Raw genomic sequence first — 56,057 nt, forward strand, 5'->3', positions numbered from 1 at the left:
GCCCGGGGAAAAGTGTGGAGAGCAGCCCGAAGTTCTCGCTCATTTTCAGTGCGCTGTGGTTGGGGAGCATTATGCCGCCGGATCCCACACGGATACGTTCGGACCTTGATGCGAGGTAGGGGATGAGTACCTCCGGTGCAGTGCCCGCGACCAGCTTAAAGTTGTGGTGCTCGCTTACCCAATAGCGCTCAAAGCCCAGTTTATCGGCCAGTTGCACTAATTTTCCCGAATCCTGTAATGCCTGAGCGGGAGTACTGTTGCGGCTTACCTGTGACTGGTCGAGCACGCTTATTTTTATATTTTTCATGTTGGATGCAAAACTGTATTTTACAAAGTTACAGATATGTTTTCGATTTTACCGCTATACTTTTGGTAACCGGAAGGACTTCAATATTATTTTAAAACAGGAATATAAAATTAAACGTACGCGTGAGTGATGGAAGCGGCATCCCCGTAGCCTGCGGAGGGATATAGCGCACAGCACGACGTCGTAGGACCGGAGCCGGCACGCCCAAACAAAATAATTACAGTTTGATGTAATTTCATACATTTGGGTATGAGAATATTTATTGTACTATTTGCATTCCTGCTGCTTTCCTGCAGCGAAAAGCCTATAGCCAAAAAAACGGTGGTGGGCATTATTCCCTACAAAGGGATCAGCAGTGAGAAAGTGGCCATGCTGCGAAACTCAATACAGGAATATTATGGCATAAGTACAAAGCTGCTCCCTGAAATGGCTTTGCCAAGGCAGGCCTTCATTAATATCAAATCGCCGCGCTACCGTGCCGACAGCCTTATCGCCATACAGCAAAGCAATATGCCTGAAGGTGTGGACTATATTTTGGGGCTGACAGAAATTGATATTTCGGTAACTAAAAAGGATGACGATGGCAAGGTTAAAGAACCGGAGTGGAAGTATAATGACTTCGGTATCATGGGGCTGGCTTACTGTCCGGGGAAAAGCTGTGTCGTATCAGGCTTTCGCCTCAAGCATAAAGATAAGGAAGTGCATTTCGGTCGTTTCAAAAAAGTGGTGATCCATGAGCTGGGGCATAACTTTGGGCTACCGCACTGCCCAGATAAGAAATGCGTGATGACAGATGCGGTTGAAAAGATAAAAACGATTGACGATGCGCGTCCTGAACTTTGCAATAAATGTAAAAGCAAAATAGGTATAGTTTTGGGAATAAATGTCACAATTGCAGATACTGAAAAATCAAATAAAAAAAATGCCCCCGCGATCGCAGGGGCATCCAATCAACAAAACCAATGTTATTTTCCTACAACCAGCTTATGTGTTTCGGTTGCTTTATCAGAAACGATGCGCATTACATAGGCTCCTGTGGCAAGATCTGTAATGCCTATTTCAAGGTTCAGGCTATCGGCTTTTATTTCTTTAACCCTTTTTCCGGTCGCAATTTCATAGATTGAGATACTTGCACCAACACCATGCTTTTCGGCAAGCAGGAGGCTGAAGTTTCCGTTCACTGAAGGATTTGGATATACAAGGCTGTTAGAAGCCGAAGCAAACTCCTCATTGCTCAACGAGCAGGCTTCCTGTGCTTCATATGCACCTATGTCACGTCTTCCATTAAATACGGCCATATCATTCTGGTCGTTAAAGTCATCATCAGGGTTACCCATGTCGGCAGCCGCGCTTGGGCAGCTAAGCCTATGGGTTTGTGTATCACCGCCATTATCGGCAAGTTCCAGCAGTCCGGCATCAATCGGGTTGGCAAACGTCCCTACCCAGTCATTTTCCGTATTGTCAAAATCACCGGCATCATCCATTCCTATAAGGTTGTACCCTTCAGAACTGATAAGTCCGTTATCGCTGAAAAGGTCACGTCCTGAAAGTAGCGCAAGGTTTCCTGCGGCAATGGTATTTTGAAGGGACGCTCCTGTTTCCGAATTATTATAGATCCCGCCTCCGCTAATGGTTGCAGCGTTTAGCGTGATCGTATTGGCATTGATCATAAGCCCGGCATTGTTGTAAATTCCGCCACCGCTGCCTACAGATGTATTGCCTGAGATGGTTGAAAGCATTATATTGGCTGTACCGGCATTAATGTGGATACCCCCTCCACGGCCAAACAGCCCCGTGGAAGAATTACCTGAGAGGGTTGAGGAATTTACATTCAACGTTCCCCCATTATTAAAGATCCCACCGCCGCCATCGTCGGTAGCTGCTCCCTGTGCGATATTTCCATCTACGGTAACCCTGTTAAGTGTCATGGTACTGCCGGTCTGGTTCCAAAGTCCGCCGCCTTCGCGTGCGGCTAAGTTTTCGCTAATTTCACCGCCATTAAATACAACAGTAGCTACACCGCTAATGTGCAATCCGCCGCCATTGCCGGGATTTGCGTTGGTGCCGCTTGTCTCATTAAAATTCAGCTCGGAGTCGTTTACCGTAAGCACACCAGCTATGATCTCGATACCGCCACCCGCACGGTTGGCATTATTCTCGTTCACTTCAGAATTTACTATAGTTATATTCCCATCCGCGCTAAAGATACCCCCGCCGCTTCCGCTGGTACCGGTCGCTGTATTTTCTATAATTTCACAATCGGTGATCACGATAGTACCGCTAATATTAAAGATCCCGCCGCCGCCATCCGTGGCTGCGTTTCCAAGAGCTGTATTGCCTTCAATGTCGACATCATTAAGCATCATTGTGCCGCTTCCATTCCAAAGCCCGCCACCCTGTAACGATGCGGTATTGTCGCTTACTGTACCACCTGTGATCGTTGCGCTTCCCGCACCAGTAATATGTAGTCCGCCACCGTTGCCCGGAGGTCCGGTCACCCCATTGCCAATAAGGTCCACATTGGTCAGGATGATCGTGCTCGTGCCCGAATTGTCTTCTATACCTCCACCCGCACGTACTGCTGTATTGGCTGTGATCTGGGTATCGATCACGGTTAGCATTGAGCCTACATCGTTCAGTATCCCGCCGCCGCTTCCGGCAGTTCCATTGGCAGTATTGCCGGTTATCTGTGCATTCGCTATGTTAAGTGTACCTCCATTAAGGTTGTAAATTCCGCCACCGCCCTGGTCGCTGCCATCACCACTTGCCGTATTGTTGCTTATTACAGCACCATCTATGGTCATTGTTCCTGTACCATTCCACAGTCCACCGCCTTCTGCTCCCGCATCATTGTTAGTTACGATACCTCCGGTTATTGAAACTGTACCGGCGCCCGTCACGTGAAGCCCGCCGCCATTGCCGGGAGAAGTGTTCGTAGTATTGTTGTTAATGGTCACATCGGACAGCGTCACCGATCCGGTCGCACCCGAATTATCTTCAATACCTCCACCTGCACGGTTAGAGGTATTTCCTGTTATTTGAGCACCGTTAATTATAAGTGTACCCCCTACATCATTGAGGATGCCGCCGCCGCTTCCTGCAGTACCATTTGCAGTATTACTGTTAATTTGAGTACCGGCATTAATTGTGAGTGTGCCGCTAAGATTGTAAATACCGCCACCACCATTATCTGCTAATGCACCGCTTGCGGTATTGCCCGAGATCCCGGTGTCCTGGATCGTCATAGAACCGCTACCGTTCCATAACCCGCCTCCTTCAGCCGCCGCTGTATTGTTCATCACGCTACAGTCGGTTATCGTAGTATTTCCGTTGCCCGTAATGTGCAAGCCTCCGCCATTGCCGGGATTGCTGCCTGTAGTATTATCTTCAAGAGTTACACCATTGAGCGCTATAGTACTGCCGCCACTGCCTTCAATGCCGCCACCAGCACGGTTTGCCATGTTTTCAGAAAATCCAGAGCCATTAACTGTAAGTGTTGCCCCGGTTGCCGCATGGATAGCTCCACCGCTACCCGAAGTCCCCGTAGCTTCATTATCCGAAAAAACCGAGGCATTTATAGAAAGCTGCGCATTTTCGACAAAAATCGCTCCACCTCCCTGTGCTGCTGTACTGCCGGCCGCCTCATTGCCTGAAAAAGCAGCATTGTTTACCAGTACTGTGCCTCCCGAGATGTGCATAGCGCCGCCGTTGTCTGCATGGTATCCATTAGATAGCTTAATGTTGTTAAGTGTGACATTGCCCGATGTAATGGTAAAGATGCGGCTATTACTTCCACCACTAAGCATGGTGTCATCATTACCATTACCATTGATGGTAATGTTCTTATTGATCGTAATTGCGCCCGTTAGCGTAATGTTGCTGCCATCAAGTGATGCATCAAAGAGGATCGTTCCGCCAGCATCAATGTCAGCCACTGCCTGCCTTAGGGTTCCCGCACCGGTGTCGGCGCCATTGGTAACAGTAATGGTCTGCGAAAACGAGCTGATACCCGTGAGCAGAAAAACGACCGCAACCATTTTTTGTAGAAAAGTAGTTTTTTTCATAAAATTGATAATTAGTTTGTTATACTTATTACCGAAGTTACGAGGTAGATAATATAATAGATCTAAATACAAAGCGTTAATTAAAATATAATGAAATCTTCCAATCCTTCTCTAAGCTTTGCTATTATTGCGATAATCAGATAAAACAACTAATTTTACTTAACAAATAATTATCAATTGGTTAAACGGTATTTTAATGCTTTTCTAATTTTAGACAGGTTATTTTTGTGCATAACAAACAGAGAACAATGAATATACAGTTGAAGCACGGAGCAGATAGATTGCTTTTCGGAATGAAGGAAAGTGACGTGAAAGCACTTTATGGCGAACCTGACAGGAAATACAAGGACGAGGATAAAAATGTCATTTACCTGTATAACGATAAAAAGGTGCGATTGACTTTTTATCAGGATGAGGAATTCAGGCTCGGATATATAATTACCGCAAATAATGCCTGTAAAGTGTTTGATGAAAAAGTGATAGGGGAGGAATGGTCCGCAATTATGCCGAAGCTGGAGGCGAAAGGTATTAGGGCATTTGAAAAGGAAAATTTCGATTCGGTAGATAATTACTTCAACGAAGCTAACTGGGTGATCTTCCAGGTAGAATTTGGTGAGGTGATACGTATTGAATTGGGTGCGACGATCAATGCCAGGGATGAATTTGACTGGAAATTTTGATATAACCCAAAACACTGATTTGACAGGTATACACCATCTTTTTTGATATGTGCCTGACCCAAATAAAAAAAGGACATCCCGTAAATTCAGGATGTCCTTTTTTATGTTTTTGATGAATTTAATTACTGCGCCGGAAGCATCTCTACCTCAAAGATAAGGTTGGCATTTGGCCCGATGCCCGCACGTGGTGCGCCCATTTCGCCGTAGCCAAGGTGGCCTGGGATAAACAGAAGCATTTTGTCGCCGGGAACCATAAGGTCAAGTCCTTCAAGGAAGCCCGGTATCATGCCGCTTTTCGCACCCGTGCTAAAAGGGAACGGAACGTAAGCGCCGGCTGCGTCTTTCTGCGGGATGTACTTATCGAATTTTTTAGCGATCACCGGATCGCTCGAATCGAACAGCCCACCATCTTCAAGGTATCCTGAATAAGCGATGAGTACCTGTGTACCTTCTGCAGGTTTAGCGTTGCCGCTTTTTTTGATGATCTTGTAAACAAGCCCCGAAGCTGTTTTTGTGCCTGTTGCTTTCTCTTTGGCCAATAATGCGGCCTGGTCAGCTTTTACTTTATTAAGCGCTTCGGCTTTTTTCTTTATGTCGCTGGCTGCCTTCTCGTAGTATTCCTTGAATACTTTTGGAGCGTCGAATTTCTTTGCCGCAGCGCCTATGCGAAGTATTTTCACTGTTTGCATTGCATCGCCCTGTACGATGGCGTTAACCACGTCCATACCCTGTACAACGTGCCCAAAAACCGTATGAAGGCCATCAAGGTGCGGTGTAGCATTATGGGTTATGAAGAACTGGCTTCCGTTAGTACCTTTTCCTGCGTTGGCCATAGACAGGATACCGCCCTTGTCATGCTTAAGCTCGGGTACGATCTCGTCGGCGAATTTATAGCCCGGACCGCCTGAGCCATCACCTTTAGGGTCGCCGCCCTGGATCATGAACGGATTGATAACGCGGTGCCATTTCAGGCCGTTGTAAAAAGGCTTGCCTTTCAGTTCGGCAGATACCATGTCGTTCTTTCCTTCCGCAAGGCTTACAAAGTTGGCCACGGTAAGCGGCGTTTTCTGGTATTCAAGCTGTACTACGATAACACCTTTATTCGTTGTTATTTCAGCATAAAGCCCGTCACCCAGTGGTTCGGCAGGTGCCTTACCGGTGTTGTTGCACGAAAAGAAGATTGCAACTAAGCTTAAAAAAAGACTTGTCATTGGTTTCATTATTAATTAATTCTGCTTTGCTTGTGGATCTGGTTTAATGTCATTAAGTGTTACGGTACATACGAGAGGCTCGTTGGTACCGATCTTTTTATTGTCGCCATGATAGCCGTAGGCAACATGAGAAGGGAACAGGAACGTTACCTTTTCGCCTTTGTTCATCAGCTTGATGCCATAGCGAAGCCCCATCATAATGTTCTCTTTGTCTACATAATATTCCTGCGGGCGCATTTCGGTCTCACTGTAGATCAGGTTGCCGCCTATATCCTTAACATCATAGTCAAAATAGGCAATGTCGCCGCGCTTTGGCGTAATGGTATCGGCAGTGACCTCTGTCTCATAATGGTACCAGAAACCCTTATCGGACGTAAGGTACTTTACAGACGGGTTACTTTTTATGATCGAGTCGATCTGCGATTCTTCGCTGGCGACCAGTTTTTTGTTGCGCTCAATAGACTCCTTCATGAACGTGCCCGAGCTGCGATTTATCGGTTCCCGGGCCTGCTGGTTGGAACATGCCGCGATCAGGATGCCCAAAAGGAGTGAGGCTGCTATCTTTTTCATGGTATCAGTCAATTTTCGTGGTTGCTAAAGTAGCAATAAATTTCTTTATCGTGGCTTCCAGCGACTCAGTACTTTTTCCACCGGCGGCGTTTATGTGCCCACCCCCGCTAAAATGCTCACGAGCGTATTTGTTCACATCAAAACTGCCTTTGGAACGGAAGGATATTTTTATAATGCCCTCGTCCTTGTTCTCGCTGAAAAATGCCGTGAACACAATGTCCTTCATGCTAAGGCCGTAATTCACAATGCCCTCCGTATCGCCCTTGCTGTGGTTAAAGCTGTTAAGCTCTTCCTGGGAAAGGAAAGTATAGGAAGCCTTGTATGCCGGGAGCACCTGCATGTTCTGTAAGGCTTTGGCTAATATTTGTATGCGGTTGTGCGAGTGGTTGTCGAACAGCAGGCTGTGTATGGCGCTGTTGTCTATGCCAAGGTCGATGAAGTCGGCAACAACACGGTGCGTTGTGCCGGTGGTAAGCGGGTAGCGGAAGGAACCGGAATCGGTCACGATGCCGGTATACAGGCAGGTAGCCACGGTTTTATCGAGGTATTCCTTTTCTCCCAGCGCGCTGACGAAGTGGTACACCATTTCGCAGGTAGAACCATAATTGGTGTCCGAAAACATGAATTTGGCATAATCGGCAGGCTGCTGGTGGTGGTCGATCATGATGAATGGCACGGTAAGGCTTTTCAGCACGGCCTCCATTTGGTCGCCAAGGCGGCTCAGAGTATTGAAGTCAAGGGTGAAGACGAGCTCGGCTTCCTTCAGTATTCGTGTAGCCGTATCATTTTCGCGTTCAAATACCTTTACGGTATCGGCAGCGGGCAGCCACGACAGGAAGTCGGGAAATTCGTTAGGCGCTATCACAGTAACCTCATGGCCTTTTTGTTTCAGGAAATGGTACAGCCCCAGGTTGGAACCCATGGCATCGCCATCGGGGTTGCGGTGGGGGAGTATGGCGATTTTTTTTGGCGAAGCGAGCAATTGCTTTACCTGTGCTATATCTTCGGATGTCATCATGCTGCGAAGTTACATTTTTTTATGGGGAAGACCAAGAACTATACCAAAGGTGAAAATTCCAAATAACAAATTCCAAATCTTAAATGACAAATCCCAAATAACAAATTTCATATGGTAAAGTTACGGATCGCGGAAATTACCTGCTTCATAAAAACAGGTAATTTCTACCTGTGCCATAACCTGAATATTTGCTACCATTGCAATGAACAAATAATTTTATTAATAGTTCCCAACCTTTACAGTTAAATACTGCTCTATTATATAAACCAATATTAGTGATGCCGTAAAATTGCGGACCGAGCTGCTGGGCCACCTTAAAAAACAGGAAGGCGCGGGTATTGCCCGACTTACAAAGAATGTTACCGGCGGGAGTAATTTCCGTACCCTTGCCGATGTTGAAAGCCTTATTGATTACACGTATGTATATGAGGTTAAATACAAAAATGGCGATGCAAACTATACTTTTGGTTTTAACGACCCCAGGAGTACGAAGATGGAATTTTTTAATATCGTGTTAAAAAAACGTGGCGCGTATTCAAAGTCCGTACTTATAAAATATGAGATGAATGCCGTATTCGCGGCTAATTATCTTGGAGGCAAGGCGGACTTTGACACCTTTACCGGTAGTATCACCATTGAGCCCCTGGATACAGATGCAGGAATTGATTGCGAAGAAGAACGAGCCATAAGTATTCCTGTGACAGGCGGAAATGGCCCCGGCAGCAGCGGTGGCTCAGGAGGAAGCGGTCCAGGCGGCGGCGGCGGTTCGGGGGGCAACCCTTATAACCAAAGCGTTGTAGATGCCAAATACCTGCAGCTTACCATGGGTGCACCCGTGGTGGCAGAAGACCCTAATGGCGATGACAGCGACAATGGTGAAGAGGAAGAGAATACAGGATTTTTAGGCGGCATCTTTTGGACTAAGGTACATAAAAGCCCGCGTTACTTTAGGACAGGTGGTACAGACCCACTACTTGTTGACCCTGCCAACCCTTGTGCGGGGCAGGAGGAGATAGGGATCATTGAGCCGGTGCCTGATCCGCATGAAAAGAATTGTGAGGAGTTGAAGAAACTATTTCAAAATTCAACTTTGAAAAATTCATTTAATGATTTGAAAAATAACAAACTGTCAGATAATAAAGAAAATGGCTATAGTTTTACTTCTAATACGAATAATATAATGACATGTACTGCTATTCCAACAAATCCAAATAGTAATTTTAATAGTATCTCGATACCAGTAGGAGGCAACATATTTGGTGCGTCTCACACTCATCCAGATGATGGAAAGGGATATCCAATGTTTTCTGCCGAAGATATATATGTTTTATATAAGTTACAAAGACATTATAACTATAATGTTGTTGTACCATTGTCCAAAATGAATGCATTTGTGTATACTGTTACGACTGCACAAGGTACTTATGCGATCAAAATTGATACAATGCAATTCTATGGTGAGATGCGTGCACTTGAAGAGGATAAAAAGAAGTTAGAAGATTTTTTTGAAGGATTAACACGTATTCAAAACCGGAGAAAAACTACCGATTCATCTTCATTATTTCAAAAAGATTTTTTAAATTATGTGAAAAAATATAATTTGTCAATTTCTTTATATAAAGCAAATGAAGATTTTACTGGATGGGATGAACTTACAATTGATCCCCATGACACAAATCTTATAAAAACAACTAACTGTAATTAATTCTAATTATGAAAAATCGATATTTAGCATATTTTCTTTTTATATTTTTAAGTTGCAAAGCCCAAATAACCACCCTTCCATTGTATAGTAGTGAAGATTATGAAGATGGTGTCGACATTTATTATAAAGACACTTTTAATGACTTTGATAATTATACAGGAACCTGGGAGTATGTGAATGGTACTACCTCATTACGCATTGTTTTTGAAAAAAAGCTCTTATACCACGATGCATTTGATAATAATTATCGGGACCTGCTAATCGGTGAATACCGTTACATTGAAAATGGGGTTGAGAAAATAAATACCTTGCCATTACTAACCAATCCTCCTTTGGATCTGATTGAGCATACTATTGTTGGAAGTTCGATCATTGGTAATGATAACTTCCCAATTTGCAGCGATTGTTCAAACGGGCAAAAAAGAGTAGTTTTAAGTTTTGAAGATCCTTTACGAAATAATGTTGAAGGTCTATTTGGAAATCTCATTGTAAGGCGTGTTGGCGCAGGGTCAGTTCAGCAAATAAAGATCGAACTGAGGCAGAGGGGAAATATTCTGGTCATAGATAATATTCCGCCACTTTACAGCAGCTTCAATGTTCCATGGGGAGAATATACATTAACGAAAGTTCAGTAACTTTAACTGCCCCGCTACGGCGGGGCAATTTTCCTATGAAAATGATATTTATCATAGCGGTTTTGGTTTTTGGGGTGGTCTGCAAAGCACAGATAACCACGCTTCCGATTTATAGTTGTGATGACTATCAAGATGGTGTCGACATTTATTATAAAGATACTTTTCTCTTAATCAGTTTTAATCTTCCCTGGGGAGAATATACATTAACGAAAGTTCAATAACCTAACTGCCCCGCTACGGCGGGGCAATTTTCCTATGAAAATAATATTTATCATAGTTGTATTGGTTTTTGGGGTGGTCTGCAAAGCCCAAACGACTCAGCCTTTACTGGATGTAATTGGAAATGAATCCGGGATATATTATAAAGACACACATAACGACTTTGATAAGTTTGTGGGTACATGGAGATACCAGTCCGGTAATATAATTTTCGAAATAAAGCTCCAGAAAAAAGTTATGCTCCATAGTACTGAATCAAATAGCTATTCAGATATGCTGATAGGAGAATATCGCTACCTTGATAATAATGGTATTGAGGTTTTGAATACATACTCTAATCTACAATTAAATTTAGGCCCCTATAAAAATAATATTGCAGGTAAATATATTAGGGATAAAAATAAACCGGTAGTAGAAAGACGTTTTCAGTTATACTTCAAAGATCCTCAGAGAAGCTATTTAAATCGTGAGATAATTGTCAAGTATATACCTTCACAAGGGAGTACACCTGAAAAAATAGAAATTGAATTTAAGGGAGATACTTCTATCGTGCCAGATGAAAATTCTCCAACAGAGTTGAGAGTTCCAGAGCAGAACTATACATTAACGAAAATTCAATAACCTAACTGCCCCGCTACGGCGGGGCAATTTTTACTATGAAAACGATATTTATCATGGCGGTTTTGGTTTTTGGCATGGGTTGCAAAGCCCAAATAACCACCCTTCCATTGTATAGTAGTGAAGATTATGAAGATGGTGTCGACATTTATTATAAAGATACTTTTCTCTTAACCAGTTTTAATCTTCCCTGTGGAGAATATACATTAACGAAAGTTCAATAGATCACTGTCCCGCTACCTTACCGATCTTACATTCCCATACACCGTATCCTTGATCCTGTTTTGGGATAGCATTGATAACGGCACCAGCATAAAAAATAGGAAGATAGTTTTTGGTCTCATAAATTAACGGATATTCAGGCAAATAAAAACCTGCTCTCGTGGCAGGTAAATTGCCCTGTTTAATAACAGGAGCATCATTTTGCTAAAAAGGTTGGGAGCGGTTAAAAAGTTTAGTCACCACCACATCCGCCGCCACACCCGGAGCATCCGCTGTCCCCTCCACTGTCAGAGCTGCACTCTGGGTCGCAGAACAGCCCGAAGAACCCACCTGAACTGTCTATCGACCCACCGTCGGCGCTGTTTTTCCCGCCTTTACATTTATTATTGTTGCGAAAGGCAAGAGCTATGATGAAGCCAACCAGGAATACGATGAAAAAGATGGCTCCTGTCTCGGCCTGCACGCATACCAAAGCACCGGCTATCAACAGTGTTTGAAGCACTCCCTGCCTCAACGACCTGCGCGGCTTCGGCACCAGCCAGTACCGGTCCAGGCTTACCCTGCGGAAGCTGATCTCGCTGAACCGCTCATTATTGCCCTGCCAAATGTCGGTGGGCGGTGTAGCGCCAAACTTTTCGAGGTAAATGTCCTTTAACGAGGTATAGTAGCCAACGAACTTTTCCCTCTCGCTGTTCCCGCCTCTCGTTGGATTGTGGTGGAGCTTCCTGCTGAGGGTGTTATCGCAAAGGTCGTCCCAGTAGGAGCGTGTGTAGGTCAGGTGCAGGTGCCAGGCCTGGTCTACCGGGTCGGAGGGCGTGACCTGTGTGGGCGATACGCAGCACAGGAATATGAATTTTTTGTACTCTTCGATCACGCGCCCTGTGTAACCTGTGCTCCAGCCATTCTCGCGGGCGAGCCTTCTCGCGAATGTCAATTGGGTCCCTTTACTGTCAAACCCGAACCTCTCGAGCTTGTCCCAAAGTTGTTTTTCAACTGTTGTCATTTTTATTTTAAAGGTACTAAAAACAGGGAACGGCGGTGCATTTTACAAAGCCGTTTCGTTTCATTCTTCTGTAGGGTTGTTACATATTTTAGCGCTTTTTACAAGCCGTCTGAGATACGGTGTCCAAAAATCTAAAAATCCATTTTCCCATTTCCGCAGATTGTCTTATTTTTGCCCATGCAACACAACGTACTTATTTTAGACTTCGGGTCGCAATACACACAACTTATTGCGCGAAGGGTTAGGGAACTGAATATTTTTTGCGAGATATTCCCCTATAATAACCCGCCAACAGATTTATCAACCTACAAAGCCGTGATCCTTTCCGGAAGCCCGTTCTCCGTTAGGGCCGAAGATGCACCGCATCCCGACCTTTCCGAGATCCGCGGCAAGCTGCCTTTATTGGCGGTTTGCTACGGAGCGCAATACCTCGCCCATTTTCATGGTGGCGAAGTGGCACCGAGCAACATCCGTGAATATGGGCGTGCTAACCTCTCCTATATCAAGGAGGGCGAACCGTTCCTTGATGGCGTATCAGAAAACAGCCAGGTATGGATGAGCCACAGCGATACCATAAAAAAGCTGCCGACCGGTGCTGTAAGGCTTGCAAGTACTAAGGATGTAGAGAACGCAGCGTATAAGATCGAGGGTGAAACCACCTATGCGATACAGTTCCACCCCGAGGTGTATCATTCTACCGATGGTAAACAAATGCTGGAGAACTTCCTCGTAAAAATTGCTGAAGTACCCCAAAGCTTTACACCCAACTCTTTTGTTGAGGATATCGTGACAGAACTTAAGGCAAAAATAGGCAACGATAAGGTAGTGCTTGGACTTTCGGGCGGGGTAGACTCTACCGTGGCGGCCGTTCTGCTTAATAAGGCTATTGGCAAAAACCTATACTGTATATTTGTGAACAACGGGCTGCTGCGCAAGAATGAATTTGAAGGCGTACTGCACCAGTATAAGGACATGGGGCTTAACGTAAAAGGCGTAGATGCTTCGGACAGGTTCCTGTCACAACTTGCAGGCATCGACGATCCTGAGACCAAGCGTAAGACCATTGGTCGTGTGTTCATTGAGGTTTTCGATGACGAAGCAAATCAATTGACCGATGTAAAATGGCTGGCACAGGGTACGATCTATCCCGATGTGATCGAGTCGGTTTCCGTCAAAGGGCCATCCGCTACCATCAAATCGCACCACAATGTGGGCGGGCTTCCCGACTTTATGAAGCTTCAGGTGGTAGAGCCATTGCGAATGCTGTTCAAAGATGAGGTAAGAAGGGTGGGGGCTACATTGGGCATCGATGCTGAATTGCTTGGCAGGCACCCGTTCCCGGGACCGGGGCTATCCATACGCATATTGGGCGACATAACACCGGAGAAGGTGCGCATACTCCAGGAAGTAGACTCTATATTCATACAGGGACTAAGGGACCATGGGCTGTATGACAAAGTTTGGCAGGCCGGTGCGATACTGCTCCCGGTAAACAGTGTGGGCGTAATGGGCGATGAGCGTACCTACGAAAAAGTTGTAGCGCTGAGAGCAGTGGAATCGACTGACGGCATGACCGCCGACTGGGTACACCTGCCATATGACTTCCTCATGAAAATATCTAACGAGATAATCAATAAAGTAAAAGGCGTGAACCGGGTGGTGTATGACATCAGTTCCAAGCCGCCAGCCACCATAGAGTGGGAATAATTTTCACAGGCCTCTGCGATCGCAGGGGCTTTTTATTTGTGATCATGAAATGTATCGATCACATATCCATGGTAATTGATGAAAATTCATTTCATACTTGTAGGAAGTTTCTATGATTTTTATTTTAACACAATATCAGGGTGTTAAATGTTTTTTGGGTTATCTGTTTTAGTTAAATTTTAATTAAATTTGGAATGTTGCAAATCATTAAATAAAACATTTACACCATGAAGAAACTATTTTTACTTGGGTTCATTATTTGGGGATGCGCAGCCATGGCACAGGAGACCGAAGGGGTTAGCGATACATCCAAAGACAGGAGCAGTGAGGATTTTTATGTAGAGGAAGAGGCTGAATCGGGTTCATTTTTCATAGAGCACAAAGTGACCCAGGGAGAACAGATGGCCATGATATCACGTCAGTACCTTATAGAGCCAAAGGAGATATACCTATACAATACAGATGCCGTAAACGGGATAAAGAGCGGGACGGTTTTGAAAATACCCCTCCATAAATCCAAAAAGAAGAACCTTGACGGTTTTATAAAAGAGCTTGAGAAAAGCAATGGCGGATCGGTACAGGTGGCGGCTCCCCAAAAAAAGATGAAGATGGGGGTAATGTAGGTGCATTTTAACTGAAAATTATAGATGATTAGCCGTTACAAATTTTAACTTTGTAACGGCTTAATTTTTTATAAACGCTCTACACATGAAATATCTCGCATCCCTGTTATTTTTACTTGCCTTATCCATCAGCGCCCATGCGCAGGACTATAAAAAACATACGGTAAAAAAAGGCGAGACGATATCGTCTGTTGCGAAACAATACCAGGTGACGCCTTATGACATCAACAGGCTTAACCCCGATGCGAAGAACGGCCTTAAAGAGGGTGCGACATTATTGATCCCCATTGCCAACAAAGAAGTAGCCAAGCCTAAGGAAGTGCCTACAAAAGTGGCTAACACCATTCATACCGTTGAACCGAAAGAAACCCTTTACAGCCTTTCCAAAAAATACAATGTTGAAGTAGCGGATATCGAAAAGGCAAATGCCGAAGCGTTGAAAGAAGGGTTAAAGGTAGGACAGCAGCTCATCATCCCTGTAAAGGGCAGCGGCGTAGCAGCACAGGTAAAGGCTGCTGAAAAGGCCGATGCCAAAAAGGGCACCAACGCCTACATTTACCATATTGTTGAAGCAGGAGAAACAAAATACTCCATCGCCAAAAAACATGGCATAACCGTTCAGTTGATAGAGGAACTAAATCCTGCCGTAAAAGATACGCTGCCATTAGGATTTAACCTTAAACTGGTGGATAATAATGCTGTGAAAGGGCAGGCTGAACCGGTTGCGGTGGTTACTGGCCCAGGCTATGTAGAATATACAGTGCAACCTAAAGAAACGCTGTACAGCATAATCAAAAGGTCGGGAATGACCGAAGAGGAATTGATAAAGCTAAATCCGGAATTGAAAGACGGGTTGAAAGATGGTATGATCTTAAGGCTGCCGGCTGACAAAGCTGCCGCTTTAAATAATGCACCTGTGCGAACAGCTCCGACCGGTATTGCCGACCTCTCTAAATCGATAAAAAGATCGGAGCAAAAAGAGATAGCGTTATTGCTCCCATTCAATATGGCCAAGATCCAAAGCGATACGGTCCGCAAGCAGCTGTTGCGCACTGACCGTTTCCTTAACATGACGCTCGACTTTTATGCCGGAGCCATGATGGCTATTGATTCGGCAAGGGTAATGGGGCTTCCGCTGAAAGTGAAGATATATGATTCAAAGGAAAGCAAGAACGGCTCGGATGTGAACGGGCTGGCATCATCGCTTGCTTCTGCTGATGCGGTCATTGGACCATTTTTCCAGTCGAACGCCGAGAATGCGGCCGCACTTTTAGCTTCAAAGAAAATACCGGTCATATCGCCATTGTCCAAAGATTCCGGCAAGCCATACAGTAACCTTTTCAACTCTGTTCCCCAGGGCGATGAAGTGAAGATGGCACTCATGGAATACCTCAAGACGAAAAATGGCAATGTCGTAGTTGTGATCGATCCTAAAAAAACAAGTGCACGGGAGTTTATTAAAGCCAATTATCCATCGGCACGATTTGTCGAAGGTACGCCTACAGATGCTGTACTCCGCAGCCATCTCATTGCCGGAAAAATGAATTATGTGGTCCTTGAGTCAGAAAACACCGGTATGGTCTTAACGACCACTAAGTTACTCGTGGCATTGCTTCCTGATTTCCAAATACAATTAGCAGTGCCTGAAATTACAGATGCTCTGGAGAATGACGAAATGCCAATGGACAGGCTTGCCAAACTGAAAATGCTCTATCCGTCGGTAACAAGGGAAAATAATAGTCCGGAAGCTTCAGTATTTGCAAGGGATTTTAAGGAAAAGAACGGTGTTATGCCTAATGCCTTTGCTACCCGTGGATTTGATGTGACATTTGACACCATACTGAGGATCTTCCAGGAAGATGGTTTCGCACAAGGTGCGGACACGCTGACATCGGAACAGGTAGAGAACAAATTCATCTATGCTTCAGATAACGGCGGCAATTACAATACAGGCGTTTATATCCTTCAGTACGATGGAGGTTTTACCATAAAACAAGCAGAATAACCATGACATCTAAAGTAACTTATCTTGGAGACCTAAGGACATCCTCGATCCATATCCAGTCGGGTACCGAAATCGTATCTGACGCGCCAAAAGACAATAGGGGCAAAGGCGAGGCTTTTTCGCCAACCGATACCGTAGCCAATGCATTAGGAAGCTGCATGATAAGCATTATGGGCATCAAGGCCATGGATATGGAATTGGATATGGTTGGCTCAACAGTTGAAGTGACTAAAATAATGCAGGCCGAACCCAGAAAGATCTCCAAGATAGGCATCATCATTAACATGACGCTTGAAGCGGACGAGAAGACCCGTACTATCATGGAGCGCGTTGCCATGACGTGTCCTGTGTATCTGAGCCTTCATCCGGACATTGAGAAAAATGTGGTTTTTAATTGGCCGGTATAATTGGAACAGCATCAAGACAAACAAAAAGAATTCCTCATAAAGCTCGCCCACGCCAAAATGCCATTCGGCAAATATAAAGGCTCGTACCTTATCGAACTGCCCGAATATTATGTGGTGTGGTATCACAATAAAGGCTTTCCGTCAGGGCTTCTCGGCCAGCAGCTGCACATGGTATATGAGTTGAAGCTAAACGGCCTTGAGAATATCGTACGGAATATTAAGGCGCAATTCCCGAAATAGATCTGTCGATTCTTTTAATGCGGCAATGTACCCAATTATTGGAGTGGTCTGATAATTGGTGCATTATCGCGTTTATAAACCTATCTGTTTTCTAATGTATCAATTATTTCGCTTTGCAGATGATCGCTACATTGAACAATTGATATATTGATTAATTTTCATGAATTAAATTTCGTACTTTTGCCACGTTTTTGGACTAACGAAACAGCAACTACAACACAACAACAACTCAATAATGAAGCAGACAAAGTATATTTTTGTTACAGGGGGCGTGAGCTCTTCCCTCGGGAAGGGTATTATTGCCGCATCCCTGGCAAAACTATTGCAGGCAAGGGGCTACAGGGCAACAATCCAGAAATTTGACCCTTACATTAACGTAGACCCCGGGACCCTGAACCCTTATGAGCATGGCGAATGCTATGTGACCGATGACGGCGCCGAGACCGACCTCGACCTTGGCCACTACGAACGGTTCCTTAACGTTCCAACATCGCAGGCGAATAACGTTACCACAGGAAGGGTATACCTTTCGGTGATCGAGAAGGAGCGTCGCGGTGAGTTTTTGGGCAAAACGGTACAGGTTGTGCCACACATTACCAACGAAATAAAAGAGCGCATGCAGTTGCTGGGCAATACCGGCGATTATGACATCGTGATCACCGAGATAGGTGGTACTGTGGGTGATATTGAGTCGCTGCCTTATATTGAATCTGTACGCCAATTGATATGGGACCTTGGCGAAAGCAATGCCATAGTAATACACCTTACACTTGTGCCGTACCTTGCGGCTGCGGGCGAATTGAAAACAAAGCCCACACAGCACTCGGTAAAAACGCTGATGGAAAGTGGTATAAAAGCCGATATCCTCGTATGCCGTACGGAACATGAGCTGTCATCTGACCTTAAGCAAAAGCTGGCCTTGTTCTGCAATGTGAAAAGGGAGGCGGTTATCCAGTCGATCGATGCTTCTACGATATATGATGTGCCGAACCTGATGCTTGAGGAAGGCCTTGACAAGGTAGCGCTGAAGAAACTTGACCTTGAGGAAAAGAACACACCGGACCTGCAGCAGTGGAACGAGTTCCTGTTCAGGCTGAAGAACCCAAAGCATACCGTGAGCATTGGCCTTGTGGGCAAGTATGTAGAGCTCCAGGATTCGTATAAGTCAATACTTGAAGCATTCATCCATGCAGGATCAGCCAATGAGACCAAGGTGAATGTGGTAAGCATCCACTCAGAATATATAGACAAAGAAAACGCAGCCGAAAAGCTGGCCGGACTTGATGGTATACTTGTTGCGCCCGGATTTGGCGGCAGGGGTATTGAAGGAAAGATCGAAACGGTGCGCTATGCCAGGGAAAATAATATTCCTTTCTTTGGGATATGCCTTGGAATGCAGATGGCCGTGATCGAGTATTCGAGGAATGTGCTGGGATGGAGCGATGCCAACTCGACCGAAATGAACGAACACACGCCGCACCCTGTTATCAACATCATGGAGGAGCAGAAGAATATTACGGACAAAGGCGGCACGATGCGCCTCGGTTCATGGAAATGTGATATTAAAGAGGGTACTCTGGCCCACAAAATATACGGCAGATTACAGATAGGCGAGCGCCACCGCCACCGCTACGAGTTCAACAGCGCTTATGTTGCAAATCTTGAAAAGGCAGGGATGAAGGCATCGGGCATTAACCCTGACACTGGGCTTGTGGAGGTGATCGAGATCGACAGCCACCCGTTCTTCATAGGGGTGCAGTACCACCCTGAATATAAGAGTACGGTAGCCAACCCACACCCGCTGTTCGTGAATTTTGTGAAGGCCGCTGTAGCTAAAAAAAGTCGATAATTGCCAATGGCATTACCCTTTAATGGGATATTTAAGTGAATTAATTATAAGTAAATGGAAGAAAAAAGGTTAGATTTAAAAACGATTCTTGGTTTCGGTTTGATAGCCCTGCTGCTATTGTGGATGATTTACAACCAGTCGGCCAACCGCCAGGATGAACTGCAGGAAAAGGCTAAAAAAGAGCAGATCGAAAAGGCAAAACAAAAACAGATCCCTGAACAAAAGACTGCTGCCGTGCCACAGGATCCCATTGCGAATGATTCTATTAAATCTGCCGCGTTAAGAAGTTCGCTTGGTGCATTCGCTTACAGCGCTACCTTGCCGTCGGCTAAAGAAAATACTACCGAGATAAAGAATGAACTGCTTACGCTGCACATCGCTAACAAAGGTGGTTATATCAAAGAAGCTAACCTTAACTACGAGCAGTTTGAAAAAGGTTCGAATAAGAGGGTGGAGCTTATCAAGCAGAACAATGCCAACCTGAACCTTCAGTTCAGGACACAGGATAACCGAATACTGAATACCAAAGATCTGTACTTTGAGCCGGCCGTGACCAAAGAAGGTGCCAACACCGTGCTGACCATGAGGCTGAAGGCAGGTGTGAACCAGTTCCTTGAATACCGCTATGTGCTCAAGCCGAACGATTTTATGATGGATTTCTCCATCCGTACGCAAGGCATGGCACAGGTGCTTGATACGTCAAAACCGATCGACCTTGAGTGGCAGTTGAAAGCTTTCAGGAACGAGAAGAGCGTATCGTATGAGAACAGGTACACTGAACTTGTGTATGAATATGAAGATGGTAAGGACAATTATCTTAGCCAGGGCAAGAACGAATCAGAAAAGGTTGAGAATGTAACCTATGTGGCTTTCAAGCAACACTTCTTTACTTCTATACTATTAACAGACACACCTTTCAAAACGGCTGACCTTACATCGGAAAACCTTGTGCACGACGACAAGACCGACACGATATTTACCAAGAAGTTTACCGCAAAAATGCCATTGGAGTTCAAAGGCGGCGAGGTAAGCTATAATATGAACTGGTACTATGGCCCGGCCGATTATAAAATATTGAACGGTTACGACAAAAACCTTGACGAGGTAATGCCACTGGGCTGGGGTATCTTCGGGTGGATCAACCGCTTTATCTTCATCCCGGTATTTACATTCCTGAGCACCTTCCTTCCGTATGGTATCGGTATTATAATCTTTACGATACTGATAAGGCTTATTATGTCGCCGGTTACCTATAAGTCGTACAAATCGCAGGCCAAAATGAAAGTGCTTCGTCCGGAGATACAGGAGATCAACGAGAAGTACAAGAAAGACCCGATGAAGAGGCAGCAGGAAACCATGAAGCTGTACAACAGTGCGGGCGTGAACCCAATGGCGGGATGCCTTCCGGCACTGATGCAGATACCGGTATTCTACGCGCTGTTCCAGTTCTTCCCGTCATTCTTCGACCTTAGGCAGCAAAGCTTCCTTTGGGCCACCGACCTTTCTTCGTATGACTCTGTACTGCACCTGCCGTTCTATATTCCGTTCTATGGCAACCACGTGAGCTTATTCCCCATATTGGCATCGATAGCGATATTCTTCTACATGAAGATGACAACAGGAGACCAAAGCATGTCAGCGCCGCCACAGGAAGGCATGCCGGACATGAGCAAGATCATGAAGGTAATGATATACATTTCACCGATAATGATGTTGATATTCTTCAACAATTATGCATCAGGTTTGAGTTTGTACTACTTCGTTTCGAACCTTATTACCATCGGTATCATGATCGTGATCAAGAAGTACATTGTAACCGAGGACAAGATGCACGCGCTGATCCAGGAGAACAAGTCCAAGCCTAAAACGCAAAGCAAATTCCAAAAGAAAATGCAGGATATGATGGAACAGGCCCAGGAGCAGCAAAAAGCAAGAGGCAAAAAATAATATAAAACATCCGCTTCGGCGGATGTTTTTTTGTAGTTAAATGGTAAACCACATTTGGCTTACTTTTGGATATACTAAAACAAGACTTTAAAAGTTATACTTAAAACTATCTGCCATTTTATGAAAAACAGGTTTTTATCTTTTATCGTAGTATTGATGGTCTCAGTTACCGCCTTTGCGCAGGAAACTAATAAAATGGATGCCAACGGCAAGCGTCACGGAGTTTGGAAAGGTATTCATGACGAAAGCCAGAGGCCGCGTTATGAGGGTACTTTTGAGCACGGTAAAGAAACAGGGACATTTAAATTTTTTGAGGATAATAAGGCATCGACGCTCAAGGCGACCCGCACTTTTGCTGCCGATGGTTCGTGCTACACTACTTTTTTTGATGAAAAAGGCAGTAAGCTGAGCGAGGGCCGCGAAGTGAACAAGCTTAATGAGGGTGAGTGGAAATACTACCATCCCGGAGGGAAAGCGATCATGTCCAGCGAGCGCTTTATTAAAGGCAAGCTCACAGGCATCCGTAAAGTTTTCTTCCCGAATGGGAATATTAATGAAGAGACCACTTTTGTGAATGGCCTTAAGGACGGGATCTATAAAAAATATACGGAAAAGGGCATTGTGCTTGAGGACTCCAATTATAAAAATGACCAAATGCATGGGCCGGCAACGTATCGCAATGGTGAGGGAAAGCTTGTAGCAACGGGCCAGTATACCAATGGTAAGAAAACAGGCATATGGAAATTTTATGAAAATGATAAAGTGGTGAAGGAGCAGAATATGAGCAAAAAAGGCGCGAATATTGCGCCAAAAGTAAAGACGAAAGGGATAAGGCCGACCGCACCGTAACTGTAGACCAAATATGCCTGGGCCGCGAGCTGTATGAATTGGGACGAAATTCATATAATTCGCGGCTCATTGTTTTTTTATGTAATTTTGCACCAAATTTAGAAGAAAGGATTAAAATGAAACGTGTAGTAGTTGGGCTTTCGGGTGGTGTAGATTCGAGTGTGGCGGCATACCTGCTGCAGGAGCAGGGTTATGAGGTTATTGGCCTTTTCATGAAGAACTGGCACGACGACTCTGTAACCATTGCCAATGAATGCCCGTGGCTGGAAGACAGCAACGATGCATTGCTGGTGGCCGAAAAGCTGGGTATACCCTTCCAGACGGTCGACCTTAGCGAACAATACAAAGAGCGTATCGTGGACTATATGTTCAACGAATACGAAAAAGGAAGGACACCCAACCCGGACGTACTGTGCAACCGCGAGATCAAATTCGATGTTTTCATGAAGATAGCCCTGAGCCTTGGTGCCGACTATGTCGCTACCGGCCATTATTGTCGTAAAGGGACTGTTGAAAAAAACGGGAAAGAATTATATCAATTGCTTTCCGGTGTTGATGGCAATAAAGACCAATCGTACTTTTTGTGCCAGCTTTCACAGGAGCAGTTGAGCAAGGCGCTTTTCCCTATCGGAGAACTGACCAAGCCGCAGGTGCGCGAGATGGCCGCCAAAATGGACCTGGTCACGGCTGAAAAGAAAGACTCACAAGGCCTTTGTTTTATAGGTAAAGTACGCCTTCCGGAGTTTTTGCAGCAACAATTGCAGCCGAAGGAAGGGCTTATTTACGAAGTGAATGCCGACATTGATGCCTACAGAGCACAATACCCGCAATTCGCTTCGGTAAAAGAGCAGTTGGCCTATGAAGCGAAAAACATCGACTACAAGCCGGAGATGGGCAAGATGGTAGGCAGGCACCAAGGCGCGCATTATTACACCATAGGGCAGCGCAAAGGCCTGAATGTTGGAGGTACGAAAGAGGCACTGTTCATCATTGCGACCGATGTGGCTACCAATGCCATATACACGGGTCAGGGGCACAACCACCCGGGGCTTTTCCGCAGGGCGCTGTTCATACAGGAAAATGAAGTACATTGGGTACGTGAAGACCTGCAACTGAAAGATGGTGAGACCATGGAGGTAATGGTGCGCATACGCTACCGCCAGCCATTGCAAAAAGCTACTTTGCACCAGTTTGATAATGGGATGTACATTTCGTTTGAGCAGCCGCAATCGGCCATTACCGAAGGGCAATTCGCCGCGTGGTATATGGGCGAGGAACTTGTTGGTAGCGGTGTGATATCTTAGTTATGATAACAGTTGAAAAAATACAGATTTACGAGACTTTTGGAGGCCTTTACGATGGGCTTGCATTGATAGGTAATCAGCATCAAAAGCAATTGTTTGAAAATAATGATGACTGGTATTTCCTAAATGGTTTCTATCAGGATATACTTTTGATGAATGGTAAAATGGCCTCGACTGATTATTCAAAATCCGCCCTAAGTAAGATGCAGGAACATTGCGACCCTGACGGATATTGTATGCTTTTGCACAAGATCATGCCATCGTAATACTTATATGCTGTATAACCTCCACACGCATAGTTCGTCATATGATCCAAATATTTTCGAGATCGTTAACCGCTATCCTTACGAAACCATTGATGTGCCGTTTTTTTCGACAGGTATCCATCCGTGGTACATCGATACAGAAAAGTTAGAGGAACAATTGGCAATAATTGAAGATCGCCTGCAATTGCCAAATTGCCTTGCGTTGGGCGAATGCGGACTGGACAAGCGCATTGAAATTCCGCTGCAAATTCAAATCAAGGTTTTCGAAAAACAACTCCTGTTAGCGAAAAAACACCAAAAACCCGTAATTTTGCATCTTGTTGCCGCTTTCCAGGAACTGGTTGAAATAAAGGAGAGGATAAGTCCGGGTGTGCCGATGGTGGTGCATGGCTTTTCAAAGAACTGGCAGGTGGCAAAGCAATTGCTGGATAACGGCTTTTACCTTTCCTTTGGCAAATACCTGCTGCGTAACCCGGAACTTTCCGATGTTTTGGCACAGATGCCGCCGGACAGGTTTTTTCTGGAAACCGACACGATAGAGGAGGGGATCGCCGAAGTGTTCGCAAAAGCCGCTTGGGCAAGAAATATGGATATCGAGGAATTGAAAAATATTGTAAGCACTAATTTTAAAACCGTTTTTAATAATGGCTGAATGGACAGAGCGCGCCGAACTTTTATTTAAGAAGGAAGGCCTGGAGAAATTGAAGAATTCACACGTGATGGTTGTGGGTATGGGTGGTGTTGGCTCGTTCGCCGCCGAATTCATCGCGCGTGCCGGAGTGGGGAAGATGACGATAGTGGACGGGGACGTGGTTGATATTACCAACATAAACCGCCAGCTGCCTGCATTGCATTCCACAATAGGGCAGCCAAAAGTTGACATCGTTGGTGACAGGCTCATGGATATCAACCCGAAGCTGGAATTGATCCGTATAAAAGAATTCCTTTCACCCGACCGCGCTTATGAGTTGGTTACGGAAGAATATGATTACGTGCTTGACTGCATCGACAGCATTACCCCCAAGCTGAACCTTATCATTTCCGCACGAAGGAAAAAGGTAAAGATCATCAGTAACATGGGAGCAGGCGGAAAGTATGAGGCCGGAAAAGTCAGGGTGACTGACATCAGCAAGACTGATGTATGTCCGCTGGCCAAAACAGTTCGCAAGCGTCTTCGAAAAGAAGGGGTAAGCAAAGGGGTAAAGGTAGTTTTCTCAACCGAAGCACCCGATCAGGACAGCCTTAAAATGACTGATGGCACTAATTTCAAGAAATCGTTCTTCGGGACAAACAGTTGGATACCCGCGGTATTCGGGCTGCATTCCGCAGAAACCGTTGTAAAGTACCTGATCAGAAAGTAATTCTTTGTAAGTATATAATATAAACCCCAAAAGTGTTACGCCTTTGGGGTTTTATTTTTATGGATTGGCAGGCTTTTGCGCAGTTGTTACTGCAGGTTTAGTAGTTGTCTTCGTTGCTGTACCCGATGTCGAACCAGCCGGTTTGGTAGTAGCAGGGCGTGTCCTTGTCCCTGTTGACGGAGTAGCGCCGTTATATGCAGGGAGTTTTGTAGTCCCCGCAGGTTTGCCTTCAGTTCGTGCCGGCTTATTTGTGGCAGGGGCGGTAACATCAGGTGTCCTTGCCGGTACGGTAATGTCGCCCGGCATCAGGATAACATCGGTCTCCGGCGAAGTGGCCGGTGCGCCAAGTGGTATATAAATGTCCGTTACCCACTCCGATGGCCTTTTGGTTTGTACCATACCTTTAGTGAACAGCTCCACGTACTGACCGGATGTGTTTTCCTGTAAGCCATTGGCTGCTATATGTTTCCTTGCCGCGGCCCAGGCTTTCGGCAGGTGCGAGTGATCGCCCTTTAGTGTGGTTTTCAATGCTTGGAAGGCTTCCAGCTTATTGCCTTCGAACTCGCTGCCTGGAGCGGTGTACATTTCATCTTTTATCGGAATGCAAACCATGTACGAAGCGCTATCCTTTTGGGTGCTAAAATTCTTGTACAACAGGAATGGCGCACCGTTCGGCACTATTTTATTCTCTTTAATAAAGGCCATTAACTTAGGGAATATCTCTCCCGTTCTTTTCTGTATGTCAGATGTTTTTGATCTGATCGACTGGCCAATGTAGAATACACCCGTCTTGGTTACCTGGTCCTTTACCTCCACATTGTAATTGGAAAGTTCGTCCACAAGGAAGGTATTCAGGTTTTTCAACCCCTGCGTAAGCACGGCTTCCATTTTCTCGCCCGAATGGCCCTGCAGGACGGCATAAGCTTTTTCTTTAAAGCTCAGTTCGCCCACCATGCGCACTTTGATCTTTGTACCGCCAACAGTATCATTAAAACTCCATTTTATTTGGGAGTCCAGCCCGTCGATAGTGGCTTTCTGGATGATGGAATCGCTGTCAACCAGTTTAGTCGTCTTGATGCCGCCTTCGGTATCTGTATTTTTCCAGCCCATCGTAGCGCCATTTCCATAAGAAATATCAGAGTAGGTATAGGTGGCGGTGCTGTCGCTAATGATCCCTACATTTTCCCAGTTGCGGTATTCGCCAATATAGTTATAGAGCACCGTTTTAGGTACTTTTATCACGCTTTCTTTTGTAATATCATATTTCCCGTCCTGGGTGGCAATAAAAACGGTGACCGCGATCGCCGAAAGCAACAGTAGGAGAAGTACGTATTTTACAATTTTCATAAAAATTGAAAATTTTTAGTTTGTCGTAAAAATAGGAATATTTCTTTTAACAAACCAAATTAGTTTTCGCGGACTAATCCATCCATTCATATTCATTTTTCAGTTCATAAAGATCATTGAAGTCATTCCTTAATGTAGATGACCAGTGGTGTGCATCTTTCTCTTTTGGCTTTCCCAGATGAAAGTAATCCCTGCGATCAACTTCCACCCACTTGCCATCCTGAAGTTCAGATATGACTACTGATCTTGACTTAAAAGAAATTACATAATAAACATCCATTACAAAGTCTCTGATATCATCCAGCGGTGCTTCATATTTGTGGGTCACGTCACTGTCATCCGCCTTGCCTTTAATGATGACTGACAGGATACCATTCTTATCCACCTGGTACGGCTGCACGATCTTAAATTCAGGATCATACATCCAGCTGAATTCATCTGCCGATCTCAGCATCTTGTTCAGGTCTTTTACCAATGTCTTGTAATTTTTGTTTTCCTGGGCCTGCGAGCATACCGACGCAATGCAAACCAATAGCAGTACTATTTTTTTCATATATCCTTTAAAGGTAAAAAAAGGCCCGTAGGCCTTTGTTATCATTTGTTGTCGCAATCGATGAGATCCTGTGGGTAGGGCGATAGGCTCACCTTATCTACCAGCAGGTATATGTCTTCCTCTTCGGTAAATAGCTCGATCTCGGGGCTTACGCGTCCTGCCTCAAGGGCTTTTCTGTGGGTAGTAAGGTTGTAATCCCCAAGCTTATCGGTAACATGGTAATTAAAGGAGATCAATTCAGGGTAATCGTTCCTGAACTGAACTTTCCATTTGAACTGCTCGCCATTCTTCCCAACATACATTAGCCTGAAGGAAATTTTGCCGTAGCAGCTCGTTTTTTGCCAGTTGTCCCACACGCCTTTGTTTTGCTGGGCATTCATTGTGAGGCTTGCAAGGATAAATAATAATGCGATGATCTTTTTCATAATGATCTTTTTATTGGAATTCTACATCCGAAACACCTTCATTGAATTTTACTTCATTGTAAACCATTTCCGAAGCCATATTGTCAGACACGGTTGTCATTTTAAAAGGGAACAGTACTCCATTCACATCTCTGTAGTCAGAAAAATGATTGGCAGATCTGATAGTCATTCCGGCCGCATTGACCGTCATTGATGAGCCCAGGATCAATCCGTTTTTTACACTGTAGTAGTAAGTCATCGTCGCATTCGATTCCGGTATGACAAAACTTATACTATAAACATCTTCATTGTCAAAAGTAGTAATGCCATCAAGTTTTGCGCCTTTATCTACGGGGAACATACACGAGTCGTAAATACTCCTGTTGCTGCTCCTGTAAGCTTCGGCAGTAGCCTTATCCATTTTCTTGCGCTTGCCCTTTTCGTTTATTGTAAATGCGCCTTCATTATTGATAAGCGTGGTCATTATACTCTTGCCATCCATCGATACATTGCTGTAGCTGTTGCTGCCGCTGTTCTTAACCAATATCTCGCTGGTCGATGTCTGCCCGTTGAACGTAGCCTTAGAAGTAGCGCGCATGTACTGTGTTTTTATACCCTGCACTTTTTCTGCACCACCCATGGCGGCTATGTACTTTTCAACAACTGTCTGTACCGTTACGCCTGCCGGGGCTGGTTTACAGCTTGTTGTGGCTGCCGCCTGGCTTACGTTGGTTTTCGCCGGCGCAGTGCCTCCTATCAATAGTGTAGCAGACGCACCGTTGCTGCTATTGCCTGCAGATGATGATTGGTTTTGCAGGTTTCCGCCACTAAGTGTGTTTACCATGCCGCTCAGCGCCTGGGCGTTATTAACAGGTACGATCTGTGTACGGCCAAGGTCGAAATAATTCACGATCTGCAAGCCCCTCCTGTACGGTATAGTAAGTGTATCGGTATCTATCCCTTGTGGTCCGTATTTCCGGAGGATGAACTTATTGTCACCTTCTTTTAACGGAACGCGGGCATAACTTATTGTAGCAGGCAATGACTGCCAGTTGCGGGTATCGGCCTTTTCGGTAGCCGCGCCTGCCGCATCGGCGCCAAGCTTGGTAATATCTCCTGCCGTGCTGCCAAGTGCCTGTTCTGCCAACGCACCAAGGAACGCGCTTCCTGCTTTTTTAGTAGCAAAACGCAATACAAGGTTAATGGTCTCCCTGAGCATCCTGTCTTTCAGGCATTGTTTGGCTATCGGATAAAAATCCTGCCCAAGCTCAAATTGCTGTTCTTTGTCGTTTACAACGATAGCTGCCTTAGTGTAATAGTTTTCCCTCTTCCTGTACTTAGGGATCGCAATAGCATTGATACTGCCTATGTCTGTTCCCACGGGGATCGGTATAAGTATCTCCTCCATCTGGTCACCATCCATGTAGCTGCCGTAAAAAATGCCGCTACCGCCAGATGCCGTGATCACGATCTGGTCTTTGGCTGGGGAGAGGCCGTTTTCCCAAAACACTACAGCTTCACCCGTTGGCATTGGCGCAACAGGTTCGGGTGCCGGTTTTTCTTCTTCTTTCTTGCTTTTTCCCTTGCCTTTTTTTGGGGCTTCTTTTTTCGATGCAACTGGATCCGGGTCTATGCCGAACTTTTTACGGTAATCGTTATGTTCCTGGATAAAGCCCAATTGCTTGCTGGTGCGAAGCAGGTCCTGCTTCAGCTGTTCGGGCATGGCCACGCCAAAAAAGCGGCCGCCATCCTTACTGAAAATCCCCTCCGCATTGCGATAAGCAATAAAAGCATTGTTGATGTCTCCGGTACTTTCGTACAAGATACCCTGTAATATCTGCGAAAAGGCATCCTCGGTATACTTGTTCTTGTTCTCGCTGTATTTCTCATTAAACTCAAGCAGCTTGATATTGATGCGCTTGGCCTCGACCAGTGCTTCATCAGGCATACCCAGCTGGAAATAGTTCAGCGCTTTGTAGTAGTGTATGGTAACTTTCTCAAAATCCTCACCTTTATAAGGCTCGGCCATCGGGTTGGTAAACTTACCCGCGATGGCCTGCCCTACATTGGTCTTGATCTTGTCGTCTATCATGATGTAAGCCTGCTCCAAAAGGTTATTGCTGGCCTCATAATTGCCCTTAAGGTGCTCGAGCTTGCCTTTCTCAAGCAGGTACAGGAGTTTGTTCCTGTCCTTTTTGAGGAATTTGTTCTTGTCTATATTTACAATGGCATTGTCAAAGTTACCGTTCAGCAGGTCGTTCTCAATTTCCGAGGTCTTTGAGTTGTACGTCCCGCAGGATTGTAGGGCGATCAATAACAATACCGGTACTGCCTTAACGGAAGTAGCAATAATGTTTTTGGGTGCTTTCATTAGTATAGATGATTTGTTGGTTTGGTATCGTCTTGGTGGTAGTATTACATTTTCTTGTTGCCAAGGTACTTCTTGATCTTTTTGTCACCTATCCATACTTTGTCATTTGTCTGGATGTTGGTTAGCTCAAGGTCTACCTGGTAGTAGATCGTTTTTTCTTTTCCGGCCTGGTCAACGATAGAGTTGATAGTACCCTGAAGCATAAAGTCGGCGCCGTTCTCAAGTCCGAATTTCTTCATTGTAGACTGTGATGAGAAGTTTTGCTGGTCGGCCCTTTCAGCCCTTATTTCCTCACGCTTGTCGGCGCCCTGAACCAGTTTCATCCTTCCTGAGTTGATGATCGCTTTCTCGATGTCTTTAGAAAAAGTCTCCGAAGCGATATGCTCGTGCGACTTGTTCGTAATGATGCCCACGATGATAACCGGTTTTTTGCTGCCATTCTCAGATGCGAATGTGCTGTACCAGGAGTGGTCCATCATTTCAGCAGTGATCTCTTCAGCCGTTAGTCTTGAGTCGGTCTCGTTCCACCTTCCGCTTAGGTCGGTCACTGTATTCTCGCTTACGCGTTGAACATTTGGAGTTCCGCAGTTAATAAGTGTGAATCCTAAGGCAAGTGCGGCGATAAATTTAAATGGAGTTGTTTTCATAATGTCTTAATTGATTAATTAGGGTAAAAATACTAATAATTTTTATGTTAATTTTTCCTTTAAGCAAAGGTTGTACCAAAAAAATGAAAAAATAAACATTTGATTAAATTTTTTTCTTTTTACCCTAACTTACACGGATCGAGATCTTGCTTACAGATAGTTAATCAAATTGCGAACAGTCAAGGTCGATCCAGTATTGTGCCTGGTCTTCATACAGGTAACCGTACTCATCACAATCTTCTGCCGCACTAAGCAAGTTAAGGGCTGCTGTCCTCAACGAGCTGCAGTTGCCGGATGTTGGGTTGGTAGAGAATGTGTTGCTTCTGGTCACAAGGATGTCGGCAAGGGCAATAAGGTCATCGCCGCAGTCGCTGCTAACAGATGATGATTCTTCTTCTTCGCATGATACTGCAAAAGCGGTTACTCCAAAAAGCACTAAGGCTAACGATAGTTGTTTCAATTTTTTCATGGTGGTGATCTTAAGGTTTATAATTAATTGTTACTGCAAATTTGGATCATATATAAAAGCGTGTAAATACCTATTAGTAGGTATTTTTCTATAAAACTTTTGTTAATCAAATCTTTATCCCTAAAAATGGGGATACAGCGACTGTTCGTTGCAACGAAAAAATATTTAAGGTCCATGTTGTGGAAGGAATGCATGAAGGGTCTTGCTTGTTATTACAAAATATCATACTTTTCACATGTGAAAAAAATGCTGCACATTCTGTTATTTTTTATCTGCGCGGGTGCCTTTGCCCAGCAGGAGGACGCCTGGGTTTATTTTACCGATAAGCCCAATGCTGGATTTTATTTTGCCAATCCCCTGGAAATGCTGTCTCAAAAAGCACTCGACAGGAGGGAGGCCCACAGTATTGAACTGGATATCATCGATGTTCCTGTTCATCAACAGTATATCGACCAGATAGCTGGTTTTGATGGGATAACTGTAATGGCGAAGTCCAAATGGCTCAATTGTGTGCATGTACGTGGCACGGAAGATAATATCCATAACCTTGAGGGACTGCCTTTTGTAGACCATGTACATTTTGCCAACAAGCTACTCAATACTTCAGGAAGGCCAAGTGCCATACATCAGCCTTCTGCAGTGAATAAAGTAATGGAGACCGCAGCTGAGTTCAGCTATGGCAATTCGGCAAACCAGATACAAATGCTCAACGGCCACGTGTTGCATCAGCAAGACCTTACGGGCACAGGCATGACGATCGCCGTTCTGGATAATGGCTTTCCCGGAGTAGATACCGCACAGCCTTTCGAGCGGCTTTTTGACAATAATCTTATCCGGGGCGGTTATAATTTTGTAGCCGGGTCTGATAATTTTTATACAGGCGGTACACATGGTACACTGGTACTGTCTACCATGGCAGGATATACAGAAGGCCAGTTGATAGGTACGGCCCCCGATGCCTTTTATTACCTTTTTGTGACCGAAGATACCGCACAGGAGAATCCCGTTGAAGAATCTTACTGGGTAGAAGCTGCCGAAATGGCTGACAGCCTGGGGGTAGATGTGATCAATACTTCACTTGGTTATTTTCTGTATGATGATCCGAATTACAGCTATACTTACGAAGATATAGATGGCCAAACGGCTTTTATGACCCGTGGTGCCAATGCAGCCTTTACAAGAGGGATATTGTGTGTAACGTCTGCGGGTAATTCAGCAAATACAGCCAATCCTAATATTACAGTACCGGCAGATGCCTTCAATACACTTACCGTTGGCGCTGTGGATGCGGCTGAACAGTATGCCTCTTTTAGCTCCATAGGGCCGTCGTTCGATGGGAGGGTCAAGCCTGATGTCATGGCGCAGGGACTTGCTTCGGTTTTATCGAATACGCAGGGTGAGATCACCGCCGCGAATGGCACATCCTTCTCAAGTCCTATAACTGCCGGGCTCGTAGCCTGCCTGTGGCAGGCATTGCCGGAACTCACCAACCAGGAGATCCTGCAATTGGTAAGACAGTCTGCCGATAGGTATAACAATCCCAATGGGCAATATGGCTACGGCATACCCGACTTTGCACTGGCCCTCAATATGGGATTAGAGCTTGAGGAAAAAAGCACACATTCATTTATGTTATATCCAAATCCTTCATATTCTTTGGTTAACATCAGTTTTCCTAAACAAATAAATGAAGTTAATATTTCGGTGTATAATATCGTTGGACAGTGTGTATTGAGTCAAATAACATTGGCTACACAGCCTTCATTTTCAATAGGCCATCTTGCGACGGGCATTTATAATTATACTATAAGCAGCAGCAACGGCGTACAGTACGGCAAGATCATTAAGCAATAATTTATCTAACCAATAATGAACAGGATCACACAGCTATTTACTATACAATACCCAATAATACAGGCAGGAATGATATGGGCCAGCGGATGGAAGCTTGCAAGTGCCGTGAGCAATGCCGGCGGGCTCGGCATAATAGGAGCAGGGTCAATGTACCCAGAAGTGCTGCGGGAACACATTCAAAAATGCAAAAAAGCCACCGATAAGCCCTTTGCCGTAAATGTACCTATGCTGTACCCGAATATTGAGGAGATCATGGATATTATCGTTGCCGAGGGCGTAAAGATCGTTTTCACCTCTGCGGGCAACCCTAAAACCTGGACAGGCTTTTTGAAGGAGAGAGGCATCACGGTGGTACACGTGGTGAGCAGTGTTAAGTTTGCGCTCAAGTCGCAGGAAGCCGGTGTTGATGCCGTAGTGGCCGAAGGCTTTGAAGCAGGAGGGCACAACGGGAGGGAAGAGACCACTACTTTTGCGCTCATCCCAATGGTGAAAGAGCAGCTTTCTATTCCGCTGATCGCTGCGGGTGGGATCGCAACGGGCCGTGGCATGCTGGCCGCAATGATACTTGGCGCCGACGGTGTACAGGTAGGGAGCCGCTTTGCCGCATCTGTAGAGTCGTCATCGCACGATAAGTTCAAGCAGGCGATCATAGATGCACAGGACGGCGATACCCATGTTACGCTCAAAGAGCTGGCCCCGGTACGCCTTATAAAGAATAAGTTCTTCCATGATGTGATGGCGCTTTATGCCACAGCTCCCTCGGTAGATGACCTGAAAACGTTATTGGGACGTGCCCGTGCCAAAAAAGGGATGTTCGAAGGCGACCTTGAGGAAGGGGAGCTGGAAATAGGGCAGATAGCAGGGCTTATACACCAAATAAAGCCTGCAGGCGAGATACTCAGGGAAATGCTCGCCGACTTTGAGACAGCAAAGCAGGAAACAGCATCTTTGTCTTTTTGATAATTTAATTTGAAATTACGGTTTCCAGCAATTCACTGTCAAATATGGCCACGGGTGATATGACTTTTTCGTCATAAGGAACCTTGTTGCCATAACGCTCTGTAAGTTTTTGCTTTACGGCCGGGCTTGCAAGGTCGAAGTCTTTAAGTGTTTGCAGTTTTCCTATCTCTACACCTATGCTTTTACTGTACGTTTTCCAAACCAGCTCAGAGCAATACATCTGTTTGTTGCCCCATCCAAAATAAATGTCATAGTCCCGCCCATTATATACTCCTGCGTAAACTTTTAGTTTATGAAGATTCCTTTTGGTTAGTATCCCGTCGGCATCTTTTAAGCGTTTCACCACATAATGGCTGTCTTTGCCACGTTTTATCCATTCTTTCAATGGAGTGGACCGCACAGGCTGTACCGCTTCAAAAACGTATGTCTCATCAGCTGTTTTAAAAATGATTCCACAATGCGAATACCGCGAATGTGTAGCCAGCTGTATTGCTTTGCTTTGCACCGATGTAGATTCCTGGAATATGATATCACCTTCCTGTAAAATTTCCGAAGGGTTATTTTTAGGGACATCTTCGGCAGAAGGTTTGCAGCAGCATAATAAAAATGGCAGTAATAGTAGTACAACCTTTTTCATATCACTTTTCTAAATTTTTGCCCGGTTTTGAATGCGGTAAATGCTAAAAGCAGCATCAGTATGAATTGTGTTATTATTAAATAAAAGGAAGTATTTCCTGAATTTTCTTTCATAGGGCGGGTTTCATCGGACAAAGTACCTGTTGACGGATTTATGTTCCATCCGGCTTGTGAATTGAAAATTCCAATATACTCAATTATATAGGAAAAATACACGACTAAAAATATTGTGGCTATCATGAAAATGCTGGTGGCAATTGCATTATTAAATCGCCCAACAATCACCCTGATAAAATAAACGATGAACAGCAGGGGCAGGATAAAAATTACAGCCAATACCGGTGCCTCTATAACAAAATAGGTGTCGTGCACATTGATGTCAAATGTCTGCGATATACCTCCACCCAATACATACCAGGCAGGCAGAACCAGGAAACCAAACAGCCACAATGCTTCTTTAAGCCATTTACTCATACTAAAACTTATTTTCTACCTCAGCGGCCTGCAGCATGAGGTAGTGCAGGTCGGTGTTTTTTACAAATGGCTTCAGCAGTTCGCTCCCCGGCCCGAACATGGCCAGCTCCACATAGTCGGCTGAGTGGTCCATGCTTATCCAGCCTACTGATGTATAGTCCTTCTGCATTTCGCTAAAAGTTTTAAACGGTAGCTTTTTATAGTTATACAGGCCATCCTCACCCTTTTCAAAACCGGTGTAATAACCAAGTATCGTTTTAGCCTGTTCTTCAGACAATGCAGATCCGTTCGCTGAATTTATAATGTCCCTGACTTTTGAAACGTTATACTCCGGCGTTATTGTATTGAGTATCCACTCATTGGTATGGGTAAATTTTTGTACCCTGTCAAAATTATCATTGGCATTTTTTCCGTAGATCACACCAGGGTTGGCATTGCCATGGTCGGTAGTGATGATCACGAGCGTATTTCCATCTTTTTCAGCAAAATCGATCGCAACTTTTACAGCCTCATCAAAAGCTACCTGGTCAAACAGTACTGCGGCAATATCGTTGGCATGTGCGCCCCAGTCTACCTTACCTGCCTCAACCTGTAATACGAAGCCGTTCTTATGGCCTTTCATGCGGTCTATGGCTTTTTGTGCCATCTCGGCAAGGGTAGGGGAGTTTTCTGTAAGTGACTTGTCATTTGTTCTGTCAATTGTGTAAGGCAGCGCGTCATCGCCAAATACACCCAAAATAGGCTTGTCAATGGCAGCAGCCATCATTTCCTTCCGGTTGCGCACTACCTGCCAGCCTTTGGCTTTATAATCGGCATATACGTCTTTTTTATCTTTACGTGTTAAAGAGCTAAAGTATTTGTCACCTCCGCCCATCATAATGTCGAAGCCGAGCCTCAGGTAATCTTCGGCGATTTCATCCTGTGCATTGCGGCTGTCGTTGTTCACGCAAAAGCCTGCGGGGGTAGCATGGGTTATTGGGACAGTAGTAACACATCCGGCCATTTTGCCAGCCTTCTTGAATTTTTGCCATATAGGAAGGTATTTTTCACCGTTAGGGCCAATATTCAGCACACCGTTCTTTACCCGTATGCCGCCGCCCCACGAAGAACTTGCCGCGGAGGAATCGGTCACGATAGAACTTGCCGATGCCGTATCCATCAGTGCACGGCTTACCCTTTGGTCTTTGTACAACTGCATCCAGTTGGACGCTTTTCCGTATTTGCGGTTCAGGTACAGATCGGCCATGTTGAGCGTACCTGTGCTCATGCCATCACTCACAAGGAATATAATGTTTTTAGCCTTCTTGTTCTTATTTAAGGTACCTTCGTCAAATATCCTTGCTGTACCTTCTAACGGGCTCACCAATGTTGCCCCGAGCGTAAACAGCGATCCGTTCCTGAAAAATCTTCTCCTGTCCATTTGTAAAAGATGTTGTTTTGCCCAAAGGTAAAAAACTATGCCGAAAACATTATTTTTTCAATGTTATTTATCTGTTCACAACTAAAGTGAGAAGGTAATACTAAATGCCCCCCGAAAAATAATAGGCGGTAGGGCTCAAATACTCAATTAACCGTGCACGAAAGCCAGGCCTTTACTTTCTTTGCCCCCAGGAGACCGGGATTAAAGAAATCATAAACCTTATTTTCCTTCTTTTAAATAGTGATAACTTAGTAACAAGGATCAACAATTAACAACAACAATTATGAAAAGACTAAATTTTTTACTTGCCGGATTTATCGCACTCGGCATGGCTTCATGCTCAGATGACGACAGTAGTTCCACCTCGGTGAATGGCAATGCGACGGCCATACGCAACAACATGAAGTCAGGCACATGGAGCATTGCCAGCTATACTGATGATGGTGAGAACGAAACGCATCATTTTGCCGACTACGATTTTACCTTTGCGGAAAATGGCGTGCTCACAGCTACAGATGGTACCAATACCTATAATGGGATGTGGAGCGTTACTGATGACGACAACAGTAGCGATGATGATAACAATAGCGATGATATCGATTTCAACATCGGGTTCACGTCGCCGGCTTTATTTGCCGATGAACTTACCGATGATTGGGATGTTGAATCGCGTACAGGAACAAAGATCACACTTGTTGATATAAGCGGAGGCAATGGTGGGACCGACCGTATCGTGTTCGAGAAGAATTAATCGTTTTTTAAAGTAGAAAGGGCTTCGGCCCTTTTTTATGTCAATGAGATCTCTTGCTTTTTCTTTTTTACTATGTACATGATGCCAACGAGCATACCGATCGCACCGCCAAGATAGCTAAAATTATGCATGCACCCCACCATGTAAAAGGATGTGGTGTCCGTGATCGTACCAAATTCATATTTGTAATAAAGCGCTATCTCTTCATTGTTGCGGGTAAGCCAGCCATATCCTAAACCTGCAAAGCCGCTGACAATTGCTGTGCAAATGGCGAATAGTATAGCTTTTAAAGAGGTGCGCAGCATTTGCCGCGTGGTAGTATGCCCCAGCGCTACCAGTCCAAATACTATCCCGATGATAGCTCCTACCCACCATGTTGCTATAATGCCGTTAAGTGCGACTGCCAGTCTCGGGTGTTGCATCGTTTCTTCGGGGTCGCTGGCCAGGCCAAACATCAGGAACTTGAACTTTGTATAATATTCAGGAGATATGGTATAGGTGAACTGATCGTGCAGTAGGCCGTAAATTGAGGCAATGGTGATGGACAGCGCAATGGTCAGAATGAGTGTGGGAAGTTTTTTCAATTGCAATTATCTAAAGGTATGATGCTTATAGTTTTATCTTTTTATAATCTTGGTCAAAGCCTTTCTCAGTACCCCACATTTCATCAAGATAAGCTTTATCTGCAATGATCAGTGCATCAAGTTTTAATAACGAGGCTATATTATCTTCGTTTACATCTGCATCAAGTGCAACTTTCGTAATAATGATCAACACTTCATTATTTGGAGAGTCAAACTCAAAACAATTCAACTGTACCAAATGAGTATCGGTAGTGCCGCCCGACATATCATTATATCTGAATCCGTTGGTGCCAAATCGTTTCCTTATATCTTTTAATGAAGTTTCGCCAAAAGTAAAACCCGGCAATAATGATTCCTTACCTGCCGGATCCTGGAGCCAGTCGTTTTCCATGAATGCAACTTTTCCATTTACAGAAGTAACTGAAAGATCGTTACCATTTTTAGTAAGGTATTTTACCATGTCCCCTTCTCTTGCCTTTTCTTTAAGTTTCAAATTTTTCAGTGCGGGCTGCGGGCTGCCGATTTTTATGCCGAGCATGGAAATATCACCTGACACAAACAGGAAGCATACGGTAAGAAAAGAAATAAGGATTTTCATATCCAGGTTTGTGGTTTGAGATTTATTAGTGGTTTGAGATTTATTATTTGAAATTTTTCCAGTCGCTCAGCTTTATTGTTTTCGTTTTTTTCACCCTGTCGGCCGCCTCGCTGTCCCAGGCATCTTCAATAACACTGATCTTATTTTTATTTAGCTTCGTAATACGGCCCAGATAGACCTCATCGGTACAAATGTGGCATTCCGCTTCGCCAAAATACCGCCATTGCCCTTCCTTGTATGTATAGAATTTCATCCTACCCCAACATCCTATCCACCATATGGGCACAACGATCACTTCAGAAACCTTATCGCCGTCAATATCGCCAATATCCTCTACATAGCCCATCACGGCATTGCCATCGTGTATGGAGGGAAGCCCACACGAAAAGGTAATATCTATCTCATAAGGTGTAACTTTCGGATCGCCCCAGCCTTCATCATCATTGATCCATTTTGGGCCGGTCACAAAAGCCGTATCGATAATCTTATCATGGTTAATGTCGCCCATGACCAATGTGTCCGTATCGGTAGCGGCTGTTGATGGAATTTGGACAACAGATCTTGGACTGTATGAAAATACAGTGAGCAGGGCAACGGACAAAAGTACGACCAAATATTTCATGGGTCAAATATATCGGATCTTTATATTGTTAGCGGTAATAGCGATGAAATATAATACAGTTAAGTAGCAGGCTTCAAAAGATGATCAAAAAGTATTCCCTTCCAGCCACTCAGCAAAATCAGCGACAGTATAAAAAATATGGTCCGGCTTCATGGGTATAAGTGCATCGGGTTCGGCGGTCTCGGCCCATGCCGCAGAAACTATCGGAATACCTACCTGCCTGCATGTAAGGATGTCACTGGTAGTGTCGCCCACATATACCACCTCATCTTTGCCCACATCGCCCCACGCTTCCAATACCGCTTCTATGCCATCAGCTTTCCTGTTACCCTCGGGGTTGCCAGCCTCAAGTAGTTCAAAAAGGTGCGAAATACCGAATTTATCCAGCGTGATCACCGCGCTTGCCCTGCCTTTTCCCGTTACCATAGCTACACGAACGCCTTTATCCTTTAACGATGCGATCAGTTCGGGCATTCCGTCAAAAGGGGCGGGGCACATAGCGTGGTCCTCTTCATAAATACGAAGGTACTCGCTCACGCCCTTATCATAATGGTTCGGGGCAAATGCCATAATGGTACCTTCTTCCGACGGGCCAAATGTAGCGATGATCTCGGCATCCGAAACAGCGCGCCCGGCCAACGGCTCGATCGATCGCCGGAAAGAGGATATGCAAAGCGGGAGGGTATTGGCAATGGTGCCATCAAGGTCGAAAATTACGGCTTTCAGTTTTTTCATTGGTTTTAGGATGATCAGATGGTTGCTAATTTAGTAAGAATTTTGTAGCTTTGGTAATCACCGATTTAAAATTACCATGAAGATAGTTAGCCATTTTGCTGTGATCGCGGCTTTATTTATGTTTTCTTTTACCACAACAGCGCAGGAAGATGAGGGCGGCCTGTTTACGCCGGGTACCAACTTCGAAATGACCGCCGTGAAAACAAACCCTGTATTTTGGGTTAATAAAACCAATGAAGCCAATGTTTATTTTGAAATGAAGGACAGCATAATACTGCTCACTATGCAATCTCATAAAGACCCGGGTATACGGAACATCACCAATGCGGACCTGGTATACTTCAGCGATCACGGATTCATGCTGCATAGTGAGGACAGCTCTTATTTTTTTGGGCTTGGCAATAAAGGATCCGGCCAATATTTGAAAATACTGAAATATGCGGAAACAGGCGAAATAAAAAGCTTTGAAGGTTACGGCATTGCAAAGCATTATTGGCCGAAAGATAAAGCTCCTTCTGTTGAGGTGTTAAAAGCGGCAAAAAGCATATACGATGTGAAATAAATTTTCCGCTACAATAAAAAATGCCACGAATTCATTAAATGCACGGCCATCCGTACGGTTCAATTCGTGGCGCATCATTTTAAAGTCTCTCTTTATTTCTTAGCGATCCTTATGTTCTTTACAGAATTGCCTGACCGCACTTTTACAATATAGGTACCTCCGGGTATAAGATTTACAACAGAAAGGTCTTTGTAGCTGAAAGAGGCCGATGAAGCCCCTATTGTTACGGGAAATTAAACCATTATGCGGTCAGATCAAATTCCCGACCAAGTTGTCTACCTGATCTCGTGTTCCCCGCAGTCGGCACGAAGTTCATCGGTCCTGAGTTGCGATCTGATAAGGCTGCAATAATGTTGGCCATCTTCGGAAGAATAGAAACGGCACGAAACGCAATTACGTTTTATAGAGATAACACCTTTCTGGTTAAGGCCCTGTATGAGCTGGGTTAAGATGCTGTAGAATGTGTTTTTATCGTCGGTAGCAATATTCCCCAGCAAATTTTTGATAACCCCATTAAATGATGATACCCTGTTGGTAATCTCTTTTCCCGCATCACTGAGGGATAGGGAGAAGCTGCGTGTGTCTATCGGGTCAGGATATTTTACAAGCAACCCTTTTTGGATAAGCACTTTTACCGAGTCGCTAATGGTCGCTTTTGTAAGACTGAATTCCTCGGCAAGATAGCTTACACGGCACCGTTCAGGCCGCTGGGAAGCAATAAATAGGAGTATCTGTATCTGAATGGGACTTAATCCTGTTTTTTTGCCCTGTTCCAGCAACAAAACTTTGAAAGCTTCCGAAATTCTCTCAAGAGCAAATAATATCTGTTTATCAATTGATGAATTATCGGATGCTTTCATTTATTTTAATTACAATTTTCCATCTCTATGATCGAATATCCTTTTGCCTCAATATCGGCAACTATGTTAGGCGGTGCTGCACTTACATGGCAGAAACGGCACTCGTCTGACTTTAAAATATGCCCTGCCTCACCTTTACCTGCAAGGTAATGCGCTCCAAATTTAAATATTATTTCCTGTTCTTTTACCGTTTCCGGCACCACAATGTCAAAGTGCATGATCTTTCCGCCCTTGCGCTGTACATAAGTATCCCAAATAGCTACTTTCATAATTAGTAAAATTATGATGCTCCCCGGTAAAGGGAGCATCTGTTATTTAGTTTTTAAGATCATCTATTGAAGCACCGAAATTAATATGGAGAACATTGCCATTGGAAAGTACAAGTGCCGGTACCGACCGGACACCAGCGTTCTCAGCTTCGGCGACCTTTTCTTTTTCGTCACCAAGATGAACTATTTCCACATCCTGTTCCCCAATAAGTTTTACGATGTCATGCTCTGCGCTTACGCATACCGGGCACCCTGCGTGATAAAATACATGTTTGCTCATTGTTATACTGTTTTATATGATAGGCATTATTGCCGGAACAAATATAGTTAGGATTACTAACTATATTTAAATTTTGTATTGTTAAATTTTAAAATAAAAAACCGCGTTCTCTCAAACACGGTTTTCAACTAAGTAACAATTATTAATGATCTAAGCGATCGTGAGGTCCAGTACGATCTGGTTGCGCAATATGTCTTCGAACGTTTCGCGCTCGCGTATCAGATGCCCTTTGCCTTCATGCCAAAGCACCTCGGCAGGCCTTACGCGGGAATTGTAGTTGCTGCTCATCGAGAAACAGTAGGCTCCGGCATTGCGGAAGCACAGTATGTCGCCCTCCTTTATCTCCGCAATGCGGCGGTTGCTGGCAAAGGTGTCCGTCTCGCAGATGTAGCCCACAACAGAATAGAACCGCTCCTTGCCTTTGGGGTTTGAAATATTCTCAATATAGTGCTCCGACCCATAGAACATCGGGCGTATGAGGTGGTTAAAACCGCTGTCGATACCTGCAAATACTGTTGAGGTCGTCTGCTTTACTACATTGACTTTCGCAAGGAAAAATCCGGCCTCGCTTACCAGGAACTTGCCAGGTTCGAAAGCCAGTGTGAGTTCGCGGCCATATTCGGCACAAAAGGCATTAAAGCGCTTGCTTAGTTTTTTGCCCAGTTCTTCCACATCGGTCTGGATGTCATCTTTCTTGTAGGGTACTTTAAACCCGCTGCCAAAGTCGAGGAACTCCAGTTCTTTAAAATGAATTGCAGTTTCAAAAAGTATCTCGGCGGCATACAGGAATACCTCAATGTCCAGGATGTCGCTCCCCGTATGCATGTGGATGCCGTTAATGTGCATTCCGGTATTCTCCACAATGCGTAACAGGTGGGGCATCTGGTGGATGGATATCCCGAACTTACTGTCGATATGCCCAACAGAGATATTGCTGTTGCCACCCGCCATTACGTGCGGGTTTATTCGTATGCATACCGGGGTGGTGGGGTGCTTCGCCCCGAACTGCTCCAGTATGGAGAGGTTGTCAATGTTGATCTGTACACCGAGGGCCGCTACGGTCTCGATCTCTTCCATCGAAACACCATTCGGGGTATAAATGATCCTGTCGGGTGTATATCCCACATGGAGGCCCAGCTGTACTTCTTCAATTGAAACTGTGTCCAGGCACGAGCCTTGCTGTTTTAGAAGGTTGAGCACCGATAGGTTGGATAATGCTTTAACGGCATAATTAACCCGAAGGCTTCCTACTTTACTGAATGCCTTTTGAAGCCATTGATATTGCGAAATGATCTTTTCCGCGTCGTATACATATAGCGGGTTGCCGAATTCACCGGCGAGTTGCAGCAGTTGTTTAGTATCCATCGTAAGTACTGATTTTCCTGCAAAATTAAGCACGCAGTGTCCTCAAAGCAAATGAACATCAGAAGATTAACAAAATATAACATTTTGTTATAAATAAAACAATTGTTTTAAAATTCCAAATAACAAATCACAAACTATTGAAACTCTAACGATCCAATGATCTAATGATCCAAAATAAAAAAACCGGGCCATCCAAAATCACCAGTGACGAATGGCGATTTGAGAGGTACCCGGTCTCAAACAAGTAACAACCTTATTTAACGAAAGTAAGCTGGTAGCCGTCGGCCCAAACCTGCGAAATGATAAGCTGCGTTTCTGTAACGTCTTGGCAGCCGAGTTCTAAATTTTCTACGAAAAGGCTATGTGTGCACATCTCGGGAGTGGCTTCATTGGCTTCAAAATGAAAATCATAGGTACCCGACCCAAAAAATTCCTCGGCGTTTTCATTGGTATTGTTGTTTATGACATTTACGGTGCCATCCATATTAAAGGTCCATTTTATAGTACCGGGCTCAAAGTCATAGCTCACGCCTGCAATGCTCCCGCTGACGTTCACAAGTTTCCAGGTAGCGGCCAGTTCAGGACTTTCCATATCCGGAGTGGTGTCGTCATCGTTGCAGGATGTCAGGCAAAGTGCCGGGAGGAGCAATAGTAAAAATGTTATTCTTTTCATATTAGAGGTTTTATTGTTAGATGAAAAGATGGCGATGAGGTTGCGTTGCTTGTAGGGAATGTATAGAATTTATCTGTCAAAAGGGACAAAAATAATGGCAAATACAGCGGCTAAAAGGCAAATAATGTTTTTCATGGCAAGTGTTGTTTTAGTGAGTAGTACTTTTCTTAAAGACAGCCGTAAACGAAAAAGGTTGCGTGTTAATGGTGGAAAATTTATGTCACGTGCAATATCATAACAGGCTGTCAATGCAAATCCCTAACGGGTAAGCTGCCTGATACTGATCTTTCCGAGAGCAGCGGGATAATGACACGGTAACGACCATTAATGTAGCTATCGGATAAAAAACTTAAAAACCTTTCTGCGATTGAATGGATTTTCCTATTTTTGTTGCACTTTTAAAAAGATAAACGCATTAATCATGAATTTACACGAATATCAGGGAAAAGAAATTCTGGCAAGCCATGGCGTTCGCGTTCAGCGCGGCATCGTAGCCAATAATCCTGCCGAGGCTGTAGCCGCAGCAAAACAGCTTACTGCCGAGACCGGAACAGGATGGCATGTGATCAAGGCGCAGATACACGCAGGAGGCCGCGGTAAAGGTGGCGGCGTTAAGCTGGCCAAGAACCTTCAGCAGGTTGAAGAGATCGCTGAGCAGATCATAGGCATGGACCTTATCACGCCTCAAACGCCTCCAACAGGCAAAAGGGTTCACAAGGTGCTTATTGCCGAGGATGTATATTACCCTGGTGAGAGTGAAACTTCAGAATTCTATATGTCCGTTCTTTTGAACAGGGGACGTGGCCGCAATATGATCATGTATTCTACCGAAGGCGGTATGGACATTGAGGAAGTTGCAGAGCACACGCCACACCTTATCTTTACAGAAGAGATCGACCCGGCTGTTGGCCTTCAGGGCTTCCAGGCAAGGAGGATCGCGTTCAACCTTGGCCTTAGCGGCAACGCGTTCAAGGAAATGACACAATTCGTGGCTTCTCTTTACAACGCTTACATTGACAGCGATGCTTCAATGTTCGAGATCAACCCTGTGCTTAAGACATCAGACAACAAAATAATGGCTGTAGATGCTAAAGTGGTACTTGATGACAATGCCCTTTACCGCCAGAAAAAATATGCTGACATGCGCGACGTACGTGAGGAAGCTGCGATCGAAGTAGAGGCTAAAGAAGTTGGACTTAACTATGTAGACCTAGACGGTACTGTAGGATGTATGGTAAACGGCGCAGGCCTTGCCATGGCAACCATGGACCTTATCAAATATGCAGGCTTTGAGCCGGCTAACTTCCTTGACGTGGGTGGTACGGCTGATGCCAAAAGGGTAGAGACGGCTTTCCGCATCATCCTTCGTGACCCGAACGTAAAAGCGATCCTTATCAACATCTTTGGCGGTATCGTTCGTTGTGACCGTGTTGCACAGGGTGTAGTAGATGCTTACAAGAACATGGGCGACAGCATTAATGTGCCGATCATCGTTCGCCTTCAGGGTACCAATGCCGATATCGCAAAAGAGCTTATTGACAACTCAGGTATGCCGATCCTTTCTGCAACCCTGTTCCAGGAAGCTGCAGACCAGGTAAAAGCTGCCCTAAGCTAAGAAAACATAAACTACTAAATATATGTTGAAGAGTCCCGAAGCCATGCTTCGGGATTTTTTATTGTATCAATTTGTCAATGCTTAATCGTTTCCATCCAGCTCGCAGTATCGGGCAATAAGGAACAATGTTACATACAAAGCCAGTTTATCATCCATTTTGGAGGTATACAAAGTAAGTAGCAGGCCTTTCCTGTTGACCTCCAGTAATTTATTATTATTGAAGTAAACAGTACATAGTCGTTTGGAAATAAAGTCAAGCCAGTTATGTGATATCTTTAGCGAGTTATTTTCCCATTCAAACACCTTGTCATCATAGGTGAAGGCAACGGTATCGCTAAGGTCCTGGTGCAGTATATGGATCTTTGAAGACGGTAACAGTGTAGCGACCGAAATTTGCAAGATCAGCTTTGATCCCATATAAGCATCCAAACGTATGCCGGTATCGAACGAACGCAGCCTTTTTACCGTAAGTTCGACATCTCCGGAAACATGGATGTCATTTTGGCTAATGTCTATTACTGTCATACTTTTATTTGCCATTAGCCCTTTTCAGGTCCATGATCCTCTTTACCTCATTCAAAAGAATAGGGATAGCCGGCTCCTCCATCATGTGGCCGTAGCCGCCTATTTCTATGAGGCGCGTTTCTTTATGTCCTGAGATCTTCATCATACGTGCCAGGTAGGCATTTTCCTCATAGCGGCCAAGCATCTCGAGCTCGCGGTCGCCGGTAATGAGTAGTAGGGGAGGCGCATCGGCACGCACGTGGAATAACGGCGCGTATTCGTCTATGGTCGGTTGTTTTTCACCGATGCCCTGTTCCTGGCGGATGGTAAAGTGTGTAATGCACTGCCCGCTGAAAGGTATCAGGCCGGCGATCTTGTTAGTATCAATGCTGTGTTTGGCAAGGTATTTTTTGTCGAGCACCGCCATCATTCCCAGGTAGCCTCCTGCCGAATGCCCTGTTACGAAAAGTGCCGAAGGGTCGCCGCCATATTTGGCCACATTGTTGAATGCCCAGGCAATGGCCGCCGCGGCATCTTCAATGTAGGTCGGGGCTTTTACCTTAGGATGAAGCCGGTAGCCAACGGTGATGATGGCGTAACCCTTATCTTTCAGTCCTTCCGGGATCCACTTATTCCCGCCGGTAATGCCCCCGCCGTGAAAGTAGATCAGTGTGGCGAAGTTCTTTGTGTTCTTAGGGTAGTAGATATCGAGTATGCAGCGCTCGGCGGCGTAGGCATCGTTTTTATAGGCAGCTTCCGGATAGTAGCGGATGTTGGACTGAGTGCTATATTCGGTCTTTTGTGCGGAGGCAATGCTTGCCGTAAAAACGAACAGCAGCAGGAAAAGGGTGTTTTTCATGGCTAGTAATTAAAAAACTAAGATAGCCATAAATTAGCGAACGTGAAAGCAGGGACCGGGTATTAGAGCACAACGGCCTCCATCAGCACGGCCACATCGATATCCGCCAGTTTTTTGAATTTTATGCAATAGCCCGTCACAGTAGCCTTTCCCAGCCTGTCGCTGAGGGTATTTCGCAAAAGGTCCTTATCCTCAAGGCCCATGACGTATACTGATATGCCCACCGTGTTGGCGCTAAGTCCGATCCGGTAAAACTCCCGTGTCGTACCATCCGCGTACTTTATGGCCGTCTCACCATAGCCGATGTTGGGATTGGAGACCACCTTGCCTTCGTCATTCTTTCCATCCAGGAACCATAGCCTGCATCCCGGCAATGTTCGCAGAATGCGTTCGTGTAGCTGCTCCATGTCGGCGCGTTTGGCAGGCGGGAGGGAAGCGAGATAAGTTTCGATCTGGTTGATGGTGCTCATAAACGCTTGTTACTCGCAGTTTTCCTTAAAGAAAGCGATCACTTCGTTAATGTCCTTGGTCTTGAATGCTCCCGACTTGCTTTTTTCCACCAAAACCGGGCAACGGTCAGGGAAATGGGCCTCGATCATTCTTTTGTACATTTTCTCTTCGCCCACCACTTTCTGGTTGCCGTACAGTTCGAACAGGAAGCTGATCGTGTAGTCCTCGCCCGGCGTGTGGAGGTAGTAGTACATTCCCGGCGTGCTTGTCGCTATGTTACCCTCCAGCGAGATGTACAGGAAGTTGGTCTTGCCCTGGTATACACTGCCAAACCATCTTTTCTTGCTTTCCTTCTTCGGGCCTTTTTTAGTCTGTACCGCAGGATATACACAGAAGAATGTTTCGGTCTTTTTATCAAAAGTAATGTCGACCGTACTGATGAGGCTGCTTTCGATCTTTTCGGTATCGCCGTCTTTGGAGGCCCTGAATTTTAGTGTGGAATCTTTATGGCCCGGCGCCTCGGCAAACCCGGATCTGGAAGTGCCATCAGTAAAGTGAACCGTTGCCGTGTAGAATTTTGCCTGCATGGTAAACGAAACCAGCAACAGGAGGAAAGTGAATTTTTTCATGTTGAATTGATTAGTTGGTGTTGCTAAGGTATGTAATTTTTTGATGTGAAAATTATACCATCTAAAGTTAGTAAATCTGTTAATAACCTTAGTGTAATTGTGAAAATAATATGGTGTAATGATTGATTATTTTCCTACTTTGTAAATCTAAAATTGAAAATTATGGCATACACTTTAGAATCAATGAAGAATGATTGTAACGCTGCATTTGAGCTTTACGCGAATGAATTGTCAAAATACAAAAAAGCACATCCGTATGAAATTTGTAAAATAGAGAATTGGGAAAAACTTCAATATACGAGCGATGAAAAGTATTTCCAGTATAGAAGAGAATTCAATATTACATTGATGAAAATATTTGAAGAACATCGCGATAAGTCTTTTGTCGCTGAACTAGATACTTACGAAAGAGAAAGTTATTATAGCTTCTTGAAAGGTATAGAGAGCAAATATTTTAAAGAAGCCGTAGTACTTGAATTAGAGTTAATAGGTCACTTATAAATACTATGTGTAGCGAGTTTTCCGGCTTGTACCGGTAAAGATTGGCCGTGTTAAATTGCTTACCCAATCCGGCGGGAAGCTAGTGCTAGCGGGACTTTGGCTACTCTTCGAGATAAAAGTCGGCAAAATTCCAATCCTCATCGTTATACAGATTATGAAACCAATCTGCGGAATAAAAAATATCGGTCAAAGTTCTCTCTAAGAAAAATTCAACTTTATCAGGTTCTGCTACCCTCCAGACAAGTTCAATCATTCCCTCGTGTGCTACTCTTGCCAAAAAGATCACGTGAGGAAATGTCCGATGTTCGTTAATGATATCGCTTATATGTTCTCGATACCACCATATTCGTTCAATTTCATCAGGCTGGGGAAAACCACTTAAAGTTTCCTCAGATATATTAAAATATAACGAAAAGTGGTAAGGGTAGACGTCTTGATGCTTAAAGTTTTTTAATCCGATATTTACCAATGCGTTCATATTTCCTTCGCTAGTTTCGAATACAAAATGTTTAAAAGTTTCTGGAGGGATATTTAGAGGTCCCATAATGTCTAGGTATTTTGATTGTATTCTTGTATTCATATAACTTGCTCACTCAGCCCCGCAAGAGGTGGAAGCTCGCGCTAGCGGGGTATGAAGTACGTTCAATCAAAAAAATCGCCACTGTCAAATTCAATCATACACTTTTTGCATCTATAATGCCATGAAAGCCCACCACCATATCTTGAATTCTTCCAGTAACCGTTGTCAATATCTACTTCATGTTTACAAATTGATAATTTTGTTTCTGCAATATTGTTGTTAATTTTTGATTTTAACTCGTCCAATATGAAATAGTCTGGGATAAAGTCAATATGATATAATTCGCTAATTATTTTTTGTTCTTCATCAACTTTACCTCCTATTATAAATAATATCTCGTTATCGAATATTGGGCGATATTCTTTGTCAAATGTATTTGAGTACTTTGATAAACTTGACTCGTCAATCGCACCTAAATAATTTTCTAGCTCTTTTATATTCCTTTCGGGCTGAAAAATAGCACTAACTTTAACTCTCAAACTTACAGTAATATTAAGTTGTTCTGTATTGTAGTTCTTGACAACGTAAAAATCGTTTACACTAACTTTTAATATATCCAACTGTTTTAACTCGGGAATATCATCTTCTTTAGTGCTGAAATAAAAGTTACTTATATAAGACGGCAGACATTTTATATTTTCCATTAACTGACTTTTAATAAAGTTTTGGTCAATAAACTGCAAGACGAACTCTTCATCTATAAAATCTAATTTGGGGCCGAAGTCTTTAATAAAGTCAGTAATTGACGAAAAGACTCTGAAGTTGCCAATTTGCTTACGAGTGAGTAAAGCTTTAAAATATTCATTTTTAATGAAAATATCATCTTGCGAGATTAAGACGACATAGTCTTCTTGATTTTTTTGGCAATAATTAATTATGGAATACAAGATTAAAAAGTCTCTAGTATTATCTTTTCTATTATTACGTTTATTGTTTAATAGAAATTCTAATAGCAAATTTGGATTTACAAGATGAAGTTCGGAAAATAGCTTATTAGCCTTGAGCGTATTTGCTATGTTAGCAAGTACAGGTTTCATGTCTAATTTGATTACAGGAACATCTTCGGGAGGTAAATATGGATTCGTCAGCCAGCGCTTAACTATTTTCTCATGTTCAAAAGTCAAAGAATGTAGTATATCGTTTTCGTAGTAATCTAATAATTCAGAATAAACAACTTCGAGTAAACCAAATTCATTACCGGATGTCTCCAGGATGTTTGCCAAATTTTTATAATCAACATTATCTGCAAAATTTAAACCTAATTGTCTATAAATATTGCTGTCAAGATATGCGATAGTCATTTATTATCATTTAAAAGTAAACCTACAAAAAATTCTTTAACATTTCGCACAAAAATAAATTCCCATAACATTTTTACCTACTTCCTGTTATTTTATTACTTTTGACCTGCTTTAACGATTATTCAAAAAACAGCGATGAATTTCGATAGAAAACACTTATCCGACGACAAATTACTCGATCTATATACCAAATTATTAAAACCGAGGCTCATTGAGGAGAAGATGCTCATCCTCATCCGCCAGGGCAAAGTTTCCAAATGGTTCTCCGGCATAGGGCAGGAGGCCATCTCGGTGGGCGTTGCCGCTGTGCTGCACAGGGACGAATACATCCTCCCCATGCACCGTAACCTGGGCGTGTTCACGGGCCGCGACATCCCGCTGTACCGCCTGTTCTCGCAGTGGCAGGGCAAGGCCAACGGCTTTACCAAGGGCCGCGACCGCTCGTTCCACTTCGGTACGCAGGAGTACAAGATCATCGGGATGATATCGCACCTGGGCCCGCAGCTTGGCGTTGCCGACGGTATCGCGCTGGCGCACAAGCTCCGCAAGGAGGGTAAGGTGACTGCGGTGTTTACCGGCGAGGGCGCTACCAGCGAGGGCGATTTCCACGAGGCGCTCAACATTGCCGCTGTGTGGGAACTTCCGGTGATGTTCATCATCGAGAATAACGGCTACGGCCTTTCGACCCCGACCAACGAGCAGTACCGCTGCGAGAACCTGGCTGACAAAGGTATAGGCTATGGCATGGAGTCGCACATCATTGACGGTAATAATATGCTGGAGGTGTATACCAAACTGGAGGAACTGGCCACCTCGATGCGCGAAAACCCACGCCCGGTGCTGCTGGAGTTCAAGACGTTCAGGATGCGCGGGCACGAGGAGGCGAGTGGTACAAAGTACGTGCCGCAGGAGCTGATGGATGCCTGGGCCGTGAAGGATCCGGTGGAGAATTACCGCCAGTTCCTGAAAGCCGAAGGCGTGCTGACCGACGATGCCGACGCTGCCATCCGTGCCGAACTCAAGAAGGAGATCGACGAGAACTACCAGCAGGCTTCTGCCGAACCGGCCATAGAAGCCAGTTTGAGTGAAGAATTGAATGATGTTTACAAACCGCATCAGCATGAAGAGGTTAACCCTTCACCAGAAACGGAAAATATACGCATGATCGATGCCATACAGCAGGGGCTGAGGCAGTCGATGGAGCGCCATGAGAACCTCGTGATCATGGGGCAGGACATCGCCGAATATGGCGGTGCGTTCAAGATCACCGACGGCTTTGTGGCACAATTCGGCAAGGAGCGCGTGCGCAACACCCCAATATGTGAGTCGGCCGTAGTGTCGGCAGGTATGGGGCTTTCGATCAACGGCGTAAAGTCGGTTATCGAAATGCAGTTCGCTGACTTCGTGTCGACGGGCTTTAACCCGATCGTGAACTACCTTGCAAAGGTGCATTACCGCTGGCAGGAAAACGCCGACGTGGTGGTGCGCATGCCTTGCGGGGCGGGCGTACAGGCGGGGCCGTTCCACTCACAGACCAATGAGGCGTGGTTTACCAAAACCCCCGGCCTCAAGGTGGTGTACCCGGCGTTCCCGTATGATGCTAAAGGCCTTTTGGCGACTGCCATCAACGACCCGAACCCGGTGATGTTCTTTGAGCACAAAGCATTATACCGCAGTGCCTACCAGGACGTGCCTAAGGATTACTACACCATTCCATTTGGCCAGGCAGCAATGCTCAGGGAAGGGGAGGACGTAACGGTGATCACCTTTGGCGCGGGCGTGCACTGGGCATTGGAAACATTAGATAAAAACCCTGACATCAAAGCCGACCTTATTGACCTGCGTACACTGCAGCCGCTTGATACGGAAACGATATTCAGGTCGGTTAAGAATACCGGCAAGGTGATCATACTACAGGAAGACTCGCTGTTTGGCGGTGTAGCCAGCGACATCTCGGCCATGATCATGGAGCAGTGTTTCGAATACCTTGACGGCCCTGTAAAACGCGTAGGCAGCCTCGAGAGCGCGATACCGTTCACCAAGGCGCTGGAAGATCAGTATTTGTCTAAAGGACGCTTTGAAGGAGCGCTTAAGGAGCTAATGGCTTATTAGAAAGTTTATAGGTTGATGCGTTGACCTGGTTATTTGAAGCGCATCACATAATTATAGATCCACACAGTCTTAGGGCTGTGTGGTTTTTTTGTCCTCACCCCCGACCCCTCTCCGAAGGAGAGGGGAGCAGCTGCACTATACCCTATAATCGTGTTGAAGTAATCAAAACTTTGCGTTACGACAAATATCGGTATCGAGTATTCTTTTCGTCCCTTTGCATAATCATTAATACAACTATAAGCAAAATCATTAGTAAGGGTTCAGAAAGCCTTGGCTTATTTGGTAAATTTGTGTAGCGAAAATTTACGATGTCGGTAGTGTTGCAAGCGAAATGGTTTTCGGTTAAAACCTTCCGCAAATTAGCATTGCCCACACATATATCGTAATTTTAGCCTTACAAAACTTAGCTATGAGATTCCATACACGTAAATGGGTAAAACCCGAAGACCTGAATCCTAACGGTACATTATTTGGCGGCAAGCTGCTGGCCTGGATAGATGAGGAGGCTGCGCTCTATTCCATCATACAATTAGAGAACCAAAGGATAGTAACGAAACACATGTCCGAGATAAACTTCATGAGCTCGGCAAAGCAGGGTGACATCATTGAGATAGGCATCGATGTAGTGCGCTTCGGGAAGACATCGCTGGTGCTGCGCTCGGAGGTCCGCAATAAAATGACACAGGAAAAGATCATCACGGTAGATAACATTACGATGGTCAACCTGGATAGTTTCGGACGTCCTTCAGCGCATGGCAAAACCAGGATAGAGTATGTCAAGGACAGGATACTAAAACCTTAAACAAAGAACATCTAAATATAAATTTCAAATATGGAGAATTTAAACGGGCAGTCGGCTATCATAACCGGTGCCGGAAAAGGGCTTGGTAAAGCCATTGCTGTAGAACTCGCCAAAAACAGCGTAAACCTTGGGCTTATCGCAAGGACAGAAGCCGACCTTCAGGCTGTCGCCGAAGAAGCCAGAAAGCTAAATGCCGAAATAAAAGTGGTTTATGCAATAGCGGACATTACGGATAATGCACAGTTGACAGGTGCGATCGAAGCAATAAAAAAAGAGTTGGGAGCGATCGACATCCTGGTGAATAACGCCGGTGTAGGCAAGTTTGGCAAGTTCCTTGACCTGAGCGTAGCCGAATGGGAGAACATCATTAAAACCAATGTTTTTGGCGCCTATTATGCTACCCGTGCCGTATTGCCGGAAATGAAGGAACGCAGGAGCGGGGATATTGTCAATATTTCATCCAGCGCGGGATTGAAGGGCGCTCCGCTAACAAGTGCTTACAGTGCCTCGAAGTTCGGGCTTATAGGAATGTCGGAATCGCTGATGCAGGAAGTGAGGAAAGATAATATCAGGGTATTTACCATGACCCCAAGCACCATTTCTACCGATATGGCGAAAGACCTTAACCTTACTGACGGCAACCCCGAAACGACACTGCAGCCGGAAGACTTTGCAGAGCTTTTGGTAGGGCATTTAAGACTGCCGCGAAGAGCTATGGTGAAAGATGTGAGCCTTTGGTCAACTAATCCATAAGCATAAAACACAAAGCCCGAAACTGACCATGTTCCGGGCTTTGTTTTTATGAGGAGATCATTATTCTTCCATGTATCCCTTGCCCGTAGGCAGTTCAAAGATCTCCAACCCAAAATATGCCACAGAAGCGATGATATGATCAAAGATATCGGCCATGATGTATTCATAGTTCAGCCAGCGCTTATCGGAAGTGAAAAGGTAGATCTCGATAGGGATGCCTTTTTCGGTAGGCTGGAGGTGGCGGCACATGATGGTCAGGTCCTTGTTGGCTCCCGGGTGTGTCTCGATATAGCTATTGATATACTTGCGGAAGATACCCAGATTAGTGAGGTTACGTCCATTGATAGATAAAGATTTATCAACATTATGCTCGCTGTTCCATTTGTCGATATCGGCCTGTCGGCCTTTCAGGTAATCGGCAATTAGATGTATCTTGCTTAGGTCGGCGATCTCATCACGGTGTACGAACCGCACGGTGTTGGCCTTTATCAGGATATGCCTTTTGATGCGCCGCCCACCCGAATCTACCATCCCGCGCCAATTCCTGAACGAGTCGGAGATCAGGCTGTACGTAGGTACGGTAGTCGTGGTGTGATCGAAGTTCTGCACCTTTACCGTGGCCAGGTTGATCTCGATCACATAGCCGTCGGCACCGAATTTTTCCATGGTGATCCAGTCGCCTATGCGAACAATATCGTTGACGGTTACCTGTATGCTGGCTACGAACCCGAGTATGGTATCCTTAAAAATAAGGATGATGATAGCAGATATGGCTCCAAAAGTACCTAACAATGCGCCTATGGTAGTATTGAACAGTATCAGTACCATAGCCGTGACCGCAAATATCCACAGGATGATCATGATCACCTGGATATAGCTGTCTATTGGTTTGTCGTTATATTCCGGCTGGATCTTGAGGTAGTCTTTCAGGGCATTGAAAATACTTCTTATTATCCAAAGGCTTAACAGGATAATGGATATGGTCGTACCCTTCGAGATCATTTTCTCCCAGTAAATAAAATCCTCAAGTATTACAGGAAGTGTTTTATATATAAAGTACAACGGAATGAGATGGGCAACATACTTTGCGGTTTTGTTCTCAACCAAGAAATCGTCAAAGGTGGTCTTGGTCCGGCGGGCGACAATGGAAAGTGCCACGACCAGCACTTTTTTAAAGATCTTGTCCAGTATAATGGCGATAACGGCAAGCACAATGATGTTAATTGCCAGATTGCCATAAAGCGCCATGGTATGGCCAAAGCCAATATTCTTAAATACCTTATATGCCCAGTTGAAAAGTTCCATTTACGAATTTGCCGTCGAACCGAAATATTTACGCTCCATGATGAAGGTCCCGAAAGGAGGGATGGAAGCCAGGCAAATGATGATGTATTTTTTCCAGGGCCATTTCTCCTCAAACTTCAGCATTGTTGCAAAAACGATATAGATGGTGAACAGTACACCATGTGCCATTCCTACAGGACGGATATATTCTGGGTTGTCCCAAATGTATTTTAGCGGCATGGCAAAAAAGAAAAGTACAAGGGCCGAAATACCCTCAAGTAAAGCTATGATCTTAAAGATACGTATCATTTAATAAAATTTTTGCAAAGGTAAAGATTAATGGGACGCGGATATCACATATCTAAAAATGTTAATTTGAATATTTTGCTTCTCTGTTAAATTGATAAAAGTCCATTATCAGATCCAAACGCTAATAATAGATCCGTATACATCCGAACCATAGTTTTTCATTTATATAAACAAAAAAAAGCTGTTCGTTTCCAAACAGCTTTTTTTCATTTATATAAACAAAAAAAAGCTGTTCGTTTCCAAACAGCTTTCCTAATTATATAACGGTAAATTTGAATTCTTAAAAAGCCAGGAATGCCTTGTTGTATTCCTTAAGGTCGAGAAGGTTGTTCTTCTTGGTAAGGTCGGTGAACAGGGAAAGCAGGTAGTCAAGGCTTTCTAGGTTGTTCTCGTTCGCTGCAGCTTCGCCCGCTACAAGTTCTGTTTCTTCGTCTACAGGCTCATCATCAGGGATCGGGATAAGGAAGGCTCCGTTTTGCTCAAGATGCTCGTAGGTAAGGCGCAATGCCTTGGTAAGCACCGGATTTTGTTCTTCCATTGAGTAATCACGTAGTTTTTTCAGGTCGGCCACAAGGATATCGACATCAAAACCTTTTTTGAACAGGTCGAGCTGTATCTTATGGATCAGTTTTTGTGCACTCGGATTTTCCACTATTCTGTTGTTTAGTTTTTGACTTTGTTTCAGGACTGCAAAAATAGCACTTTATCTGTTTTTCCCACATCTTTTTTTCAATTTATTGTAAGCTTTAAAATTTACCCGTAATTTTGAAACACTTATGAGTAAACGCGACCTTAAAAAATACCTGGCATCGCTGCCTAAACAAGAACTTGAAGAACAACTTTTGGCATTGTACGAAAAGTTTGGCGATGTAAAGCAATATTACGACTTTGTATTTAACCCCAAAGAGGATAAGCTGGAGCAGGAAGCCAAGCTTAAAATAGCCAATGAGTACTTTCCCATAAAGGGTAAACGACCCAAGCTGCGACGATCGACCGCTCAAAAGTACATCAAGCATTTCCTTAGCCTTGGCGTGGATCCTTATGTTGTGGCGGATATTATGCTCTTTAATATTGAGACCGCCCAAAAATACTCGGCAAAGCGCGAGCTAAAATA

At 44.6% G+C, this 56,057-nt stretch carries 60 protein-coding genes (2 of these 60 cut by a window edge); 27 read left to right on the forward strand and 33 right to left on the reverse strand.

Annotated features, from left to right (window positions below):
• Positions 1-307, reverse strand: the beginning of a protein-coding gene (locus ACT6R0_RS04085; protein WP_444651537.1) for an LLM class flavin-dependent oxidoreductase. Its footprint begins 698 nt before the window's first position; 307 of the gene's 1,005 nt are visible here — the first part of the coding sequence; its start codon is at positions 305-307; its stop codon lies beyond the left edge, outside the window.
• Positions 308-556: 249 nt separating this feature from the next.
• Here ACT6R0_RS04085 and ACT6R0_RS04090 point away from each other — a divergent pair, with 249 nt between their 5' ends.
• Entirely contained in the window at positions 557-1,336 is a 780-nt protein-coding gene (locus ACT6R0_RS04090) for a zinc-dependent metalloprotease family protein (RefSeq protein WP_444651538.1), read from the forward strand.
• Here the strand turns inward: ACT6R0_RS04090 and ACT6R0_RS04095 are convergent.
• The gene (locus ACT6R0_RS04095; protein WP_444651540.1) at positions 1,273-4,371 is read right to left on the reverse strand and encodes a choice-of-anchor Q domain-containing protein; all 3,099 of its coding nucleotides are present in this window, start codon (positions 4,369-4,371) and stop codon (positions 1,273-1,275) included. The genes ACT6R0_RS04090 and ACT6R0_RS04095 overlap by 64 nt on opposite strands.
• A 248-nt stretch (positions 4,372-4,619) precedes the next feature.
• Between ACT6R0_RS04095 and ACT6R0_RS04100 the strand changes: the two genes are divergently transcribed.
• Positions 4,620-5,051 carry a hypothetical protein gene (locus ACT6R0_RS04100; protein ID WP_444651542.1) on the forward strand — a complete coding sequence of 144 codons (432 nt, stop codon included), beginning with the start codon at positions 4,620-4,622 and terminating at the stop codon, positions 5,049-5,051.
• A gap of 122 nt (positions 5,052-5,173) precedes the next feature.
• Here the strand turns inward: ACT6R0_RS04100 and ACT6R0_RS04105 are convergent, their stop codons facing one another.
• The 3 genes from ACT6R0_RS04105 to ACT6R0_RS04115 are packed head-to-tail and all read right to left on the reverse strand — an operon-like array spanning position 5,174 to position 7,850.
• The gene (locus ACT6R0_RS04105) at positions 5,174-6,262 is read right to left on the reverse strand and encodes a peptidylprolyl isomerase (RefSeq protein WP_444651544.1); all 1,089 of its coding nucleotides are present in this window, start codon (positions 6,260-6,262) and stop codon (positions 5,174-5,176) included.
• A 15-nt stretch (positions 6,263-6,277) separates the two neighbouring features.
• Positions 6,278-6,832 carry a gliding motility-associated peptidyl-prolyl isomerase GldI gene (gldI, locus tag ACT6R0_RS04110; RefSeq protein WP_444651545.1) on the reverse strand — a complete coding sequence of 185 codons (555 nt, stop codon included), beginning with the start codon at positions 6,830-6,832 and terminating at the stop codon, positions 6,278-6,280.
• Positions 6,833-6,836: 4 nt separating this feature from the next.
• Positions 6,837-7,850 (reverse strand): DHH family phosphoesterase, encoded by a 1,014-nt coding sequence (locus ACT6R0_RS04115; protein WP_444651547.1) that lies wholly within the window; start codon positions 7,848-7,850, stop codon positions 6,837-6,839.
• A gap of 289 nt (positions 7,851-8,139) precedes the next feature.
• Between ACT6R0_RS04115 and ACT6R0_RS04120 the strand changes: the two genes are divergently transcribed.
• The 3 genes from ACT6R0_RS04120 (at position 8,140) to ACT6R0_RS04130 (ending at position 11,030) form a co-directional block, all read left to right on the forward strand.
• The gene (locus tag ACT6R0_RS04120) at positions 8,140-9,555 is read left to right on the forward strand and encodes a hypothetical protein (protein ID WP_444651549.1); all 1,416 of its coding nucleotides are present in this window, start codon (positions 8,140-8,142) and stop codon (positions 9,553-9,555) included.
• A gap of 8 nt (positions 9,556-9,563) precedes the next feature.
• Positions 9,564-10,190, forward strand: a complete 627-nt coding sequence (locus ACT6R0_RS04125; RefSeq protein WP_444651551.1) for a DUF6705 family protein — start codon at positions 9,564-9,566, stop codon at positions 10,188-10,190.
• A 255-nt stretch (positions 10,191-10,445) separates the two neighbouring features.
• Positions 10,446-11,030 (forward strand): DUF6705 family protein, encoded by a 585-nt coding sequence (locus tag ACT6R0_RS04130; protein WP_444651553.1) that lies wholly within the window; start codon positions 10,446-10,448, stop codon positions 11,028-11,030.
• Positions 11,031-11,481: 451 nt separating this feature from the next.
• Here ACT6R0_RS04130 and ACT6R0_RS04135 read toward each other — a convergent pair whose 3' ends face one another.
• A complete protein-coding gene (locus tag ACT6R0_RS04135; RefSeq protein ID WP_444651555.1) occupies positions 11,482-12,252 on the reverse strand; it encodes a glycine-rich domain-containing protein in 771 nt (256 codons plus the stop codon).
• Between the two features lie 177 nt (positions 12,253-12,429).
• Between ACT6R0_RS04135 and guaA the strand changes: the two genes are divergently transcribed.
• The 12 genes from guaA to ACT6R0_RS04195 all read left to right on the forward strand — a co-directional run bounded on the left by guaA (position 12,430) and on the right by ACT6R0_RS04195 (position 24,810).
• Positions 12,430-13,959: a glutamine-hydrolyzing GMP synthase gene (gene guaA, locus ACT6R0_RS04140; protein ID WP_444651557.1), complete on the forward strand. Its 1,530-nt coding sequence runs from the start codon at positions 12,430-12,432 to the stop codon at positions 13,957-13,959.
• A 227-nt stretch (positions 13,960-14,186) separates the two neighbouring features.
• Positions 14,187-14,582: a LysM peptidoglycan-binding domain-containing protein gene (locus tag ACT6R0_RS04145; protein WP_444651559.1), complete on the forward strand. Its 396-nt coding sequence runs from the start codon at positions 14,187-14,189 to the stop codon at positions 14,580-14,582.
• An 85-nt stretch (positions 14,583-14,667) separates the two neighbouring features.
• Positions 14,668-16,587, forward strand: a complete 1,920-nt coding sequence (locus tag ACT6R0_RS04150; protein ID WP_444651561.1) for a PBP1 and LysM peptidoglycan-binding domain-containing protein — start codon at positions 14,668-14,670, stop codon at positions 16,585-16,587.
• A 2-nt stretch (positions 16,588-16,589) separates the two neighbouring features.
• A complete protein-coding gene (locus ACT6R0_RS04155) occupies positions 16,590-16,994 on the forward strand; it encodes an OsmC family protein (protein ID WP_444651563.1) in 405 nt (134 codons plus the stop codon).
• Positions 16,995-17,234: a DUF3820 family protein gene (locus tag ACT6R0_RS04160; protein WP_444651565.1), complete on the forward strand. Its 240-nt coding sequence runs from the start codon at positions 16,995-16,997 to the stop codon at positions 17,232-17,234.
• Between the two features lie 235 nt (positions 17,235-17,469).
• Complete coding sequence (locus ACT6R0_RS04165; protein ID WP_444651567.1) at positions 17,470-19,083, forward strand: CTP synthase; 1,614 nt, start codon at positions 17,470-17,472, stop codon at positions 19,081-19,083.
• A 54-nt stretch (positions 19,084-19,137) separates the two neighbouring features.
• The gene (yidC, locus tag ACT6R0_RS04170) at positions 19,138-21,030 is read left to right on the forward strand and encodes a membrane protein insertase YidC (protein ID WP_444651569.1); all 1,893 of its coding nucleotides are present in this window, start codon (positions 19,138-19,140) and stop codon (positions 21,028-21,030) included.
• 120 nt (positions 21,031-21,150) lie between these two features.
• Positions 21,151-21,879, forward strand: coding sequence for a toxin-antitoxin system YwqK family antitoxin (locus ACT6R0_RS04175; RefSeq protein WP_444651571.1), 729 nt, complete (start codon positions 21,151-21,153; stop codon positions 21,877-21,879).
• A gap of 116 nt (positions 21,880-21,995) precedes the next feature.
• Entirely contained in the window at positions 21,996-23,183 is a 1,188-nt protein-coding gene (mnmA, locus tag ACT6R0_RS04180) for a tRNA 2-thiouridine(34) synthase MnmA (protein WP_444651573.1), read from the forward strand.
• 2 nt (positions 23,184-23,185) lie between these two features.
• Positions 23,186-23,449, forward strand: coding sequence for a hypothetical protein (locus ACT6R0_RS04185; RefSeq protein WP_444651574.1), 264 nt, complete (start codon positions 23,186-23,188; stop codon positions 23,447-23,449).
• A gap of 7 nt (positions 23,450-23,456) precedes the next feature.
• Positions 23,457-24,101, forward strand: coding sequence for a TatD family hydrolase (locus tag ACT6R0_RS04190; RefSeq protein WP_444651576.1), 645 nt, complete (start codon positions 23,457-23,459; stop codon positions 24,099-24,101).
• A complete protein-coding gene (locus ACT6R0_RS04195; RefSeq protein WP_444651578.1) occupies positions 24,094-24,810 on the forward strand; it encodes a tRNA threonylcarbamoyladenosine dehydratase in 717 nt (238 codons plus the stop codon). The genes ACT6R0_RS04190 and ACT6R0_RS04195 overlap by 8 nt, the downstream gene beginning before the upstream one ends.
• A 57-nt stretch (positions 24,811-24,867) precedes the next feature.
• On the opposite strand, the gene ACT6R0_RS04200 is transcribed toward ACT6R0_RS04195, so the two are convergent.
• The 6 genes from ACT6R0_RS04200 to ACT6R0_RS04225 all read right to left on the reverse strand — a co-directional run bounded on the left by ACT6R0_RS04200 (position 24,868) and on the right by ACT6R0_RS04225 (position 30,601).
• A complete protein-coding gene (locus tag ACT6R0_RS04200; RefSeq protein WP_444651580.1) occupies positions 24,868-26,157 on the reverse strand; it encodes a GyrI-like domain-containing protein in 1,290 nt (429 codons plus the stop codon).
• 73 nt (positions 26,158-26,230) lie between these two features.
• Complete coding sequence (locus ACT6R0_RS04205; protein WP_444651582.1) at positions 26,231-26,710, reverse strand: hypothetical protein; 480 nt, start codon at positions 26,708-26,710, stop codon at positions 26,231-26,233.
• Between the two features lie 41 nt (positions 26,711-26,751).
• Positions 26,752-27,135 carry a hypothetical protein gene (locus ACT6R0_RS04210; protein WP_444651584.1) on the reverse strand — a complete coding sequence of 128 codons (384 nt, stop codon included), beginning with the start codon at positions 27,133-27,135 and terminating at the stop codon, positions 26,752-26,754.
• 10 nt (positions 27,136-27,145) lie between these two features.
• On the reverse strand, positions 27,146-29,485 hold the full coding sequence (locus ACT6R0_RS04215) for a hypothetical protein (protein ID WP_444651586.1): 2,340 nt from the start codon (positions 29,483-29,485) through the stop codon (positions 27,146-27,148).
• A gap of 44 nt (positions 29,486-29,529) precedes the next feature.
• Positions 29,530-30,132, reverse strand: coding sequence for a penicillin-binding protein activator LpoB (locus ACT6R0_RS04220; protein WP_444651588.1), 603 nt, complete (start codon positions 30,130-30,132; stop codon positions 29,530-29,532).
• A 160-nt stretch (positions 30,133-30,292) separates the two neighbouring features.
• Positions 30,293-30,601: a hypothetical protein gene (locus tag ACT6R0_RS04225; RefSeq protein ID WP_444651590.1), complete on the reverse strand. Its 309-nt coding sequence runs from the start codon at positions 30,599-30,601 to the stop codon at positions 30,293-30,295.
• 246 nt (positions 30,602-30,847) lie between these two features.
• Between ACT6R0_RS04225 and ACT6R0_RS04230 the strand changes: the two genes are divergently transcribed.
• Both ACT6R0_RS04230 and ACT6R0_RS04235 read left to right on the forward strand, forming a co-directional pair.
• On the forward strand, positions 30,848-32,455 hold the full coding sequence (locus ACT6R0_RS04230; protein WP_444651592.1) for a S8 family serine peptidase: 1,608 nt from the start codon (positions 30,848-30,850) through the stop codon (positions 32,453-32,455).
• A 15-nt stretch (positions 32,456-32,470) separates the two neighbouring features.
• Positions 32,471-33,415 carry an NAD(P)H-dependent flavin oxidoreductase gene (locus tag ACT6R0_RS04235; RefSeq protein WP_444651594.1) on the forward strand — a complete coding sequence of 315 codons (945 nt, stop codon included), beginning with the start codon at positions 32,471-32,473 and terminating at the stop codon, positions 33,413-33,415.
• 4 nt (positions 33,416-33,419) lie between these two features.
• Here the strand turns inward: ACT6R0_RS04235 and ACT6R0_RS04240 are convergent, their stop codons facing one another.
• Genes ACT6R0_RS04240 through ACT6R0_RS04250 form a run of 3 tightly spaced genes read right to left on the reverse strand, consistent with a single transcriptional unit; the run spans position 33,420 to position 35,945 of the window.
• A complete protein-coding gene (locus ACT6R0_RS04240; protein ID WP_444651596.1) occupies positions 33,420-34,052 on the reverse strand; it encodes a YiiX family permuted papain-like enzyme in 633 nt (210 codons plus the stop codon).
• A complete protein-coding gene (locus ACT6R0_RS04245; RefSeq protein ID WP_444651597.1) occupies positions 34,049-34,525 on the reverse strand; it encodes a hypothetical protein in 477 nt (158 codons plus the stop codon). Before ACT6R0_RS04245 ends, ACT6R0_RS04240 begins: the two co-directional genes overlap by 4 nt.
• Before the next feature lies 1 nt (position 34,526).
• Positions 34,527-35,945: an alkaline phosphatase gene (locus ACT6R0_RS04250; RefSeq protein WP_444651599.1), complete on the reverse strand. Its 1,419-nt coding sequence runs from the start codon at positions 35,943-35,945 to the stop codon at positions 34,527-34,529.
• Between the two features lie 283 nt (positions 35,946-36,228).
• Here ACT6R0_RS04250 and ACT6R0_RS04255 point away from each other — a divergent pair, with 283 nt between their 5' ends.
• On the forward strand, positions 36,229-36,696 hold the full coding sequence (locus ACT6R0_RS04255) for a hypothetical protein (protein WP_444651601.1): 468 nt from the start codon (positions 36,229-36,231) through the stop codon (positions 36,694-36,696).
• Between the two features lie 35 nt (positions 36,697-36,731).
• Here the strand turns inward: ACT6R0_RS04255 and ACT6R0_RS04260 are convergent, their stop codons facing one another.
• The 4 genes from ACT6R0_RS04260 to ACT6R0_RS04275 all read right to left on the reverse strand — a co-directional run bounded on the left by ACT6R0_RS04260 (position 36,732) and on the right by ACT6R0_RS04275 (position 39,235).
• On the reverse strand, positions 36,732-37,280 hold the full coding sequence (locus tag ACT6R0_RS04260; RefSeq protein WP_444651603.1) for a hypothetical protein: 549 nt from the start codon (positions 37,278-37,280) through the stop codon (positions 36,732-36,734).
• A 25-nt stretch (positions 37,281-37,305) separates the two neighbouring features.
• Positions 37,306-37,878 carry a hypothetical protein gene (locus ACT6R0_RS04265; RefSeq protein ID WP_444651605.1) on the reverse strand — a complete coding sequence of 191 codons (573 nt, stop codon included), beginning with the start codon at positions 37,876-37,878 and terminating at the stop codon, positions 37,306-37,308.
• A gap of 43 nt (positions 37,879-37,921) precedes the next feature.
• Positions 37,922-38,500 (reverse strand): hypothetical protein, encoded by a 579-nt coding sequence (locus tag ACT6R0_RS04270; protein ID WP_444651607.1) that lies wholly within the window; start codon positions 38,498-38,500, stop codon positions 37,922-37,924.
• An 84-nt stretch (positions 38,501-38,584) separates the two neighbouring features.
• Positions 38,585-39,235, reverse strand: a complete 651-nt coding sequence (locus ACT6R0_RS04275; RefSeq protein WP_444651609.1) for an HAD family hydrolase — start codon at positions 39,233-39,235, stop codon at positions 38,585-38,587.
• A 76-nt stretch (positions 39,236-39,311) separates the two neighbouring features.
• Here ACT6R0_RS04275 and ACT6R0_RS04280 point away from each other — a divergent pair, with 76 nt between their 5' ends.
• Entirely contained in the window at positions 39,312-39,797 is a 486-nt protein-coding gene (locus ACT6R0_RS04280; RefSeq protein WP_444651611.1) for a hypothetical protein, read from the forward strand.
• Positions 39,798-40,072: 275 nt separating this feature from the next.
• Here the strand turns inward: ACT6R0_RS04280 and ACT6R0_RS04285 are convergent, their stop codons facing one another.
• From ACT6R0_RS04285 to ACT6R0_RS04305, 5 genes are all read right to left on the reverse strand, one after another.
• Positions 40,073-40,657 (reverse strand): MarR family winged helix-turn-helix transcriptional regulator, encoded by a 585-nt coding sequence (locus ACT6R0_RS04285; protein ID WP_444651613.1) that lies wholly within the window; start codon positions 40,655-40,657, stop codon positions 40,073-40,075.
• 5 nt (positions 40,658-40,662) lie between these two features.
• The gene (locus tag ACT6R0_RS04290) at positions 40,663-40,926 is read right to left on the reverse strand and encodes a DUF2024 family protein (protein WP_444651614.1); all 264 of its coding nucleotides are present in this window, start codon (positions 40,924-40,926) and stop codon (positions 40,663-40,665) included.
• 46 nt (positions 40,927-40,972) lie between these two features.
• Complete coding sequence (locus ACT6R0_RS04295) at positions 40,973-41,206, reverse strand: thioredoxin family protein (RefSeq protein WP_444651616.1); 234 nt, start codon at positions 41,204-41,206, stop codon at positions 40,973-40,975.
• Positions 41,207-41,356: 150 nt separating this feature from the next.
• A complete protein-coding gene (gene lysA / locus ACT6R0_RS04300; RefSeq protein ID WP_444651618.1) occupies positions 41,357-42,571 on the reverse strand; it encodes a diaminopimelate decarboxylase in 1,215 nt (404 codons plus the stop codon).
• 253 nt (positions 42,572-42,824) lie between these two features.
• Complete coding sequence (locus ACT6R0_RS04305; RefSeq protein ID WP_444651620.1) at positions 42,825-43,244, reverse strand: hypothetical protein; 420 nt, start codon at positions 43,242-43,244, stop codon at positions 42,825-42,827.
• 421 nt (positions 43,245-43,665) lie between these two features.
• On the opposite strand from ACT6R0_RS04305, the gene sucC reads away from it, so the two are divergent.
• Complete coding sequence (sucC, locus tag ACT6R0_RS04310; protein ID WP_444651622.1) at positions 43,666-44,859, forward strand: ADP-forming succinate--CoA ligase subunit beta; 1,194 nt, start codon at positions 43,666-43,668, stop codon at positions 44,857-44,859.
• An 81-nt stretch (positions 44,860-44,940) separates the two neighbouring features.
• On the opposite strand, the gene ACT6R0_RS04315 is transcribed toward sucC, so the two are convergent.
• From ACT6R0_RS04315 to ACT6R0_RS04330, 4 genes are all read right to left on the reverse strand, one after another.
• A complete protein-coding gene (locus tag ACT6R0_RS04315; RefSeq protein ID WP_444651624.1) occupies positions 44,941-45,399 on the reverse strand; it encodes a hypothetical protein in 459 nt (152 codons plus the stop codon).
• Positions 45,389-46,222 (reverse strand): alpha/beta hydrolase, encoded by an 834-nt coding sequence (locus tag ACT6R0_RS04320; protein ID WP_444651625.1) that lies wholly within the window; start codon positions 46,220-46,222, stop codon positions 45,389-45,391. The genes ACT6R0_RS04315 and ACT6R0_RS04320 overlap by 11 nt, the downstream gene beginning before the upstream one ends.
• A gap of 62 nt (positions 46,223-46,284) precedes the next feature.
• Positions 46,285-46,692 (reverse strand): DUF1801 domain-containing protein, encoded by a 408-nt coding sequence (locus tag ACT6R0_RS04325; RefSeq protein ID WP_444651627.1) that lies wholly within the window; start codon positions 46,690-46,692, stop codon positions 46,285-46,287.
• A 9-nt stretch (positions 46,693-46,701) separates the two neighbouring features.
• Complete coding sequence (locus ACT6R0_RS04330) at positions 46,702-47,301, reverse strand: hypothetical protein (protein WP_444651629.1); 600 nt, start codon at positions 47,299-47,301, stop codon at positions 46,702-46,704.
• Between the two features lie 162 nt (positions 47,302-47,463).
• Between ACT6R0_RS04330 and ACT6R0_RS04335 the strand changes: the two genes are divergently transcribed.
• Complete coding sequence (locus tag ACT6R0_RS04335; protein ID WP_444651630.1) at positions 47,464-47,802, forward strand: hypothetical protein; 339 nt, start codon at positions 47,464-47,466, stop codon at positions 47,800-47,802.
• Positions 47,803-47,902: 100 nt separating this feature from the next.
• Here ACT6R0_RS04335 and ACT6R0_RS04340 read toward each other — a convergent pair whose 3' ends face one another.
• Both ACT6R0_RS04340 and ACT6R0_RS04345 read right to left on the reverse strand, forming a co-directional pair.
• The gene (locus ACT6R0_RS04340; RefSeq protein WP_444667363.1) at positions 47,903-48,382 is read right to left on the reverse strand and encodes a DUF695 domain-containing protein; all 480 of its coding nucleotides are present in this window, start codon (positions 48,380-48,382) and stop codon (positions 47,903-47,905) included.
• Between the two features lie 62 nt (positions 48,383-48,444).
• A complete protein-coding gene (locus ACT6R0_RS04345) occupies positions 48,445-49,683 on the reverse strand; it encodes a PIN domain-containing protein (RefSeq protein ID WP_444651633.1) in 1,239 nt (412 codons plus the stop codon).
• A gap of 135 nt (positions 49,684-49,818) precedes the next feature.
• Between ACT6R0_RS04345 and ACT6R0_RS04350 the strand changes: the two genes are divergently transcribed.
• The 3 genes from ACT6R0_RS04350 (at position 49,819) to ACT6R0_RS04360 (ending at position 53,350) form a co-directional block, all read left to right on the forward strand.
• A complete protein-coding gene (locus ACT6R0_RS04350) occupies positions 49,819-51,795 on the forward strand; it encodes an alpha-ketoacid dehydrogenase subunit alpha/beta (RefSeq protein ID WP_444651635.1) in 1,977 nt (658 codons plus the stop codon).
• Positions 51,796-52,204: 409 nt separating this feature from the next.
• The gene (locus ACT6R0_RS04355) at positions 52,205-52,597 is read left to right on the forward strand and encodes an acyl-CoA thioesterase (RefSeq protein WP_444651637.1); all 393 of its coding nucleotides are present in this window, start codon (positions 52,205-52,207) and stop codon (positions 52,595-52,597) included.
• 30 nt (positions 52,598-52,627) lie between these two features.
• Positions 52,628-53,350: a 3-ketoacyl-ACP reductase gene (locus ACT6R0_RS04360; RefSeq protein ID WP_444651639.1), complete on the forward strand. Its 723-nt coding sequence runs from the start codon at positions 52,628-52,630 to the stop codon at positions 53,348-53,350.
• Positions 53,351-53,410: 60 nt separating this feature from the next.
• Here ACT6R0_RS04360 and ACT6R0_RS04365 read toward each other — a convergent pair whose 3' ends face one another.
• The 3 genes from ACT6R0_RS04365 to ACT6R0_RS04375 all read right to left on the reverse strand — a co-directional run bounded on the left by ACT6R0_RS04365 (position 53,411) and on the right by ACT6R0_RS04375 (position 55,595).
• A complete protein-coding gene (locus ACT6R0_RS04365; protein ID WP_444651641.1) occupies positions 53,411-54,655 on the reverse strand; it encodes a mechanosensitive ion channel family protein in 1,245 nt (414 codons plus the stop codon).
• Positions 54,656-54,943, reverse strand: a complete 288-nt coding sequence (locus ACT6R0_RS04370; protein WP_444651643.1) for a DUF3817 domain-containing protein — start codon at positions 54,941-54,943, stop codon at positions 54,656-54,658. It abuts the gene before it with no gap.
• Positions 54,944-55,223: 280 nt separating this feature from the next.
• On the reverse strand, positions 55,224-55,595 hold the full coding sequence (locus ACT6R0_RS04375) for a hypothetical protein (protein WP_444651645.1): 372 nt from the start codon (positions 55,593-55,595) through the stop codon (positions 55,224-55,226).
• 124 nt (positions 55,596-55,719) lie between these two features.
• Here ACT6R0_RS04375 and ACT6R0_RS04380 point away from each other — a divergent pair, with 124 nt between their 5' ends.
• On the forward strand, positions 55,720-56,057 hold the 5' portion of the coding sequence (locus tag ACT6R0_RS04380; RefSeq protein WP_444651647.1) for a DUF6155 family protein. The gene runs 175 nt beyond the window's last position; the window shows 338 of its 513 coding nt (coding positions 1-338); it begins with the start codon at positions 55,720-55,722; the stop codon falls past the right edge of the window.

It is taken from the genome of Flavobacterium sp. (assembly GCF_052437795.1).
In the GTDB taxonomy this organism is placed as follows: domain Bacteria; phylum Bacteroidota; class Bacteroidia; order Flavobacteriales; family Flavobacteriaceae; genus Flavobacterium.

Excerpts from the sequence above, each read along its gene's own strand:
- ACT6R0_RS04090 (WP_444651538.1), top strand. The coding sequence starts at position 557 with ATGAGAATATTTATTGTACTATTTGCATTCCTGCTGCTTTCCTGCAGC.
- ACT6R0_RS04095 (WP_444651540.1), bottom strand. The coding sequence starts at position 4,371 with ATGAAAAAAACTACTTTTCTACAAAAAATGGTTGCGGTCGTTTTTCTG.
- ACT6R0_RS04100 (WP_444651542.1), top strand. The coding sequence starts at position 4,620 with ATGAATATACAGTTGAAGCACGGAGCAGATAGATTGCTTTTCGGAATG.
- ACT6R0_RS04105 (WP_444651544.1), bottom strand. The coding sequence starts at position 6,262 with ATGACAAGTCTTTTTTTAAGCTTAGTTGCAATCTTCTTTTCGTGCAAC.
- gldI (WP_444651545.1), bottom strand. The coding sequence starts at position 6,832 with ATGAAAAAGATAGCAGCCTCACTCCTTTTGGGCATCCTGATCGCGGCA.
- ACT6R0_RS04115 (WP_444651547.1), bottom strand. The coding sequence starts at position 7,850 with ATGATGACATCCGAAGATATAGCACAGGTAAAGCAATTGCTCGCTTCG.
- ACT6R0_RS04125 (WP_444651551.1), top strand. The coding sequence starts at position 9,564 with ATGAAAAATCGATATTTAGCATATTTTCTTTTTATATTTTTAAGTTGC.
- ACT6R0_RS04130 (WP_444651553.1), top strand. The coding sequence starts at position 10,446 with ATGAAAATAATATTTATCATAGTTGTATTGGTTTTTGGGGTGGTCTGC.
- ACT6R0_RS04135 (WP_444651555.1), bottom strand. The coding sequence starts at position 12,252 with ATGACAACAGTTGAAAAACAACTTTGGGACAAGCTCGAGAGGTTCGGG.
- guaA (WP_444651557.1), top strand. The coding sequence starts at position 12,430 with ATGCAACACAACGTACTTATTTTAGACTTCGGGTCGCAATACACACAA.
- ACT6R0_RS04145 (WP_444651559.1), top strand. The coding sequence starts at position 14,187 with ATGAAGAAACTATTTTTACTTGGGTTCATTATTTGGGGATGCGCAGCC.
- ACT6R0_RS04150 (WP_444651561.1), top strand. The coding sequence starts at position 14,668 with ATGAAATATCTCGCATCCCTGTTATTTTTACTTGCCTTATCCATCAGC.
- ACT6R0_RS04155 (WP_444651563.1), top strand. The coding sequence starts at position 16,590 with ATGACATCTAAAGTAACTTATCTTGGAGACCTAAGGACATCCTCGATC.
- ACT6R0_RS04165 (WP_444651567.1), top strand. The coding sequence starts at position 17,470 with ATGAAGCAGACAAAGTATATTTTTGTTACAGGGGGCGTGAGCTCTTCC.
- yidC (WP_444651569.1), top strand. The coding sequence starts at position 19,138 with ATGGAAGAAAAAAGGTTAGATTTAAAAACGATTCTTGGTTTCGGTTTG.
- ACT6R0_RS04175 (WP_444651571.1), top strand. The coding sequence starts at position 21,151 with ATGAAAAACAGGTTTTTATCTTTTATCGTAGTATTGATGGTCTCAGTT.
- mnmA (WP_444651573.1), top strand. The coding sequence starts at position 21,996 with ATGAAACGTGTAGTAGTTGGGCTTTCGGGTGGTGTAGATTCGAGTGTG.
- ACT6R0_RS04185 (WP_444651574.1), top strand. The coding sequence starts at position 23,186 with ATGATAACAGTTGAAAAAATACAGATTTACGAGACTTTTGGAGGCCTT.
- ACT6R0_RS04190 (WP_444651576.1), top strand. The coding sequence starts at position 23,457 with ATGCTGTATAACCTCCACACGCATAGTTCGTCATATGATCCAAATATT.
- ACT6R0_RS04195 (WP_444651578.1), top strand. The coding sequence starts at position 24,094 with ATGGCTGAATGGACAGAGCGCGCCGAACTTTTATTTAAGAAGGAAGGC.
- ACT6R0_RS04200 (WP_444651580.1), bottom strand. The coding sequence starts at position 26,157 with ATGAAAATTGTAAAATACGTACTTCTCCTACTGTTGCTTTCGGCGATC.
- ACT6R0_RS04205 (WP_444651582.1), bottom strand. The coding sequence starts at position 26,710 with ATGAAAAAAATAGTACTGCTATTGGTTTGCATTGCGTCGGTATGCTCG.
- ACT6R0_RS04210 (WP_444651584.1), bottom strand. The coding sequence starts at position 27,135 with ATGAAAAAGATCATCGCATTATTATTTATCCTTGCAAGCCTCACAATG.
- ACT6R0_RS04215 (WP_444651586.1), bottom strand. The coding sequence starts at position 29,485 with ATGAAAGCACCCAAAAACATTATTGCTACTTCCGTTAAGGCAGTACCG.
- ACT6R0_RS04220 (WP_444651588.1), bottom strand. The coding sequence starts at position 30,132 with ATGAAAACAACTCCATTTAAATTTATCGCCGCACTTGCCTTAGGATTC.
- ACT6R0_RS04225 (WP_444651590.1), bottom strand. The coding sequence starts at position 30,601 with ATGAAAAAATTGAAACAACTATCGTTAGCCTTAGTGCTTTTTGGAGTA.
- ACT6R0_RS04230 (WP_444651592.1), top strand. The coding sequence starts at position 30,848 with ATGCTGCACATTCTGTTATTTTTTATCTGCGCGGGTGCCTTTGCCCAG.
- ACT6R0_RS04235 (WP_444651594.1), top strand. The coding sequence starts at position 32,471 with ATGAACAGGATCACACAGCTATTTACTATACAATACCCAATAATACAG.
- ACT6R0_RS04240 (WP_444651596.1), bottom strand. The coding sequence starts at position 34,052 with ATGAAAAAGGTTGTACTACTATTACTGCCATTTTTATTATGCTGCTGC.
- ACT6R0_RS04245 (WP_444651597.1), bottom strand. The coding sequence starts at position 34,525 with ATGAGTAAATGGCTTAAAGAAGCATTGTGGCTGTTTGGTTTCCTGGTT.
- ACT6R0_RS04250 (WP_444651599.1), bottom strand. The coding sequence starts at position 35,945 with ATGGACAGGAGAAGATTTTTCAGGAACGGATCGCTGTTTACGCTCGGG.
- ACT6R0_RS04255 (WP_444651601.1), top strand. The coding sequence starts at position 36,229 with ATGAAAAGACTAAATTTTTTACTTGCCGGATTTATCGCACTCGGCATG.
- ACT6R0_RS04265 (WP_444651605.1), bottom strand. The coding sequence starts at position 37,878 with ATGAAAATCCTTATTTCTTTTCTTACCGTATGCTTCCTGTTTGTGTCA.
- ACT6R0_RS04270 (WP_444651607.1), bottom strand. The coding sequence starts at position 38,500 with ATGAAATATTTGGTCGTACTTTTGTCCGTTGCCCTGCTCACTGTATTT.
- ACT6R0_RS04275 (WP_444651609.1), bottom strand. The coding sequence starts at position 39,235 with ATGAAAAAACTGAAAGCCGTAATTTTCGACCTTGATGGCACCATTGCC.
- ACT6R0_RS04280 (WP_444651611.1), top strand. The coding sequence starts at position 39,312 with ATGAAGATAGTTAGCCATTTTGCTGTGATCGCGGCTTTATTTATGTTT.
- ACT6R0_RS04285 (WP_444651613.1), bottom strand. The coding sequence starts at position 40,657 with ATGAAAGCATCCGATAATTCATCAATTGATAAACAGATATTATTTGCT.
- ACT6R0_RS04290 (WP_444651614.1), bottom strand. The coding sequence starts at position 40,926 with ATGAAAGTAGCTATTTGGGATACTTATGTACAGCGCAAGGGCGGAAAG.
- ACT6R0_RS04295 (WP_444651616.1), bottom strand. The coding sequence starts at position 41,206 with ATGAGCAAACATGTATTTTATCACGCAGGGTGCCCGGTATGCGTAAGC.
- lysA (WP_444651618.1), bottom strand. The coding sequence starts at position 42,571 with ATGGATACTAAACAACTGCTGCAACTCGCCGGTGAATTCGGCAACCCG.
- ACT6R0_RS04305 (WP_444651620.1), bottom strand. The coding sequence starts at position 43,244 with ATGAAAAGAATAACATTTTTACTATTGCTCCTCCCGGCACTTTGCCTG.
- sucC (WP_444651622.1), top strand. The coding sequence starts at position 43,666 with ATGAATTTACACGAATATCAGGGAAAAGAAATTCTGGCAAGCCATGGC.
- ACT6R0_RS04315 (WP_444651624.1), bottom strand. The coding sequence starts at position 45,399 with ATGGCAAATAAAAGTATGACAGTAATAGACATTAGCCAAAATGACATC.
- ACT6R0_RS04320 (WP_444651625.1), bottom strand. The coding sequence starts at position 46,222 with ATGAAAAACACCCTTTTCCTGCTGCTGTTCGTTTTTACGGCAAGCATT.
- ACT6R0_RS04325 (WP_444651627.1), bottom strand. The coding sequence starts at position 46,692 with ATGAGCACCATCAACCAGATCGAAACTTATCTCGCTTCCCTCCCGCCT.
- ACT6R0_RS04330 (WP_444651629.1), bottom strand. The coding sequence starts at position 47,301 with ATGAAAAAATTCACTTTCCTCCTGTTGCTGGTTTCGTTTACCATGCAG.
- ACT6R0_RS04335 (WP_444651630.1), top strand. The coding sequence starts at position 47,464 with ATGGCATACACTTTAGAATCAATGAAGAATGATTGTAACGCTGCATTT.
- ACT6R0_RS04340 (WP_444667363.1), bottom strand. The coding sequence starts at position 48,382 with ATGAATACAAGAATACAATCAAAATACCTAGACATTATGGGACCTCTA.
- ACT6R0_RS04345 (WP_444651633.1), bottom strand. The coding sequence starts at position 49,683 with ATGACTATCGCATATCTTGACAGCAATATTTATAGACAATTAGGTTTA.
- ACT6R0_RS04350 (WP_444651635.1), top strand. The coding sequence starts at position 49,819 with ATGAATTTCGATAGAAAACACTTATCCGACGACAAATTACTCGATCTA.
- ACT6R0_RS04355 (WP_444651637.1), top strand. The coding sequence starts at position 52,205 with ATGAGATTCCATACACGTAAATGGGTAAAACCCGAAGACCTGAATCCT.
- ACT6R0_RS04360 (WP_444651639.1), top strand. The coding sequence starts at position 52,628 with ATGGAGAATTTAAACGGGCAGTCGGCTATCATAACCGGTGCCGGAAAA.
- ACT6R0_RS04365 (WP_444651641.1), bottom strand. The coding sequence starts at position 54,655 with ATGGAACTTTTCAACTGGGCATATAAGGTATTTAAGAATATTGGCTTT.
- ACT6R0_RS04370 (WP_444651643.1), bottom strand. The coding sequence starts at position 54,943 with ATGATACGTATCTTTAAGATCATAGCTTTACTTGAGGGTATTTCGGCC.